Source organism: Planctomycetota bacterium, assembly GCA_039819165.1.
In the GTDB taxonomy this organism is placed as follows: Bacteria; Planctomycetota; Phycisphaerae; order Phycisphaerales; family UBA1924; genus JAHCJI01.
On sequence record JBCBSM010000001.1, the window covers coordinates 1,727,551 to 1,783,647 of the forward strand.

Annotated in this window: 56 protein-coding genes and 1 tRNA gene (2 of these 57 cut by a window edge); 30 read left to right on the plus strand and 27 right to left on the minus strand. The window is 70.9% G+C overall.

Annotated elements, in window-relative coordinates; genetic code table 11:
* On the plus strand, positions 1-1,664 hold the 3' portion of the coding sequence (locus AAFX79_07490) for a glutamine synthetase III (protein MEO1008394.1). 508 nt of this gene lie to the left of the window's left edge; the window shows 1,664 of its 2,172 coding nt (coding positions 509-2,172); its start codon lies off the left edge, out of view; its stop codon occupies positions 1,662-1,664.
* A gap of 30 nt (positions 1,665-1,694) precedes the next feature.
* Here AAFX79_07490 and AAFX79_07495 read toward each other — a convergent pair whose 3' ends face one another.
* Positions 1,695-4,541 carry an insulinase family protein gene (locus tag AAFX79_07495; GenBank protein ID MEO1008395.1) on the minus strand — a complete coding sequence of 949 codons (2,847 nt, stop codon included), beginning with the start codon at positions 4,539-4,541 and terminating at the stop codon, positions 1,695-1,697.
* Between the two features lie 60 nt (positions 4,542-4,601).
* Positions 4,602-4,967: a cupin domain-containing protein gene (locus tag AAFX79_07500; protein ID MEO1008396.1), complete on the minus strand. Its 366-nt coding sequence runs from the start codon at positions 4,965-4,967 to the stop codon at positions 4,602-4,604.
* A gap of 87 nt (positions 4,968-5,054) precedes the next feature.
* Here AAFX79_07500 and AAFX79_07505 point away from each other — a divergent pair, with 87 nt between their 5' ends.
* Both AAFX79_07505 and AAFX79_07510 read left to right on the plus strand, forming a co-directional pair.
* Positions 5,055-5,285: a YtxH domain-containing protein gene (locus AAFX79_07505; GenBank protein ID MEO1008397.1), complete on the plus strand. Its 231-nt coding sequence runs from the start codon at positions 5,055-5,057 to the stop codon at positions 5,283-5,285.
* Between the two features lie 55 nt (positions 5,286-5,340).
* Complete coding sequence (locus AAFX79_07510; protein ID MEO1008398.1) at positions 5,341-5,508, plus strand: DUF1328 domain-containing protein; 168 nt, start codon at positions 5,341-5,343, stop codon at positions 5,506-5,508.
* Positions 5,509-5,639: 131 nt separating this feature from the next.
* On the opposite strand, the gene AAFX79_07515 is transcribed toward AAFX79_07510, so the two are convergent.
* From AAFX79_07515 to AAFX79_07535, 5 genes are all read right to left on the minus strand, one after another.
* The gene (locus AAFX79_07515; GenBank protein ID MEO1008399.1) at positions 5,640-6,926 is read right to left on the minus strand and encodes an MlaD family protein; all 1,287 of its coding nucleotides are present in this window, start codon (positions 6,924-6,926) and stop codon (positions 5,640-5,642) included.
* A gap of 24 nt (positions 6,927-6,950) precedes the next feature.
* Positions 6,951-7,985 (minus strand): ABC transporter ATP-binding protein, encoded by a 1,035-nt coding sequence (locus tag AAFX79_07520; protein ID MEO1008400.1) that lies wholly within the window; start codon positions 7,983-7,985, stop codon positions 6,951-6,953.
* Between the two features lie 4 nt (positions 7,986-7,989).
* Positions 7,990-8,865 (minus strand): DUF4190 domain-containing protein, encoded by an 876-nt coding sequence (locus AAFX79_07525; GenBank protein ID MEO1008401.1) that lies wholly within the window; start codon positions 8,863-8,865, stop codon positions 7,990-7,992.
* Positions 8,866-8,935: 70 nt separating this feature from the next.
* The gene (locus tag AAFX79_07530) at positions 8,936-10,102 is read right to left on the minus strand and encodes a cysteine desulfurase family protein (GenBank protein ID MEO1008402.1); all 1,167 of its coding nucleotides are present in this window, start codon (positions 10,100-10,102) and stop codon (positions 8,936-8,938) included.
* A 114-nt stretch (positions 10,103-10,216) separates the two neighbouring features.
* Positions 10,217-10,900 (minus strand): GxxExxY protein, encoded by a 684-nt coding sequence (locus AAFX79_07535; GenBank protein MEO1008403.1) that lies wholly within the window; start codon positions 10,898-10,900, stop codon positions 10,217-10,219.
* A 457-nt stretch (positions 10,901-11,357) separates the two neighbouring features.
* Here AAFX79_07535 and AAFX79_07540 point away from each other — a divergent pair, with 457 nt between their 5' ends.
* Complete coding sequence (locus AAFX79_07540; GenBank protein ID MEO1008404.1) at positions 11,358-11,735, plus strand: hypothetical protein; 378 nt, start codon at positions 11,358-11,360, stop codon at positions 11,733-11,735.
* Between the two features lie 72 nt (positions 11,736-11,807).
* On the opposite strand, the gene AAFX79_07545 is transcribed toward AAFX79_07540, so the two are convergent.
* The 3 genes from AAFX79_07545 to purM form a co-directional block, all read right to left on the minus strand.
* Entirely contained in the window at positions 11,808-12,008 is a 201-nt protein-coding gene (locus tag AAFX79_07545; GenBank protein ID MEO1008405.1) for a hypothetical protein, read from the minus strand.
* Between the two features lie 47 nt (positions 12,009-12,055).
* Positions 12,056-12,904, minus strand: a complete 849-nt coding sequence (locus AAFX79_07550; GenBank protein ID MEO1008406.1) for a prepilin-type N-terminal cleavage/methylation domain-containing protein — start codon at positions 12,902-12,904, stop codon at positions 12,056-12,058.
* Between the two features lie 317 nt (positions 12,905-13,221).
* On the minus strand, positions 13,222-14,379 hold the full coding sequence (purM, locus tag AAFX79_07555; protein MEO1008407.1) for a phosphoribosylformylglycinamidine cyclo-ligase: 1,158 nt from the start codon (positions 14,377-14,379) through the stop codon (positions 13,222-13,224).
* A gap of 163 nt (positions 14,380-14,542) precedes the next feature.
* Between purM and metK the strand changes: the two genes are divergently transcribed.
* Positions 14,543-15,730, plus strand: coding sequence for a methionine adenosyltransferase (gene metK, locus AAFX79_07560; protein ID MEO1008408.1), 1,188 nt, complete (start codon positions 14,543-14,545; stop codon positions 15,728-15,730).
* Here the strand turns inward: metK and AAFX79_07565 are convergent.
* The 3 genes from AAFX79_07565 to AAFX79_07575 all read right to left on the minus strand — a co-directional run bounded on the left by AAFX79_07565 (position 15,682) and on the right by AAFX79_07575 (position 18,090).
* Complete coding sequence (locus AAFX79_07565) at positions 15,682-16,410, minus strand: nicotinate-nicotinamide nucleotide adenylyltransferase (protein MEO1008409.1); 729 nt, start codon at positions 16,408-16,410, stop codon at positions 15,682-15,684. The genes metK and AAFX79_07565 overlap by 49 nt on opposite strands.
* Positions 16,411-16,445: 35 nt before the next feature.
* On the minus strand, positions 16,446-16,823 hold the full coding sequence (locus AAFX79_07570) for a hypothetical protein (protein MEO1008410.1): 378 nt from the start codon (positions 16,821-16,823) through the stop codon (positions 16,446-16,448).
* A 163-nt stretch (positions 16,824-16,986) separates the two neighbouring features.
* Entirely contained in the window at positions 16,987-18,090 is a 1,104-nt protein-coding gene (locus AAFX79_07575; GenBank protein ID MEO1008411.1) for a PCRF domain-containing protein, read from the minus strand.
* A 72-nt stretch (positions 18,091-18,162) separates the two neighbouring features.
* On the opposite strand from AAFX79_07575, the gene AAFX79_07580 reads away from it, so the two are divergent.
* The 6 genes from AAFX79_07580 to AAFX79_07605 all read left to right on the plus strand — a co-directional run bounded on the left by AAFX79_07580 (position 18,163) and on the right by AAFX79_07605 (position 24,500).
* Entirely contained in the window at positions 18,163-18,933 is a 771-nt protein-coding gene (locus AAFX79_07580; GenBank protein MEO1008412.1) for a suppressor of fused domain protein, read from the plus strand.
* A gap of 83 nt (positions 18,934-19,016) precedes the next feature.
* Positions 19,017-20,009, plus strand: a complete 993-nt coding sequence (locus AAFX79_07585) for an ATP-binding cassette domain-containing protein (GenBank protein ID MEO1008413.1) — start codon at positions 19,017-19,019, stop codon at positions 20,007-20,009.
* Positions 20,006-21,382 (plus strand): ABC transporter permease, encoded by a 1,377-nt coding sequence (locus AAFX79_07590; protein MEO1008414.1) that lies wholly within the window; start codon positions 20,006-20,008, stop codon positions 21,380-21,382. The genes AAFX79_07585 and AAFX79_07590 overlap by 4 nt, the downstream gene beginning before the upstream one ends.
* Positions 21,379-22,188, plus strand: a complete 810-nt coding sequence (locus tag AAFX79_07595; protein MEO1008415.1) for a hypothetical protein — start codon at positions 21,379-21,381, stop codon at positions 22,186-22,188. Before AAFX79_07590 ends, AAFX79_07595 begins: the two co-directional genes overlap by 4 nt.
* 75 nt (positions 22,189-22,263) lie before the next feature.
* On the plus strand, positions 22,264-23,535 hold the full coding sequence (locus tag AAFX79_07600; GenBank protein MEO1008416.1) for a M28 family peptidase: 1,272 nt from the start codon (positions 22,264-22,266) through the stop codon (positions 23,533-23,535).
* Positions 23,536-23,684: 149 nt separating this feature from the next.
* The gene (locus AAFX79_07605) at positions 23,685-24,500 is read left to right on the plus strand and encodes a ZIP family metal transporter (protein MEO1008417.1); all 816 of its coding nucleotides are present in this window, start codon (positions 23,685-23,687) and stop codon (positions 24,498-24,500) included.
* Here the strand turns inward: AAFX79_07605 and AAFX79_07610 are convergent.
* From AAFX79_07610 to AAFX79_07620, 3 genes are all read right to left on the minus strand, one after another.
* Positions 24,497-25,243 (minus strand): DUF2071 domain-containing protein, encoded by a 747-nt coding sequence (locus tag AAFX79_07610; GenBank protein ID MEO1008418.1) that lies wholly within the window; start codon positions 25,241-25,243, stop codon positions 24,497-24,499. The genes AAFX79_07605 and AAFX79_07610 overlap by 4 nt on opposite strands.
* Before the next feature lies 1 nt (position 25,244).
* Positions 25,245-26,207 (minus strand): MBL fold metallo-hydrolase, encoded by a 963-nt coding sequence (locus tag AAFX79_07615; protein ID MEO1008419.1) that lies wholly within the window; start codon positions 26,205-26,207, stop codon positions 25,245-25,247.
* Positions 26,208-26,218: 11 nt separating this feature from the next.
* Positions 26,219-26,291: transfer RNA gene (locus AAFX79_07620), tRNA-Thr, on the minus strand.
* 221 nt (positions 26,292-26,512) lie between these two features.
* Between AAFX79_07620 and AAFX79_07625 the strand changes: the two genes are divergently transcribed.
* A complete protein-coding gene (locus tag AAFX79_07625) occupies positions 26,513-26,722 on the plus strand; it encodes a hypothetical protein (GenBank protein ID MEO1008420.1) in 210 nt (69 codons plus the stop codon).
* A 36-nt stretch (positions 26,723-26,758) separates the two neighbouring features.
* Here the strand turns inward: AAFX79_07625 and hflX are convergent, their stop codons facing one another.
* Positions 26,759-28,174, minus strand: a complete 1,416-nt coding sequence (gene hflX / locus AAFX79_07630; protein MEO1008421.1) for a GTPase HflX — start codon at positions 28,172-28,174, stop codon at positions 26,759-26,761.
* Between the two features lie 113 nt (positions 28,175-28,287).
* On the opposite strand from hflX, the gene AAFX79_07635 reads away from it, so the two are divergent.
* The 5 genes from AAFX79_07635 to AAFX79_07655 are packed head-to-tail and all read left to right on the plus strand — an operon-like array spanning position 28,288 to position 34,834.
* Positions 28,288-29,814 (plus strand): S41 family peptidase, encoded by a 1,527-nt coding sequence (locus AAFX79_07635; protein ID MEO1008422.1) that lies wholly within the window; start codon positions 28,288-28,290, stop codon positions 29,812-29,814.
* 9 nt (positions 29,815-29,823) lie between these two features.
* Positions 29,824-30,912 carry a tRNA (adenosine(37)-N6)-threonylcarbamoyltransferase complex transferase subunit TsaD gene (gene tsaD, locus AAFX79_07640; protein ID MEO1008423.1) on the plus strand — a complete coding sequence of 363 codons (1,089 nt, stop codon included), beginning with the start codon at positions 29,824-29,826 and terminating at the stop codon, positions 30,910-30,912.
* 2 nt (positions 30,913-30,914) lie between these two features.
* On the plus strand, positions 30,915-31,451 hold the full coding sequence (locus tag AAFX79_07645) for a peptide chain release factor-like protein (protein MEO1008424.1): 537 nt from the start codon (positions 30,915-30,917) through the stop codon (positions 31,449-31,451).
* A gap of 21 nt (positions 31,452-31,472) precedes the next feature.
* On the plus strand, positions 31,473-34,187 hold the full coding sequence (gene mutS / locus AAFX79_07650) for a DNA mismatch repair protein MutS (protein MEO1008425.1): 2,715 nt from the start codon (positions 31,473-31,475) through the stop codon (positions 34,185-34,187).
* Complete coding sequence (locus tag AAFX79_07655; GenBank protein MEO1008426.1) at positions 34,184-34,834, plus strand: beta-phosphoglucomutase family hydrolase; 651 nt, start codon at positions 34,184-34,186, stop codon at positions 34,832-34,834. Before mutS ends, AAFX79_07655 begins: the two co-directional genes overlap by 4 nt.
* On the opposite strand, the gene AAFX79_07660 is transcribed toward AAFX79_07655, so the two are convergent.
* Entirely contained in the window at positions 34,831-35,799 is a 969-nt protein-coding gene (locus tag AAFX79_07660; protein ID MEO1008427.1) for a peptidylprolyl isomerase, read from the minus strand. The genes AAFX79_07655 and AAFX79_07660 overlap by 4 nt on opposite strands.
* A 248-nt stretch (positions 35,800-36,047) precedes the next feature.
* On the opposite strand from AAFX79_07660, the gene AAFX79_07665 reads away from it, so the two are divergent.
* From AAFX79_07665 to serC, 4 genes are all read left to right on the plus strand, one after another.
* Positions 36,048-37,091 (plus strand): prepilin-type N-terminal cleavage/methylation domain-containing protein, encoded by a 1,044-nt coding sequence (locus AAFX79_07665; GenBank protein ID MEO1008428.1) that lies wholly within the window; start codon positions 36,048-36,050, stop codon positions 37,089-37,091.
* 321 nt (positions 37,092-37,412) lie between these two features.
* Positions 37,413-38,471 (plus strand): prepilin-type N-terminal cleavage/methylation domain-containing protein, encoded by a 1,059-nt coding sequence (locus AAFX79_07670; GenBank protein ID MEO1008429.1) that lies wholly within the window; start codon positions 37,413-37,415, stop codon positions 38,469-38,471.
* 133 nt (positions 38,472-38,604) lie between these two features.
* Positions 38,605-39,588 (plus strand): NAD(P)-dependent oxidoreductase, encoded by a 984-nt coding sequence (locus tag AAFX79_07675; GenBank protein ID MEO1008430.1) that lies wholly within the window; start codon positions 38,605-38,607, stop codon positions 39,586-39,588.
* Positions 39,589-39,631: 43 nt separating this feature from the next.
* A complete protein-coding gene (gene serC / locus AAFX79_07680) occupies positions 39,632-40,735 on the plus strand; it encodes a 3-phosphoserine/phosphohydroxythreonine transaminase (protein ID MEO1008431.1) in 1,104 nt (367 codons plus the stop codon).
* Here the strand turns inward: serC and AAFX79_07685 are convergent.
* Positions 40,704-41,768: a glycosyltransferase family 9 protein gene (locus AAFX79_07685; protein MEO1008432.1), complete on the minus strand. Its 1,065-nt coding sequence runs from the start codon at positions 41,766-41,768 to the stop codon at positions 40,704-40,706. The genes serC and AAFX79_07685 overlap by 32 nt on opposite strands.
* A gap of 41 nt (positions 41,769-41,809) precedes the next feature.
* Between AAFX79_07685 and AAFX79_07690 the strand changes: the two genes are divergently transcribed.
* Positions 41,810-42,922 carry a hypothetical protein gene (locus tag AAFX79_07690; protein ID MEO1008433.1) on the plus strand — a complete coding sequence of 371 codons (1,113 nt, stop codon included), beginning with the start codon at positions 41,810-41,812 and terminating at the stop codon, positions 42,920-42,922.
* A gap of 15 nt (positions 42,923-42,937) precedes the next feature.
* Here the strand turns inward: AAFX79_07690 and AAFX79_07695 are convergent, their stop codons facing one another.
* On the minus strand, positions 42,938-44,632 hold the full coding sequence (locus AAFX79_07695; protein ID MEO1008434.1) for a GspE/PulE family protein: 1,695 nt from the start codon (positions 44,630-44,632) through the stop codon (positions 42,938-42,940).
* A gap of 96 nt (positions 44,633-44,728) precedes the next feature.
* A complete protein-coding gene (locus AAFX79_07700; protein ID MEO1008435.1) occupies positions 44,729-45,046 on the minus strand; it encodes a YciI family protein in 318 nt (105 codons plus the stop codon).
* Positions 45,047-45,318: 272 nt separating this feature from the next.
* Here AAFX79_07700 and AAFX79_07705 point away from each other — a divergent pair, with 272 nt between their 5' ends.
* Both AAFX79_07705 and AAFX79_07710 read left to right on the plus strand, forming a co-directional pair.
* Positions 45,319-45,834, plus strand: a complete 516-nt coding sequence (locus AAFX79_07705; protein ID MEO1008436.1) for a DinB family protein — start codon at positions 45,319-45,321, stop codon at positions 45,832-45,834.
* A 30-nt stretch (positions 45,835-45,864) separates the two neighbouring features.
* A complete protein-coding gene (locus AAFX79_07710; protein MEO1008437.1) occupies positions 45,865-46,674 on the plus strand; it encodes a metalloregulator ArsR/SmtB family transcription factor in 810 nt (269 codons plus the stop codon).
* On the opposite strand, the gene AAFX79_07715 is transcribed toward AAFX79_07710, so the two are convergent.
* From AAFX79_07715 to AAFX79_07725, 3 genes are read right to left on the minus strand one after another with little or no spacing between them, the layout of a single operon-like run.
* Positions 46,671-48,311, minus strand: coding sequence for a hypothetical protein (locus tag AAFX79_07715; protein ID MEO1008438.1), 1,641 nt, complete (start codon positions 48,309-48,311; stop codon positions 46,671-46,673). The two genes, AAFX79_07710 and AAFX79_07715, sit on opposite strands and share 4 nt — an antisense overlap.
* The gene (locus tag AAFX79_07720; GenBank protein MEO1008439.1) at positions 48,308-48,973 is read right to left on the minus strand and encodes a lipid-A-disaccharide synthase N-terminal domain-containing protein; all 666 of its coding nucleotides are present in this window, start codon (positions 48,971-48,973) and stop codon (positions 48,308-48,310) included. Before AAFX79_07720 ends, AAFX79_07715 begins: the two co-directional genes overlap by 4 nt.
* Complete coding sequence (locus AAFX79_07725) at positions 48,960-49,778, minus strand: glycosyltransferase (GenBank protein ID MEO1008440.1); 819 nt, start codon at positions 49,776-49,778, stop codon at positions 48,960-48,962. The genes AAFX79_07720 and AAFX79_07725 overlap by 14 nt, the downstream gene beginning before the upstream one ends.
* 65 nt (positions 49,779-49,843) lie before the next feature.
* On the opposite strand from AAFX79_07725, the gene AAFX79_07730 reads away from it, so the two are divergent.
* The 4 genes from AAFX79_07730 to AAFX79_07745 all read left to right on the plus strand — a co-directional run bounded on the left by AAFX79_07730 (position 49,844) and on the right by AAFX79_07745 (position 52,101).
* Positions 49,844-50,242: a 2Fe-2S iron-sulfur cluster-binding protein gene (locus AAFX79_07730; protein ID MEO1008441.1), complete on the plus strand. Its 399-nt coding sequence runs from the start codon at positions 49,844-49,846 to the stop codon at positions 50,240-50,242.
* Positions 50,243-50,331: 89 nt separating this feature from the next.
* Entirely contained in the window at positions 50,332-50,796 is a 465-nt protein-coding gene (locus AAFX79_07735; protein MEO1008442.1) for a MarR family transcriptional regulator, read from the plus strand.
* A gap of 192 nt (positions 50,797-50,988) precedes the next feature.
* The gene (locus AAFX79_07740; protein ID MEO1008443.1) at positions 50,989-51,699 is read left to right on the plus strand and encodes a pirin family protein; all 711 of its coding nucleotides are present in this window, start codon (positions 50,989-50,991) and stop codon (positions 51,697-51,699) included.
* Positions 51,700-51,744: 45 nt separating this feature from the next.
* Positions 51,745-52,101, plus strand: coding sequence for a nuclear transport factor 2 family protein (locus tag AAFX79_07745; protein MEO1008444.1), 357 nt, complete (start codon positions 51,745-51,747; stop codon positions 52,099-52,101).
* Between the two features lie 32 nt (positions 52,102-52,133).
* On the opposite strand, the gene AAFX79_07750 is transcribed toward AAFX79_07745, so the two are convergent.
* From AAFX79_07750 to AAFX79_07760, 3 genes are read right to left on the minus strand one after another with little or no spacing between them, the layout of a single operon-like run.
* Positions 52,134-52,571 (minus strand): RidA family protein, encoded by a 438-nt coding sequence (locus AAFX79_07750; GenBank protein MEO1008445.1) that lies wholly within the window; start codon positions 52,569-52,571, stop codon positions 52,134-52,136.
* The gene (locus AAFX79_07755) at positions 52,568-54,022 is read right to left on the minus strand and encodes an aldehyde dehydrogenase (GenBank protein MEO1008446.1); all 1,455 of its coding nucleotides are present in this window, start codon (positions 54,020-54,022) and stop codon (positions 52,568-52,570) included. Before AAFX79_07755 ends, AAFX79_07750 begins: the two co-directional genes overlap by 4 nt.
* 10 nt (positions 54,023-54,032) lie before the next feature.
* Complete coding sequence (locus tag AAFX79_07760) at positions 54,033-54,824, minus strand: SDR family oxidoreductase (protein ID MEO1008447.1); 792 nt, start codon at positions 54,822-54,824, stop codon at positions 54,033-54,035.
* A gap of 163 nt (positions 54,825-54,987) precedes the next feature.
* Here AAFX79_07760 and AAFX79_07765 point away from each other — a divergent pair, with 163 nt between their 5' ends.
* Together AAFX79_07765 and AAFX79_07770 are read left to right on the plus strand one after the other, a co-directional pair.
* Positions 54,988-55,560: a hypothetical protein gene (locus AAFX79_07765; GenBank protein MEO1008448.1), complete on the plus strand. Its 573-nt coding sequence runs from the start codon at positions 54,988-54,990 to the stop codon at positions 55,558-55,560.
* Positions 55,561-55,798: 238 nt separating this feature from the next.
* Positions 55,799-56,097, plus strand: partial view of a hypothetical protein gene (locus tag AAFX79_07770; GenBank protein ID MEO1008449.1) — the 5' portion only. The gene runs 283 nt beyond the window's last position; only the first 299 of its 582 coding nucleotides appear in the window; the start codon lies at positions 55,799-55,801; its stop codon lies beyond the right edge, outside the window.

Below are 56,097 nucleotides of genomic sequence, written 5' to 3' on the forward strand. Positions count from 1 at the left end.
GCATCCCCACCGCCTTCGTGAGCTGGACGGGCGAGGCCCTCGACAAGAAGACGCCGCTGCTGCGCTCGATGGACGCCATCAGCACCCAGGCGCTCCGCGTGCTGCGGGCGTTGGGCGACGACCGCGGCGCGACGCGGGTGTTCTCGACCGTCGGCGCCGAGCAGGAGTACTTCCTGGTCGACGAGGAACTCGCGCAGAGCCGCAGCGACCTGCTGGTATGCGGGCGGACGGTGCTGGGCAACCAGCCGCTCAAGGGCCAGAAGCTCGACGACCATTACTTCGGCGCCATCCCCGAGCGGGTGCTGTCGTTCATGAGCGAGGTGGAGCACATCCTGTACCGCAAGGGCGTGCCCGTGGCCACGCGGCACAACGAGGTGGCACCCGGGCAGTACGAGATCGCGGCCCACTTCGAGGCCGCCAACGTCGCCTGCGATCGCCAGATGCTCGTCATGGAGACGCTGCGGCGGGTGGCCCCGCGGCACGGCTTCCGCTGCCTGCTGCACGAGAAACCCTTCGCGGGCATCAACGGCAGCGGCAAGCACGTCAACTGGTCGCTGGCGACCGACGAGGGCCGCAACCTGCTGGCGCCCAAGGACGACCCGCACCAGAACACGACCTTCCACGCCTTCCTGGCGGCCGTCGTTCGCGCGGTGGACCTGCACGGCGACCTGCTGCGGGCCTCCATCGCCGGCGCGGGAAACGACCATCGACTCGGCGCCAACGAGGCGCCGCCCGCGATCATCAGCATCTTCATGGGCGACATGCTCACCGACCTGATCGAGCAGTTCCAGGGCGACGGCACCGCCACCAGCTCCCGCTCGGGCCAGGCCATGGACCTCGGCGCCCAGACCCTGCCCGAGTTCGTCCGCGATAGCGGCGATCGCAACCGCACCAGCCCGTTCGCCTTCACGGGCAACAAGTTCGAATTCCGGGCCGTGGGCTCGTCGGCCGCCATCGCGCTGCCCGTCACCGTGCTCAACGCCGTCGTGGCCGACTCGCTGCGGTACATCGCCGACCGGCTGGAGGGCGAGGGCGACCCGGGCGACAAGCTGCGGAGCGTGATCAAGGACGTCTTCCGCGAGCACCAGCGGATCATCTTCAACGGCGACAACTACACCAAGGAGTGGGAGGAAGAGGCCGAGCGCCGCGGGCTGCCCAACATCCGCGCCACGCCGCAGGCCGTCCGCGCCTTCGCCAGCGACAAGAACACGATGCTGTTCGACAGCCTCGAGATCCTCTCGCCGGGCGAAACACTCAGCCGCGCGCACATCTACGCCGAGAAGTACACCAGCCAGATCCGCATCGAGGCGCTCACGCTGCGGGATATGATCCGCGGGCTGGTGCTGCCGGCGGCCACGCGGCAGATCCGCGAGCTGTCCGAGACAGCCGCCTCGCTCGAGGCCGCCGATCTGGATCCCGCCTCCACCATGGGCGATCTCGAGGAGATGGCCGCGCTGGCCGACAAGCTGCGGTCGTCGCTCGCCGCGCTCGACCAGGCCATCCACGTGCAGCGGGACGATCCCTTCGACGACGCCGACATCGTCCGCGAGGAGCTCGTGCCGGCCATGGAGGACGTCCGCGAGCACGCCGACGCGATCGAGCTGCGGGTCTCCGACGATCTGTGGCCCATCGCCGACTACAACAACATGCTCAGCACCGTCTGAGCCCGCTCGCGTCGCCGATCCGTTCCCGCATCAGCCGTCCGTCTCGTCCGGGGCCTCCTCGGGCGAGACGGGCCGGACGATGACCTCGATGCGGTTCGGCTCGCCGTGGTAGCGACCGAACGCCTCACGGATCGCCCCGGCATCGAACTCGGCGTAGGCCTCCCGCGTCCGCGCCACCTCGTCGAGCGAGCGGCCCAGGTACTCCGCCTGGCGGAGCCGCGAGAGCCAGTAGCCCGGCGCGCGGACCGACTCGTCGTGCACGTTCTGCAGCTGGCCGATGGCGACCTCGACCTCCTCGCTCGTCGGACCATCGGCGGCAAACTCGTCGAACATCGCGCCGAGCGCCGCTGATAGCTCATCGACCCGCTCGGGATCGGTGGGTGCCTGCACGAAGAACATGCCGTAGCCCGGGAAGGTCGTCGCGGGCCGGTTGATGGCGCTAGGGCTGTAGGCCAGTCCCTCCTCCTCGCGGATCTTCTCGATCAGCCGCGTCGACAGGATGCGGGCGGCCATCTGCATCGCACGGCGATCGTCGATGTCGGCCTCGTCCACGCCGTAGTAGCCCGAGACGAGGAATGCCTGCGGCGTCGCGAGCTCGGGCTCGCGGCGAACCACCCGCGGGCCCTCGGGCCGCGGTATCGTCCGCTCGGCGCGGTTGGTCCGCGCCGACACGCGCGGACGCTCGGCCAGCGAGCCGAAGTAGGTCGCCGCCCAGCCGAGCGCGGTCTCGACGTCGACATCGCCGACGATGGCGACCTCCATCGGGCTCGCCGCGATGGCGCGCTCGAGCCAGGCCTGCGCGGCGTCGAGCTCGAGCGCCTCGAGCCGCTCGGTCGTGAGCAGCCTGGGGCGGACCTCGCCCTCGGGGAACATCGCCTCGAGGATCGCCTTGAGCGCCACGCCCTGCGGCACGCGGTCGATGGTCTGGAGCGTCTGGGCCTGCCTGCGCTTCCACTGGTCGAAGGCGGCCTGCTCGATGGCGGGCTCGGTGAGCAGCACGTGGGCGAGCTCGAATCCCGCCTGCATGTCGGCGGGGCTGCCGCTGATCGAGAGCTGCAGCCCGTCGGGGCCCGAGCCGCCGCCGACGCCGACCTTGAGCCCGGTCAGCAGGTCGTCGATCTGGGTGCTCGAGAGTCCGCCGCCCGAGGGCCGCTGGAGTGCGATCGCCGCCGCATCGGTGATGCCTCTATTCGACGCGTCCTCGAACACCAGCCCGCCGTAGAGCTGCACCGACACCGACACGAACTCCTCGCGCTCGGTCATGGGCCGCACGTGGACGCGGACGCCGTTGCCGAGCCACGCACTCGTCACGTTCGTGGGCTGGTGCAGCGTCCGCTCGGCGATGACGCCCGGCTCGGGCTGCTCGTCGAGGATCGCCGTCGCCCGAGCCTCCTCCTCGAACGGCGGCGGGAACAACGTGCGCACGACCATCACGCCCGTGCCGAGCAGCACCTCCTCGCTGGGCAGCGATTCGTCCTCCCTGGTCTGCAGCGTGAAGACGGCCGACTCGAACTCGAACAGCTCGGCGAATCGTTCGCTGGCCTCCTCGAGCGTGATCGTCGGCGCCATCTCGGCCACGAGCTCGAGCCGCTGCGCGCCGCTGGGCACGGGCTCACCCGACGCGAGGGCCTCGGTCACGATGGATAGCACGGCGCCCGAGGGCAGCGTGGGCTCGGCCTCGGCGGCGCGCTCGGCCGCGGCGATCAGGTCTCGCCGCGCATCCTCGAGCTCCCGCTCGCTGAAGCCGTGCAGCGTGGCCCGGCGGATCTCGGTGCCCAGCTCCTGCAGGACCATGGACCAGCTACCCGGCTCGGCGCGGCCGGCCGCCTGCGTCCAGCGGATCGCGCCGGCGAAGTCCGACGAGCTCACCGAGCCGCTCAGCATGCCGAGCCGGCCCTGCGAGATGGCGTCGTCCAAACGGTCATTCATCATGCGGAGCGCCAGCGAGCGGACGAGGTCGTCGCGGTAGCCGGCCTCGGTCGTGACCGGGGCACCGGGCGGCGCGATGAAGTTGATCGCCACCTCCTCGCGGGTTTCCTCCGGGTCGGCCGCGATGATGGCGGTGTAGCCTTCGGTCTCGGTCACGCCCACCGGGCGAGGCTCGGGCCGCCTCGCGTCGCGGCCGGCCGGTGGCCCGCGATCGAAGAACTCATCGACGAGCTCGACCATCGCGTCGGGCTCGATGTCCCCCACCACCACCGCGGTCATGTTGGTCGGCACGTACCACCGCTGGTAGTAGTCGACGAAGCGATCGCGACGGGCCTGCGTGATGACCTCCTCGGTGCCGATGGGGATCCGCTGGCCGAAGGTCGACCCCGGCGCGATCCGCTCGATGAGGTCGTAGAGGATCCGCTGCTGGGGCGACAGGATGGCCCGCCTCTCCTCGAGGATGATCGACCGCTCCTTGTCGATCTCGGAGTCCAGCAGCAGCAGCTCGTACGCCACATCGCTCAGGAAGCGCATGCCGCGGCGGATGGTCTCGTCCTCGGTGTTGGGCAGCGTGAGCGTGTAGCCCGTGCGGTCGAAGCCCGTCACCGCGTTCTGGTGGCGACCGAAGCTCAGGCCCATCTCCTGGAAGAACGGCACGACGGTGCCGGGCGGGAAGTTGGTCGAGCCGTTGAAGGCCATGTGCTCGAGGAAGTGGGCCAGCCCCCGCTGCTCCTCGGTCTCGTTGAGCGAGCCCGAGTGCACGTGCAGCCACAGGTTGACCCGGCCAGGCGGCTCGGCGTTGGGCACGACGACGTAGTCCATGCCGTTGTCGAGCGTGCCGCGGACGATGCGGGGGTCTTCGGGCAGATCCTGGGCGACCGCGGGCGCGGCCGCAACGGCGAGCACGGCGAGGACCTGAACGGCGACGAGTCGAGTGGCGTGCAGCATGACGCAGGATAGGGATGCGCCAGGGCAAGCCCGCCGGCCCCGAGCGAGGGCCGAACGGTGCTAGCTTCCCGCCGCACCGCCCGCCGCATCCACCCCCGTCCCCTCGCTCACCGGACTGAACAGGTCCAGGATGCGGCACCGCTCGAGCGCGGTGCACGAGTGCGGCACGTTGCCGGGCAACTCGAGCACCTGGCCCGCCTGCACAAGGACCCGCTCGCCGGGGTCGCCCACCGTGAACTCGGCCCGGCCCTCGAGCATCACCACCATCTGCTCGTTGGGGTGGCTGTGCGTGTCGATGCGGAAGCCCTCGTGCAGGACCACCTCGCTGATCATCATCCGCTCGCCGATGATCCGCCGGCGGTCGAGCAGCGGCATGGGATGATCGGTGGGCAGGTCGCCGAGCGTGTGGAGCGTGTACCTGGGCATTGTGCACGATAGGAGCGGTCCCCATATCATCCTGTCGCAGCGGCGGCCGACGCGAGCCGCCTGCTGCGGAGCCCAAGGAGAACGACCATGCACATCGAGTGGAAGCAGGCGGCCTCGTGCGTCTCGAGCAAAACGCTCCTGGCGCTGCTGTGCGGGACGGGCATCGGCCTGGCGTCGTGCGAGCAGGCCGAGGACACGACCGAGGATGCCGTCGAGCAGGCCGAGGACGCCGCCGAAGAGGCCGGCGATGCCGTGGAGGACGCCGCGGACGAGGTCGGCGACGCCATCGAGGATCCCACCGGCGGCGCCGGAGGCTGAGCAGGCCGGCGGTCATAGGGCCACCAGCAACGGCCACCAAAAGGAGAACGACGCCATGCTCGGCTGGGCGATCGCGTTCCTGGTCGTCGCGATCATCGCGGCGGTCTTCGGCTTCGGCAACATCGCGGCGGCGGCAACCGGCATCGCCCGCGTGCTGTTCTTCATCTTCATCGTGCTCTTCGTGCTGAGCCTGCTGGCCAGGCTGTTCAAGGGCAGGAAGTAGCCGGCGAGATCGCAGCACGAGGCAACGGGATGGATCCTCCGCGCACGCAACACGCGTGGCGGTGATCCCGACGCCGGGATCGACTCCCTCGTCGCGCTCGCGCGAACCGAGGTAAGACCGCCTCGCGGTCGCTAGCCGCCGACCTCGAGGACCTCGTCCAGAAGCCGCTGCTCGGCGTCGCGGAAGCGGCCGAAGGTGTCGACGAGTTCCTGCTGCAGACGCTCGATGGCGGCCTGGCGGTCGCCCAGGTCGACCGGACCGTCCTCGTCGGTGCTCAGCGCGAGCAGCGAGTCGCTAGCCGACCGCAGATCGCTGGCGGCCTGCGCGAAGCTGCGGGCGGCGTCGTAGACCAGCTCGCTCTCGAGCTCCCGCGTCGAGGGCGTCTGCAGCAGCCGCCACGGGCTGCGGCGGACCTCGAGCATCGTCAGCTTCGCCTGGTCGCTGGCCAGCCGCAGATTCGCCAGCGTGCGGCGGATGCCCGGCGCCTCCTGCTCCAGCAGCGCCTGCAGATCGGCCATCGTCTGCGAGGCGTCGGCGCTCGCCCGCTCGATGCCGGGCAGCACCTCGGTGTTGGTCCGCTCGGCGACGTCGGCGACGTTGTCGATGATGCCGTCGATCTTGGGGCGGTTGTCCGCCAGCAGCGCCCGCGCCTCGGCGAGGATCTGCTCGATCTCGTCGGCGCGGGCCTCGAGCTGCTCGGCCAGCGTCCGCCACTCGGCCACGGCGCCCTCGGCCGTCTCCAGCGTGCCATCCACGCGGTCGCCGATCTCGGGCACGCGCACGCGGACGTCGGCGATGATCGCCTCGACGTCGGCCATCGACCGCGCGAGCAGCTCGAGCGCCTCGTCGATCCGCGGCTGGTTGGTCTCCAGCAGCTCGTTCGCGCTGGCCGAGAAGCGGGCCAGATTCTCGATGGACTCCTGGATGAGGGCGATGTCGTCGGTAGTCAGGCCGGCCTGGGCCAGCAGCCCCGGGCTGGCGCGGCCTCGGATGCGCTCGCCCTCGGCCAGCAGCGGATCGCCGCCCATGGGCGCGTCCACGTTGCCCACGCCCGGATCGACGATGTTGACGGCCGCGCCCGTACCCAAGATGGGGATCTCGACCTGGATGATGGCGTCCTCGTAGATCGACACGTCGTCGTCGACCTCGATCTCGGCGAGCAGCCACGCCGGTATGCCATCCTGCAGGTCGATCCGCACGTCCGCCACGCTGCCCACCGAGGAGCCGCCGATCCGCACGTCGGCGCCCGAGGTGAGCACGCCGGCGTTGACATCCAGCGGGAATTCGACGGTGTAGCGTTGCTTGGCCTCGAGCGCCGCGACGGCGTCGGAGAGGACGGCCGTCACCGCGACCGCGATGCCGACGACGACGATGAAGAACCCGCCCACGATCGCGTTGCGCCCACCCGGTGTCGGCATCGTGTCGCCCCCGCTCCCGAGCCGCTAGGACTCGAGCACCCGCCGCAGCTTCTGGAAGATGCCCTCGTCCTCCGTCCGCGGAACCATACGCGAGGGCTCGACGCTGCGCAACCCCGGCACGCCCGGGCGGGAGCCCAGGATGTCGGCCTCCCAATTCGATGCGCCCTGCCGCTCGGACAGCGGGCCCTCGGCCGCACCACGGAGGAACTGGCGGATCAGCAGCTCGTCGTCGGACAGGCCCTCGACGTCTTCGGCGTCCCGCACGCGCTCGAACCAGCCGCGTGGCTCGACGGCGAGCATCCGGCCCTTGTCGAGCATCGCCATGCGGTCGGCGATGGTGAAGGCCGAGTCCATCTCGTGGGTCACCACGACGCACGCGATGCCGATCTTCTTGGTCAGGTCGAGCAGCAGCCTATCGATCTGCGCGCTGGTCACCGGGTCGAGCCCGGCGCTGGGTTCGTCGCAGAACAGCAGCTGCGGATCCAGCGCCATCGCCCGCGCCAATCCCGCACGCTTCTTCATGCCGCCCGAGATCTGGGCCGGATACAGGTCGGCGGCGTGCCGCATCTGCACCTGCTCGAGCTTGATCTTCACCTGGATGTCGATGATCTCCTGGCTCAGCCGCGTGTGCTCCTGCAGCGGCAGCGCGACGTTCTCGGCCACGGTCATCGACTGGAACAGCGCACCGCTCTGGAACAGGATGCCGAACTTCAGGCGGACCTTGTTGAGCTCCTCCTCCGACAGCCCGCAGATGTCCTGCCCGAACACCTCGATCGAGCCTGCATCATTCCTAAGCGAGCCGATGATCAGCCGCAGCAGCGTGCTCTTGCCCGAGCCCGAGCCGCCCATGATGACCATGGTCTCGCCCGGCATGACCTCGAGCGTCACGCCGCGGAGCACCTCGCGGCCGTCGAAGCTCTTGCGGAGGTTGTCCACGCGCAGCACAGGCCGGCCCGGGTCGTGCGATCCGCTCGCCGCCCCGCCGGCAGTCCCGGTGTTGGGCTGGGTGCCGGGTCCGGCGCTGGAACTGGCGCTGGAATCGGCGGCTTCACCCTCCACGGCGTCAGCCTCCCCCGCCATCGCCCGGCTCGCCGCCCTCGTCCCCGCCGTCCTGGCCTCCGCCGCCCTCGTCTCCACCGGCAGCCGGCGGGTCCGCCGGTGCGGGCGGCGCTGGCGTGCCCGGCCCCGCCGCCGGCGTGCCGCCGGGCGTGGAGAGCAGCCACAGCAGCGAGCCGTCGGGAGCCGTGATGGCCATGTTGTGGGCCGCCGGCAGCTGGCTAGGCGCCGGCTGCTGGTTCCTCTGGTCGGCCACGATGAACATCACGGCCGTGCCCCGATCGAACGCCACCGGCAGCGGCATGATCGTCCAGTTGGGCGGCGGATACTCCGACTGCACCTCGATCTGCGCCGTGCTCATCGTCGATCCGACCTCGCCGAAGCGCGCGAAGAACTCGAACGGCCCCTTCGGCGGAGCGGCCGACGGACCCCACGCCGCATCCAGCGCCGACCCATACTCCGACAACCGCTGCGCATCGACGCCGCTGCGGGTGTCCGAGTGCATGTAGCTCTGCACCGTGCCCAGGTCCCCGGCTTCGATCGCGGTGACAACCTCGCCGTATCGCGTGTACTGCTGAAACACCCAGTTGCCGCCGATGATCATCGCCACGTTGATCGCGCCGGCGATCAGGCCCAGCACGACGGCGGCGATCGCGAAGCCCGTGCCCTTCTTGCGGCCGTCGGACATCGAGATCGAGATCAGGGCGATGGCCCCGAGCACGAGGCCCAGCGTGCCCACCATGCCTACGACCGGCACGCAGCAGAGCACGAAGCCCAGCAGCGAGGCCACGAACGCGACGATCGCCAGCACGCTCGTCTTGGGCTCGAGGTACTCCGGCTGGTGGCCCGGCATGTCCATCGGCTGCGAGAAGGTGTCGCTCATGCCGCAGGGTAGCCAGAAAGGGCCGGGACAGCCCTAGGCCCGTCCGGCGTCGAGCGAACGACTCGGACGCTCAGATCGCCGCCGTCACCACCCGCCACGCCTCGGCGATGGCGTCGGCCGCCTGCGACACCTCATCATCGGTCGTGAAGCGCGACAGGCTCAGCCGAAGCGAGCCCGCGGCCAGCCGCGTGTCGACGCCCATCGCGCACAGCACCGGGCTGGGCTCCAGCGAGCCGCTGCTGCACGCCGACCCCGCCGACGCGCACACGCCCATCTCGGCCAGCGTCAGCAGGATGATCTCGGCGTCGACGCCGGGCAGCGCGATGTTGGTCGTGTTGTACAGCCGGCAGTGCGGACCGACCGACCCGTTGACCGACGCGCCCGGCACGCGCCCCAGGATCTCGCGCTCCAGGCGATCCCGCTGCGCCGCGATGCGCTCGCGGTGGCCCTCGTCGGCGAGCCACTCGGCCGCCTGCGACGCGGCCACGCCCAGCCCGACGATGCCCGGCACGTTCTCGGTGCCGCCGCGCCGGCCGAGCTCCTGCGAGCCGGGCGTCAGCTTGCACAGCTTCACGCCGCGGCGGATCCACAGCACGCCCACGCCCTTCGGCCCGTGGAACTTGTGGGCCGAGCACGTCAGCATGTCGAAGGGCATGTCCTGCAGGTTGGCGGGCATCCGACCGACCCACTGCGTGCCGTCGACGTGCATCAGCGCACCCGCCGCCCGCGCCATCTCGCCGATCTCCTCGACGGGCTGCACCGCCCCGGTCTCGTTGTTGACCCACTGCAGGCTGACGAGGCACACGCCCTCGGTGATCACCCCGCGGGCGGCCTCCACGTCGACGACGCCCCGCCCGTCAACCGGCAGCCAGCGGACCTCGTGGCCGTCGCACTCGCCGAAGGACTTGGCCAGATCCCGCACCGCCGAGTGCTCGACCGGCGAGGTCACCATCGTCCGCCAGGGAGTGGGCGACTCGAAGTCCGGACGCCCCAGCGCCCCGCGGATGGCGATCTGGCACGACTCGGTGCCCCCCGAGCAGAACACCACCTCCCGCGGACCGACGCCCAGCAGGTCGGCCATCGCCCGCCGGGCCTTCTCGACCCGGGCCCGGGCGGTCTGCCCCGGGCGGTGGATGCTCGAGGGGTTGGCCCAGCAGTGCTCCAGGGCCTCGGACATCGCCGACACCACCTCGGGCAGCGGCCGCGTCGTCGCGTTGTTGTCCAGGTAGGCCTTCAAGAGCGAAACCCCCGCCCGCCCCGGAAGCGGGCGTGCAGGGGATTCTACTGAACCCGCGGGGCCGGCGTGACAGCCAATCCGGAGGCGACGACCGAAGGGGAGGCGCCGGGCGCGTTACCGGTCGTCGTCTCCATCGGCGTCCTCACCGTCGCCATCCTCGTCCTCGTACTCCTCGTCGTCCTCGTACTCGTCCTCGTAGTCGTCGTCCTGGGCGTGATCCTCGGCGGCCCGGTTGCGCTCCTCGAGCAACTCCTTGAGCTGATCGGGGTTGAGCACCCGCACCAGGCCGTCCTTGAGCCGCCGCTGGGCGAAGTTGATGATCAGGCCCAGCTCCAGCTCCAGGCTGCGGAGCTTGGCCCGCGTCTGCAGCCGCTCGCCCGTGCCCACGTCGCCCGGGCGGGAGACCAGATCCACGATGAATCGATCCTCGACGAATAGCGACGCGGCCACCTGGCCGATCAGCGTGCCGCCGTACTCCACGTCGATCTTGCGATCGGCCACGTGGTCGATGCCTGCGTTGTCCAGTTCGGCCTGGAGCGCCTTGCTGTAGAGCTCGATGGGGTAGCCCGGCCCCAGCGTCTTGTGGACCTCAATGGCGCAGCCGATGACCCGGCGGCTTATGTCGGTCAGCTCGGGATCGAGGGCCGACAGCGGGATGCCGTGGCGATCGTGCTGCTGGTGGCTGCCGCGGCCCCGGTGGCCGCCGCGCCCGTGACCGCCCCGGTGGCCCCCGCGGCGCCCCCCGCCGCGCGGTCGGTACTCACCCCGGTCGTCGTAGTCTCGGCTGTCGTTGCTCAAGTTGCGTGCTCCATGGCTCATGCCAGCGTGTGGGATCGCACTCCGTTCGGACAGCACGGGCCGGCAGATCCGAGGGACTGCACCAACCGGGGGGATCACCGAGCCTCAGCGGCGGCCTTCGGGCGTTTGTGCGAGCGGTCTCTCATCCAGCAACTGTCCTAAGAGCCACCCATCGCCCGAAGCGGCACACTCCGCGAGGCGCTCGGCACCGAACGATAGGGCCCAACCCGCGCCCGGAGGCGGATTGCCCCCCAAACATCCCCGCATAGCGCGGGTCGACCCGAATCCCGGGGTAACCAAGACTCACGCCGGGTCCCGCAATGAGGAAGTACGCGTTGCGTCCGCTCGCGCGTTATCGCACCATCCCAGGAATGTAAGTCCCCAGGACTTTCGAGAATGCGAAGATGTGCGATCAAGAGCGTGGCACGTGCATTGGTGCTTACCGGACTAGATCGCAATGACCGTCACGGCAACGAGTTCGCCCGACAGCGACGGCAACGCAGCATTCTGGCCAACGGATTCGGATGGCGCCGTCCCCGCTGCCGTCACCGAAGGCATCGCGTCGATGGTGTACTTCATCCAGGTTGATGTCGCCGCGACGGGCACGGCTAGCTCCTCGAGTGGCACACGCCACGCCGGAGCGGTCATCGCTCGTGCCGATGGCACCTTCGAGTACCTCGGCGACCTCGATGATCCCACGTTCGATCCGAGCGCCGGCAGCGACACGCTCACGCTCAACACCACGATCGCCGGCGACCCGAGCAAGGCCAACGCCTCCAATGACAAGCATGTGATCACGACGGGCTCGAGTGCCCACGGCACCTCGAGTCAATAGTCGAGAGCACAAAAAACCCCGGCTGGACGCCGGGGTTGTTGCGGGCTGTCCGAGAGACAATCCGGAAAGTCGCTAGCCGCCGGGTGCCGTCGCACGCGAGCCACCGACGTAGCCCTCGTCGGCAACACGATCAACCAATTCCTGGTCCTCGGCGATGCCGGGGGCGCGCTCGTTCTCGCCACCCAGGAGAGAACGAGCGATGAGGACCACGGCGACGATCAGGAGCGCCGCCCCGGCGAGGATCATGCCGAACTTTTTCTTGTCTTCAATCATGCGGAGTACACTCCGTCCAGGAGGCGAGTCCTGCTGACACCCCCAGGTTATCCGGGAGGCTCATCGCCCGCCAGCTCGAACACGAACGTGTAGTCGTCGGTCCGGAAGGTGTTGGGCTCTACGACGACGTACTCGGAATGTCCGTCCATGAACGCCATGACGGACTTGTTGCGATCACCGAATTCGCCGATGATGCCCTCTCCCGAACTATCGTTTGCGACGATGTCCGCCGTCTCATCGTGGATCCAGACGAACTTGGACGGGTTGAAGCCCGACGCAAGCCGGAGCCTGGCCGTGCCCTGCTCGAACGCCGCCCAGAAATCTCCGCCGGTCTGCTCCCGCATGTAGTCGAACCACTTCATGTTGGTGTGGTAGCTGGTGCCCACGTCTTCATAACTGCTGAGGCTGTTGGTGGGGCGTGGCCACTGCTGCTGGTAGGTGACCTTGTCGCCCGGTGACCGAAAGGCCTCCAGCTGCAGGCGCTCGCGGTAGTTGTCGCTGGGCGGCGCCTCGCGATAAGGATCGTCCTGCCATCCATCGGGGCGCAACAGCTCGATATCGCCGTGCACGTAGGGGTTCAGCGGCCGACCGAAGGCGGCCTCGTCGAAGAGGCCGCTGCTGCGGGTCCTCCAGTAGTCGTTGTTGTTCTTGCCGCCGAAGCTCCACGTGCACCAGCCGCCCCTGGACGCACCGCGATAGCTCTCCTTAAAGGGGAGTTCGTCGTGGTCGACGACGTACTGCGTCTGCGCAATGTTGATCTGGCGCGTGTTGCTGAGCGACACCGACTGCCAGCCCATCTGGCGGGCGCGGCCGAGCGCCGGCAGCAGGATGCCGATGAGCAGCGCGATGATCGCGATGACCACCAGCAGCTCGATGAGCGTGAAGCCGGGTCGCAACCTTCTGCTGAGCAGTGCGGTACGACGTGCGCGTCGCGACGTTGGTCCTGGCATTTCGAGATGTCCTCGCCGTTGGGTGCCCGCGTGCCGCCGGAGCCCCGGCCGATCGGTGCGCACGATGTCGCATCCGGCCGGTTGGCCCGGGAGAATGGCACGCCCGCACATGCGAACATGGACCGGCGCAACGACCGCCGGTGCCTCCCCTGGTGGTCGCCAGTATACACGATGGGGCGGCCGCCACAATGGGTTTCGTGCCGCCGGCGCGCATGGCTGCACATTCCGGGGAGGTCCGTACCGGTCGCGCCGGCGGCGACACCTTACTTAAAACGAACCTTGCCGCTGCCGCTTCGGATAACCCCTAGCCGTGCGACGAGTTCTCCGGACCGCGCGAGCTTGGCGACCACGGCGTCGGCGAAGGTCGGCCGCACGATCAGGCAGAAGCCCACGCCCATGTTGAAGACGCGGTCCATCTCCGCCGGCCGCACCGAGCCCCGCCGCTTGAGGAAGTCGAATATCGGCGGCACGCTCCAGCTCCCGCGGTCGAGCACGGCGTCGACGCGGGGGTGCAGCGCCCGCTCGAGGTTGGCCGCCAGCCCGCCGCCGGTGACGTGCGCCATCCCGCTCACCACCCGCTTCACGCGGTAGCCCCGAAGCAGCTTGACGATGGGCTGGGCGTAGATCCGCGTGGGCGTCAGCAGCACCTCGCCCAGCGTGCGCTCCTCGTCCAGCTCCGGATAGACCGACGCGAGATCGAGGTTGGCGTGCCGGATGATGCGGCGGACCAGGCTGAACCCGTTGGAGTGCACGCCCGACGACGACAGCCCCAGCACGACGTCGCCCGGCTCGACCCGCAGCGGGTCGATCGCCCGCTTGAGCTCGACGACGCCCACCGCGAAGCCCGCCAGGTCGTAGTCGCCCTCGGCGTACACGTCGGGCATCTCGGCCGTCTCGCCGCCCAGCAGCGAGCAGCCGGCGATGCGACAGCCATCCGCGACTCCCTTGACGATCTGCTCGATCTGCGCGGGCACCACGCGATGGATGCCGATGTAATCCAGGAAGAACAAGGGCTCGGCGCCCTGCACGATCATGTCGTTGACGTTCATCGCAACGCAGTCCTGGCCGACGGTGTCGTGGCGGTCCATCGCGACGGCCAGCAGCACCTTGGTGCCCACGCCGTCGGTGCAGGCGACCAGCACCGGGTCGCGGTAGTTCCGCTTGAAGAGCTGCTGGTTGTAATCCAGGCGAAAGAGGCCCGCGAAGCCCCCCGCGTTGGCGATCACCCGCTGGCCGTGCGTGCGGCGCATGTGCCCCAGGATGCGTCCGACCGCCTCGTCGCCCGCGTCGATGTCCACGCCCGAGTCGGCGTAGGTCAGCCCCCGCGGACGAGACCGGTCCCGGGACCGCTCGCCGTGCTGTCCCTTCCCCGGGCCGCCGGAAGGGCCCGGACGCTCGCTGCGGGTCTGGCTGCGGGGCACGGCGGGGCGCTTCCTTGCTTCGGGGCCGGGTGGGACGAGGCGGGATGGTCGAGTGCAGTGAGGATAGTGCCCGCCCCACGCCCGGGGCCCGCTTGGGACCAACGAACGCTCCGCCTATGCTGCCGACTCACGCAATCCCGAGCCGCCGAGACGCCGAGGCCCCATGCACAGCACGCACCTGTTCACCTCCGAGTCCGTGTCGATGGGCCACCCCGACAAGGTGGCCGACCAGATCTCCGATGCCGTCCTGGACGCGATGCTGGCCGACGATCCGCACTCCCGCGTGGCCGTGGAGACCATGGTCGCCACGGGGCTGGTGGTCGTCGCGGGCGAGGTGACCACCAACACCTACGTCGACATCCAGGATCTGGTCCGAGACACGATCCGCGGCATCGGCTACGACGACGCCCACATGCGCTTCGATTGCGATTCGTGCGCCGTGCTCGTCGCCCTCAACAAGCAGAGCCCCGACATCGCCCAGGGCGTGGACCGCGAGGGCGCGGGCGACCAGGGCCTCATGTTCGGCTTCGCCTGCAACGAGACCGATGCGCTCATGCCGCTGCCCATCCAGCTGGCGCACCGCCTCGTCGAGCAGCAGGCCCACGTCCGCCGCGAAGAGATCATTCCCGGGCTGCGGCCCGACGCCAAGAGCCAGGTCACCATCGAGTACGACGGGCTGGCCCCCAAGCGGGTCGACACGCTGGTGATGTCCACCCAGCACGACTCGTCCTGGAACGGCCGCCAGGACGCCCTCCGACGCGAGGTCATCGAGCACGTCTTCAAGCCCGTGCTCGGCGAGTGGTGGAACCCGGGCATCACCATCCACGTCAACCCGACGGGCAAGTTCGAGATCGGCGGGCCCCACGGCGACGCCGGCCTGACCGGACGCAAGATCATCGTCGATACCTACGGCGGCCGCGGACGCCACGGCGGCGGCGCCTTCAGCGGCAAGGACCCCACCAAGGTCGATCGCTCGGCGGCCTACATGGCCCGCTACATCGCCAAGAACGTCGTCGCCGCCGATCTCGCCGACGTCTGCGAGGTGCAGCTCAGCTACGCCATCGGCGTGGCCGAGCCCACCAGCGTGCACCTGGACTGTTACGGCACCCAGAAGGTTGATCTCGCCCAGATCGAGAAGGCCATCCGCGAGGTCTTCCCGCTCACGCCCCGCGCCATCATCGAGACGCTCGACCTCCGCAAGCCCATCTACACCCGCACCGCGCGGCACGGCCACTTCGGACGCAAGCCGCTGGAAAAGGACGGCCGGACCTACTTCGGCTGGGAGCGGACCGACCGAGTCGATCAGCTGCGGTCCGCCGCGGGCGCGTCGGCGTCGGCCGCCATGCCGTAGAGCGCATGCCGCCGCGCATACGCGGCCACCCCCGGATGCAGCGGCGTCTCGAAGGGCCCGCCGTCGGCCTCCCGCACGTCGGTCGACGCCGCCCGCACGCCCGGCACCGCCACGAAGCGGTTCCGCCAGGCGTCGAGCTCGGCGTCGCTCCAGAACCCGCTCGAGCGCATCGCCTCGCGGAGCGCCGCGGCGTCCCGCACCCGGCCCCGGGGCAGCACCAGCGGCCGCGCCCGATCGAGCAGGCCGCGCGGATCCCGCCAGCGGTCGAATGCGGCGGCCTGGTCTGCGCCGATGACGAACCACAGCGTGGCACCGCCGGCCTGCGCCGCCGCTCGCTCGAGAGTCAGCGCCCAGTAGCTGGGTTCGCCCGCACGCGCCCGATCGATCTCGTCGCTCCACACCGCGCACCGGTCCACCTCAGCAGACGCGATGCACACCATCTCCAGCCGCTGGCGATCGCCGGCCTCGGGCGGATCGGCCTTGTGGGGCGACCGGGCCGCCGGCACGAACACCAGCCACGCGCGCTCGCCGGTGTCGGCTTCGACGCGTCGCCGCGCGAGGTCGGCGAGGTCCACGTGGGCGACGTGCGGCGGATCGAATGTGCCGCCGAACAGCACGACGTGCGCGCACTCCGGGGGAACATGCAGCACCGGTACGGGCTGGCGAGATTCAACGGCCACGCGGCACGCTAGCGCGCCCGGCCGTTGCGGCGGCCCTAGGGCCCGTCGTCGGGCACCATCATGATCGGGCCGAACTCCGCCGGCGCCGCGTCGGCGTGCCAATCCCCCGGCGCAAGCTCGGGGAAGCGCTCGGCCAGCGTCTCGAAGGTAAGCCGCTCGGCCACGATCACGCCCGCGTCGCTCTTGACGGTGTAGCGAGGGCCGTCGGCGGTCGCCTCGATGACCACCTCGTGCCCGCGGCCCACGAGCGAGCCGAGGGCGACCGGCTTGCGCTCGGAGAAGGTGCCGAGCTGCTCGTCCTGCGTCGCCGTGCCCGCCCGGGGCTCGATCGCGAACAGCGCCACGAGCACCGCGGCCGCAATCGCCAGGGCGCTCGCGCGGGTGCGGGGTCGGAATCTCGGGACGGGCCTCATGCGGATGTCATCGGCTCCCGGGCGGATTGAATGGAGCAATGTCGGTGAACTCGTCGCGTCGGGGAGGGCATTGGAGCAGACCGAAGCCCGCAGATTTGCTCCTGCGCGGGTTCGATAAGCGAGCGTCGCGGCCGAAGGCCGCGACGGAGCGATCAAGATCGCTCTAGAGCGCCGCGAGCCGCTCGGCGGTCCGCTGCTCGGTGAGGGCCTGCATGATCGGACCCAGGTCGCCCTCCATCAGCGTCGTGCGGAGGTTGAACTTGGCGTCCAGCCGCTGGTCGGCCACGATGCCGTCCTGGTAGCGGTAGACGCGGACCTTCTCGGACCGCTCGCCGGTGCCGATCTGTCCCTTGCGGGCGGCGGAACGCTCGGCCTCGGCCTCCCGCAGCTGGCGCTCGTAGAGCCTCGCCATCAGCAGCCGCCGCGCCTTCTCCCGGTTCTGGTGCTGGCTCTTGCTCTCCTGCATCCGCACCTCGATGCCGGTGGGCGCGTGCACCAGGTGCACCGCGGTGGCCACCTTGTTGACGTTCTGCCCGCCCGGACCCTGGGCGGTCGTGATGTGCTCGGTCACGTCGTTCGCCCAGTCGACCTTGATCTCGACCTGCTTGGGCTCGGGCAGCACCGCGACGGTCGCCGTCGACGTGTGGATGCGGCCCTGGGCCTCGGTCTCGGGCACCCGCTTGACCGAATGCACGCCGGCCTCGAAGCTCAGTTCGGCCCAGACGCCCTCGCCCTTCACGCCCACGGTGACCGACCGCACGCCCCCGAGGCCGTCGCCGCCGCTGACGTCCATGGCCTCGAAGCTCCAGCTCCGCCGGCCGGCGTATTTCTCGTACATCTGCAGCAGGTCGCGGGCCCAGAGCTGCGCTTCGTCGCCCCCGGCTCCGGCCCGCACCTCGAGGATCACCGAGCCCACCAGCTGGTCGTCGGAGCCGACGAGCGCCCCCTTGACCGCCTCGATCTCCTCGACCGCCTTGGCCTCCAGCTCGGGCAACTCGGCCCGGGCCATCTCGACCAGCTCGGCGTCGTCGCCGGCATCGATGGCCTGCCGCATCTCGGCCGCTTCGTCCAGCAGCCCGCGGTACCGCTGGTAGCCCTCGGCGACCGGCGCGAGCGCGGCTCGCTTGATCGACAGGTCCCGCACCTTCTCGTGGTCCGCCAGCACCTCGGGATCCTGCAGGTCGGACTCAACCCGGCGGAACTGGTCGGCCAGCTCGTCGAGCTTGGCGCGGACGGCGTCGGGGATGTCGGCGGCGGTGGTGCTCACGTCGCATTGTTCGCGGCCGGGCGGACCGACGCGAGGGCTCTACGCCGCGGCGGCCCGGGCGTAACGTTGGCCATGGCCCGCGACGACCTGCACGAGTCCGCCGACATCGTCCGCCACAAGAAGCCCAAGGAGCGGGGCTTCGAGCTCGCCCACGGCGACGAGGCCCTCATCAACGCCGTCACCGAGCACTTCACCCGGCACATCGGCGAGCCCGAGCACGTCTACCACGAAATGGTCTCCGACCTCATCCACCTCGACGTGCACTTCATCCCGCCCAGCAACGAGCACCCCTACTACACCGCCTTCACCACCGGCATGGCCGAGCGAGCCATGCAGGCCCCCGAGGGCGCCGAGGAGTTCACCCACGCCGAGCTGATGATCAAGCTGCCCGAGACCTGGCGGACCGACTTCACCGACGAGTTCCTCGAGTTGCCCGAGGCCGAGCAGCAGCGGCACTTCTGGCCCATCGGCGTGATGAAGACCCTGGCCCGCTTCCCCCACGAGTACCAGACCTGGCTCTACTCGGGCCACACCGTGCCCAACGGCGACCCGCCCGCCCCCTTCGCCGACGACACGCAGATGGCCTGCGCCCTGCTCACCCCGCCGATGATCGAGAGCGAGGACTTCGGCACCGTCGAGCTCGCCGACGGACGACGCGTGTTCATCCTGCAGCTCTTGCCCATCGGAGCGGGCGAGACCGAGTACAAGCTGCGCAACGGCGTGGAAACGCTCATCGATCTCTTCCAAGAACAGGGCGTGGGCGACGTGGTGGACCCAGGCCGCCCGGACGTCTCGGGGCTGCGGGCCCGCCGGCGTCGCAAGAAGTTCCTCGGCCTCTTCTAGGGCGCACCGCCGCCGACGCCGCGTACCGCTGCCGGGCGGGGCGGGCGGGCACCGCCGCTACCATTGGCCCCTCGGAGGCCCCCGTGACCAACGCCATCTCCATGCGCCACATCCGAAAGACCTTCGGGCCCAAGGTCGCCGTCGAGGGGCTGGACCTGGCCATCCGCGAGGGCGCGATGGTCGGCATGATCGGCCCCAACGGCGCGGGCAAGAGCACCACCATCCGCATGATCATGTCCATCCTCTTCCCGGATTCGGGAGAGCTCCAGGTGCTCGGACGCAAGAGCGCCCTAGAGAGCAAGGACCGCATCGGCTACCTGCCCGAGGAACGCGGCGTCTACCGCAAGATGAAGGTCCGCGGCTTCCTCAAGTACGTGGGCAAGCTCAAGGGCGTCCGCGAGCCCGAGCTCGGCCAGCGCGTGCAGCACTGGCTCGATCGCGTGGGCCTCGCCGACGCCGCCGACAAGAAGTGCGAGGAGCTCAGCAAGGGCATGCAGCAGAAGGTGCAGTTCATCGCCGCCGTGCTGCACGAGCCCGAACTGCTGATCCTCGACGAGCCCTTCAGCGGCCTGGACCCGGTCAATCTCCGGCTGCTGCAGGACCTGATGACCGAGCAGCACCGGGCGGGCAGGACCGTGGTGCTCTGCACGCACGTGATGTTCCAGGCCGAGCAAATGTGCGACGAGATCGTGATGATCCATGACGGCCGCAAGGTGCTGGACGCGTCGATGGCCGAGATCCGCGCTCAGCACGAGCCCAACGCCGTGGTGTTCGAACCCGTGAATGGGTCCAACGCCGAGGCCGCCGCCCGGGCCATCCCCGGCGTGCAGGCCGTCACGCAGACCCGCGAGGGCTGGATGGCCTACACCGATCCCGAGGCGCTGCCCGCGCACGACGCCGTCCGCGCCATCGCGGCCGCCATCGACGTGCGGAGCGTGGCCGCCAAGCGGGTGACGCTCGAGGACGTGTTCGTCGAGATCGTCGCCGGCGGCGACGCCGAGGACCGAGACGAGATCCGCCAGCGGCTGCACGAGCCGGCGCAGGCGAGCGAGCAACCGGAGGCCGCCGGCACGTGACACGCATCCTCAACATCGCCGCCCGCGAGTACGCCTCCACCGTGATCACCAAGGCCTTCCTGATCGGCGCCGTGGTCGTGCCGGCCATCTTCGCCGCCGCCATCCCGGTGGTCGGCTGGATCATCAGCCAGCAGGAGGCGCCGGCCATCAAGGGCGTGGTCGCCGTGATCGATCCCACGGGCGAGGTCGCCCCCCGGCTGGCCGAGTATCTCGCCCCCGAGGCCATCGCCGAGCGCCGCGGCGACTTCATCGAGCAGGCCCCGATCTCCACGCCGCAGGTGCCCGAGGCCGGCCAGGAGCAGGTCGATCGCGCCCTCGACCTCGTCCTGGGCGAGGTCCCCACGCTCACCGTCGAGACGCTGCCGAGCGGGACCGACCCCGAGGCCGCCAAGGCCCGCATCCTGGAGGGCCAGAAGGACGACCCGACCGCGACCATCGCCGTCGCGATCATCGACGCCGACGCGCTGGTCAAGCCCGACGAGCAGGAGTCCTTCGGCGGCTACGCGCTCTCGACCAGGCCCAAGCTCGACGACCGCATCACCGACGAGATCGAGGGCGGCCTCCGCCGGACGATCCGCGATGCGCGGTACGAGGCCAACGGCTTCAGCCGCGAGGTGATCGGCGCCCTGGTCAACGTCGATGCACCCCGCACGACCGAGATCACCGAGGAGGGCGAGCGAGAGTCCAGCGAGGTCTTCAGCTTCATCCTGCCCATCGTCATGATGATGCTGGTGCTCGGCGCCGTGTTCACCGGCGGCCAGTACCTGCTCACGACGACGATCGAGGAGAAGTCCAACCGCGTGGTCGAGGTGCTGCTCAGCGCCGTCTCGCCCATGCAGCTGATGGCCGGCAAGATCCTGGGCCAGATGTGCGTCGGGCTGACGATGCTGCTGATCTACTCGGGCGTGGGCATCGCGGCGCTCATCGCCTTCAGCCTGAGCTACCTCGTCGAGCCGCTGGTGCTGGTGTACATGTTCCTGTTCTTCCTGGCGGGCTACGGCATGATCGCCAGCCTGATGGCCGCCGCCGGCGCCGCTGTGAACGACCTCCGCGAGGCCCAGGCCTTCATGACGCCCATCATGATGGTGATGATGGTCCCCTACCTTGCGATGCTCATCATCCCGCGGAACCCCAACTCCACCCTCGCGGTGGTCATGAGCTTCCTGCCGCCCATCAATCCCTTCATCATGATGCTGCGGATCGCCAGCAACGATCCGCCGCCCCTCTGGCAGATCCTCGCGGCCCTGGTCGTCGCCTTCGCCGGCGCCGCCGCCGCCATGTGGCTGGCCGCCAAGGTCTTCCGCGTCGGTCTGCTCATGTTCGGCAAGCCGCCGGACTTCAAGACGCTCATCCGCTGGGTGCGGATGGCGTGACCGACAGCCGCGCCGCGCCCTCGGCCCAGGACCTCTACGAGCTCTGCGTGCAGAGCCCACCCGAGGTCGTCCGGCTGCTGCGGGCGATCCACGGCGGCGAACCCAAGATCCTCGGCGAGGACTTCGCCGGCAGCGGCGCCATCAGCCGCGCATGGGTCACGCAGAGCGAGACCCACATCGCCACGGCGGTCGATCGCGACGCCGGCGCGCTCGCCCGCTGCGATGGCGTTCCACGCCTCACTCCCATCGCCGGCGACGCCCTGGACGCCGACGCCCAAGCCGACGCCATCTGGGTGGGCAACTTCTCGATCGGCTACCACCACGACCGCGCGCAGCTCGTGCGGTACCTGGCCAACGCCCGCGCGAGATTGCACAAGGGCGGCGTCTTCGTCTGCGATACCTACGGCGGCGAGACGGCCTTCCTGACCGGCGAGGTCCACCGATTCCACCCGCTGCCCGAGCACTTGTCACCCGACGGCACCGGCGGCTGGCGCATCCGCTACACCTGGGAGCAGCGCGAGGCCGACCCGCTCACGGGCATGGTCACCGACGTGCTGCACTTCCGCCTCGAGCGTGCGGGCGTAATCGACATGGAATTCCCCGACGCCTTCGTTTATCGCTGGCGGCTGTGGAGCGTGCCCGAGCTGCGGGACGCGATGCGCGAGGCGGGCCTGACCCGGACCGCCGTGTACGCCCAGCTGCCCGACGCCGAGGACGACGACGGCACGCCCTACATCCGGCCGATCGAGGACGCGAGCGAGCTGGACGACAGCTTCATCGTGTGCGTGGCCGGCCGCGTGCCGTAGCGCACGTGGCGGCTCAACGCTGCGGCGTAGCATCCCATTCGGCCACCAGTACGCGTATGACTCGGAGACGCCCGCATGCATCGCCCGCTCGCCACCCTTGCCGCACTCGCCTCGACGGCCTCTCTCGCCGCCGCCCAGTCGAGCATCGCCAACGCCCTGGCCAGCAGCGATCCGCTGGTGCGGACCTACGACGCACACGTGACCACGCTGGCCAATCCGGCCATGGGCGGACGCCTGCCGGGCAGCCAGGGCATGGAATGGGCCAAGCAGTACGTCGAGCACTACTTCGAGGCCGCGGGCCTCGAGCCCGCCTTCGGCTCGGGTGAGCCCTCCTGGCGGCAGCCCTTCCCGCTGGGCCGGATCACCGCCGAGAACGTCGGCGGCGTGCTGCCCGGCGTAGGGGAGTTGGCCGACGAGTACGTCGTCGTCGGCGCCCACCTCGATCATCTGGGCACGGGCCTCTTCGGCTCGCGGGGCACCGTGGGCATGCTGCACCCCGGCGCCGACGACAACGCCTCGGGCGTGGCGGGCATCCTGGTGCTGGCCGAGATGCTGGCCGCCGATTTCGCCGACGACACCGCCGACCGCCGCGGCGTGCTGTTCCTGGCCTTCAGCGGCGAGGAATCGGGCCTGCACGGCGCAAACTACTACGTCGACAATCCCATCGCCGCCGCCGACAAGCACGCGCTCATGATCAACTTCGACATGATCGGCCGCATCCAGGGCGGCGGCGTCTCGGTCTCGGGTGCGCAGTCGGGCGAGGGGTTGCGGAACTTGCTCGAGCCCATCTTCGAGGAGTCGGACCTCACCGAGACCATCGAGGGCACCACCATCGCCGCCAGCGACCACTGGTCGTTCTACGCCGCGGGCATCCCGGTGCTCTTCGGCTCCGCGTCGTCGATCAACCCCGACTACCACACCGAGGACGACGTGTCCTGGAAGATCAACCGCGTCGATGCGGTGCGGGCGATGCGGGTGTTCGCCGACGTGATCGAGGCCGCCGCCACGCACGCCGACGGCTTCGAGTTCGTGCGATCCGATCCGCAACGCAGCGGGCCATCGATGGCCGACATCCGCGTGCGCTTCGGCATCCGTCCGGGCGCGTACGGCGACGGCGAGTCGGGCGTGGCGGTCGGCGGCGTATCGCCCGACACCTCGGCCGAGGCCGCGGGCCTGCGAGAGGGCGACGTCCTGATCGCCTGGGACGGGGAGGAGATCGGCGACATCCGCGGCTGGATGGGCATGCTCGCGCGGCACGACCCCGGCGACGTCGTCGTCGTGACCATCCTGCGCGACGGCGATCGGCAGGACATCGAGGTCACCCTGCAGGGCAAGAGCGGCAACTAACCGCACGCGGCGCCCGGCGGGCGTCGCCGCTCGCGACGCGCACGTCGATCCGCCGCTCGACGCTGCGCGGACGCTCCGCTAACCTGAGAGCCGCGCGGTGTTCCGGTTCTTGAGAAGGCTCTTCTCGACCGTGCAGGCCTGGAGCACGCGTGCCCGAGTCCTCCTCCACGCTGGCCGAGCAGATCGCCTGGCTCCTGGGCGGCGGGCTGCTGATGGCGGCGATCGCGCTCGTCGGCAGCGTCACGCTGCTGCTCAAGCCCGAGCGGCTGCGGAAGCTGCTGCCGGCGATGATCGGCCTGGCCGCGGGCAGCCTGCTCGCCGGCGGCGCCCTGCACATGCTGCCCGCGGGCCTCGAGCACGCCGGCGTCCACGCCACCATGCTGTGGTTCCTGCTGGGCTTCCTGGTGTTCATGGCCGTCGAGGCCGTGCTGCGGTCCAGCGTGCACGCCGCCGCCAAGCCCCAGGTGCCGTTGATCCTGATCGGCGACGGGCTGCACAACCTGATCGGCGGGGTCTCGGTGGGCGCTGCGTTCTTGATCGATCCGAAGCTGGGCATCGCCGCCTGGATCGCCGCCGCCGCCCACGAGGCGCCCCAGGAGATCGGCGACTTCGGCGTGCTGGTCGACGGCGGGCTGCGGCCCCGCCACGCGCTGCTGGCCAACTTCGTGTCGGCACTGCTCTTTCCCGTCGGGGCGCTGCTCAGCCTGCTAGCGAACGACCTGGGCACCATCCTGCCGGCGCTCGTTGCCTTCGGCGCGGGCAACTTCGTCTACATCGCCGCCGTCGACCTGCTGCCCGACGTCCTCCGCGATCCCGACAACCGAAGGCGGATGCAGGCGCTCGTCGCCTTCTTCGTCGGCGCGGGCCTGCTGGCGTTGATCCCCCACGCCCACGGCACCGAGCACGGCACGCCGCACGCCGACGAAGAGCACGCGCACGACCCGCACGCCGGCCACAACCACTAGTCCACGGACACGCGTCCGGGCAGCCACGCCCGCACCGCCAGTTCGTGGGCGTAGTGCAAGAGCGGCGGCGTTCCGGGCAGCGGCACGCCGATGGGGTCGGCCATCGTGTTCGCGCGGATCTCGCACTCGGCCGGGGCCAGCGGCCACGGGCCGTGATCGATCTCGCCCTTCCACACCCTGGGATGCTCGCGCGGAGTGAGATCCGACGCGAAGAGCCGATAGCGATCGGTCAGGAACGCCTCGAGCGAGCCGGGAGCCGCGGGCCGGGGCTCGCCCATCGGCGCGTAGCGCACGTCGAGCTCGGCCGGGCCGCCCCGCGCATCGGTCCGCGTGGAGCGGTACTCGATGGCGCCCGCGCGCTCGCTGAGCCGCATCGCCGCCATCAGGTAGTTCAGGTGGAAGACGCGGCGGGCCGCCTCGACGCCGAGGCGGTGCGCGGCATCGAGGCCGAAGAACCACACGCCCGCGAAGTCGCCGTGCCGCACGTAGGTCCGGACGTTGAGCTCGTGGAAGGCCGACAGCCCCGGCACGGCGGGCGTGCATCGGGCCCGCACCCCCGCCATCGTGAAGGGCACGATGCCCAGCCAGGCCGTCCCGTCGCAGGTCTCGATCTCCAGGGCGTCGGGTACGTGCGGCCGCAGTGCGTCGGCGGGCACGGGCCAGTGCATGAACAGCAGCCGCTCCCACCGCATGGCCATCGCCCAGGGGGCGCGGGGCGGCGGGTAGGGCCGGTGGCCTGCCACGCTAGAGGCCGACCCGCTCGCCGCCGACGGCGACGGCGAACCCCGCGTCGAGCACCCGCTGCCGCTCGGGCGAGTCGGTCCACTGCGCCGGGTTGGTGTGGTTGAGGTGGATGAAGCGGACCTTGGCGGCCTGGTCCGGAGCCGTCGAGTTGATCCGCTCCATCGTCTGCACGATGCGTGGGTGCGGGAAGCCGCTCATGTCGCGGCCGACGATCTCGCCGTCGGCGAAGAAGGTGCCGTCGAGATACGCGACGTCGACGGTGGCGAGCTGGTCCTCGAGCCGCACGCCCGAGTCGTCCCACAGCGACCACGAATCGATGTCGGGGATGTACAGCACCGCCCGCGTCGGCCCGTCGATGCGGAAGCCCACCACCTCGCTGTACTCCTGGCGGTGCGGCACGAGAAAGGGCGTGACGGCGATGTCGTCGGCCAGGGCCACCGGCTGCCCCGCCCGCAGGCCCCGCAGCTCGATATTGCCCAGCCGCACGAGCTGGTCCCACGGGCCGTTGGTGCGCAGGAACTCGGCCATCCGCGGCATGGCAAAGACCAGCACGCCGTGCGCCCCGATGGACTCGTGCCCCAGGAACACCAACCCCGCGTAGTGGCCGATGTGGGCGTGCGTGAGGAAGACGCCGTCGAGCCCGAGCCGCGTCCGCCGCGGGGCCGCCTGGTTGAGCGCCCAGAACTGCTCGCGGAAGTCGGGCGTGGCATCGACCATCCAGCGGCCGCCGCTGCGGGGGTCGACGATGCCCAGGCACGACGCCAGCCTTCGCCGCAGCGGATCGAGCCGCGCGGGGTGGTCCGCGGGCGAGTTGGCCTGGGGCGAGCCGGCGTCCTGGGCGGTGCCCAGCACCAGCACGTAGGGCGCGTCGCCGCCGACCTCGGTGAACTCCGGGGCGGGTTGCAGCGTCCCGCAGCCCGCGGCCGCGAGCCCGGGGAGCGCCAGGGCGAGCCCCGGCGTCACCCGGCGTGCAAAGCCACCTACTGGACTCGAACCAGCGACCTGAGCTTTACGAAAGCTCCGCTCTACCAACTGAGCTAAGGTGGCACCGAACATCGTTCTATCAAATCGATCGCCCCTGGGGCGACGGCCTGAAGTATTCGTGAGCGGTCGCCGCCTGTCCACTGCCGCCGCGGGGGAGCACCGGCGGGCTGCGCGGCGTTCTGCAACTGCGACTCAGTCACATGTTTTGATTGAGACTAATTCTCACTTCCCTTTCCAAAGGGCCTTGGCATACTTGTCTCTGGAGCCAGCCAAGGAGGTCCACCATGCTCACCATCACCGACGGCCAGTGCGGCAAGTGCGCCCATTTCGGCGAGAACGCCGGCGACGAGGACAAGCTGGTGCAGATCCGCATCAGCGGCCAGGCACCCGAGAACTTCCAGGAGCCCTGCGGCCACCCGACGCTCAAGCCGCTCAACCTCACGGTGACCGCCACGAGCGGCTGTGCGGGCTTCACGCCGGCGATGGCGGGCTGAGCGACCGCCCACGGTGGAGCGGGCGCCGCCGTGGCGCTATTGCCCCGTCCACCCCGATCGCCTAGCCGCCTCCAGTTCGGGGGTCTCGACACCCATCTGCCGGAGCTGGCGGAGCACGCGGTTGCTCACGCGGGCTCGGACGGTGGCGCTCGTCTCGTCGTAGTCGCGATCGCGGACGTCGGCCTGCGTCTCGAGCAGGTGCATGGCCCGCGAATTGGCCAGCGGCACCCGCAGCTCGACGTCCCGCACGCCGCCCTCGGCGATCGACCGCACCCGGGCCGCCAGCCGTTCCTGGCCCGGCCGCGGCTCGTCGGCGGCCGCGGGCCTCGCGCACAGCGGGATGGCATCCGGGTAGCGCTGCTGCCACACGAGCAGCTCGCGGTTGTCCGCCAGCCGATCGATCTTGTTGAGCACCAGCACCCGCTCGGGGGGCGACCACCGTGGCACGCCGTCGCCGCTGGCCTCGCCACCCGCGGCCTCCAGCCGGCGTGTCTCCTCGTCGAGTTCGTCGAGCGTCCGCGTGACTGCGTCGTGCTGGAGTTCGGCCGCCGGATCGGACACGTCGAGCACGACGACGAGAACATCGGCGTGTGTGGCCTCCTCGAGCGTGGCGCGGAACGAGGCGATGAGCCGGTGCGGCAGGTCCCGGACGAAGCCAACGGTGTCGCTGAGCATGACCTCCATGCCACCGCCCAGGTCCCACGCGCGGGTGCGGGTCATGAGCGTGGCGAACACGCGATCGTCGGCGTAGGCGCCGCCGGTGGTCAGCGTGTTGAACAGCGTGCTCTTGCCCGCGTTGGTGTAGCCCACGAGTCCCACGGTAAAGCTCGAGGCGTTGCGCTTGCGGACGGCCCGCCGCTTGCGATCCTGCACCTGGCGGAGCTCGCGCTCGAGTTCGCCCCGGCGGCGCTGGACGAGGCGGCGGTCGATCTCGAGCTGCTGCTCGCCCGGGCCGCGGGTGCCCACGCCGCCGATGCCCCCGCTGCCGACGATCCGCTCGAGGTGGTCCCACATCGCCCGCAGCCTGGGGTAGGTGTACTCGAGCTGGGCGAGCTCGACCTGGAGCTTGGCCTCGTGCGTGGTGGCGCGGCTGGCGAAGATGTCGAGGATCAACTCGCTGCGGTCGAGCACCTTGCGCTCGGTGGCGCGCTCGATGGCGCTGATCTGCGCGGGCGAGAGGTCGTGATCGAAGATGATGGTGCCGGCCTCGAGCGCCTCGCAGAGCATCTTCAGCTCGTCGACCTTGCCGCGGCCCATGTAGGTGCCGGCCTCCGGGCGGCCGCGGCGCTGCTCGAGCTCGCCCACCACGATCGCGCCCGCCTGCTCGGCCAGGGCCCGCAGCTCGCCGAAGGGGTCGGCCGGGTCGTAGGTCGAGTCGGGCAGGCGGACGGCGGCAAGCACCGTGCGCTCGGCGCGGACCTCGATGGCGGTTCGTTCTTTGCTTGGAGGCACGCGGCGGATCCCGGGATGCGAGGGTGCAGCCCGGACGGGCCGGACCGCGAACGATGCAGGATATGGGCGTGCCGCGGCGTCGACCGGGCGGGCCCGCCCGGGAGGTCCAGCCCATGCCCGCAACCACCACCCCGCCGCGCGGCACCACGCCCATGGCGGCGCTCGCCCGCGTGCTGTTCTGGGGGGCCGTGCTCGCAACGGTCGCCGGCGTCAGCTACGTGATCCGCGGCAACGTGCTGGGGCTGGGCCGCTTCTCGCAGACGGCCGCGGTGCTCGAGCTCATCCAGAGCGAGTACGTGGAGGAGACCAGCCCCGACGATCTGACGCGGGCGACCATCGCCGGCATGCTCGGGCAGCTCGACGATCCCAACTCGCTGTACGTGCCGCCCGGACCGGCGTCGCAGTTCCAGCGGCGGATCCGCGGCGACTACGTGGGCATCGGCGTGCAGATCGTGCGTCGCGACGGATTCGTGACCGTCGTCACCCCCATCGCCGGTTCGCCCGCCGCCCGCGCCGGCGTGCTCGCGGGCGACCGCATCGTCGCCGTCGAGGGCGTGGACGTCACCGAGAGCGCCACCGACGAGGTTGTCACGCTCATCAGCGGCCCCAAGGGCGAGGCGGTGCGGCTCGACGTTGACCGCGACGGCGCCATCGAGCAATTCGACATCGTCCGCGACGACATCCGGACCGAATCGGTCAAGGGCCTCAAGCGGCTGGACGCCGAGGGCGCGTGGCGGCACGCACTCGATGCCGATCGCGGCATCGCGTATGTCCGCATCACGCAGTTCACGACCGGCACGACGGCGGCCACCGCGGCTGCGATCGAGCGCGCCCGGACGCAGCTGCCCGAGCTGCGGGGCCTCGTCCTCGACCTGCGGGGCAACCCCGGCGGCATCATCGACGAGGCCGCGGGCGTGGCCGACCTGTTCGTCCGCGATGGGGCCATCGTGAGCACCCAGCGGCGCGAGCAGACGGGCGACGTGCTCCGCGCGCGGCCGAGAGCCGAGTTCGACGGGCCCGTGCTGGTGCTGATCGACGGCGCCAGCGCCTCGGGCTCCGAGATCGTCGCGGGCGCGCTGCTCGAGCTGCGGGGCGAGTCGGCCGCGGCGCTGGGCACGCGGACCTTCGGCAAGGGCAGCGTGCAGGGCGTCTACAACCTGCCCGACGGCGGCACGCTGAAGCTCACCGAGGCGATGTACGCGCTGCCCTCGGGCCGGATCATCCAGCGGCAACCGGACTCGGGGGTCTGGGGCGTCGACCCCAGCCCCGGGATGCTCGTGCCGCTCCGCGACGGCGACGGCCCGCGGCTCGGCCGGCTGTACGCCCAGCTCGACGAGGTGGGCGCGGCCGATGCCGACGGCGGCGTGCCGGCCGACGCCTGGGACTCGCCCGCGGCGCTGCTCTCGGCGATCGACGATCCGCAGCTCGCCGCCGCCCACGCGGCGATGCTCGGCAAGCTCGAGACGGGCGGCTGGCTTCGCGTCGGCGGTGACCCGCTCACCGGCACCCAGGCCCTGCGGCTGGCGCAGGCGCAGCGGGCGCTCGATCGCATCCGGGCCGAGGAACGGCGGCTCGTCGAGGAGATCGAGCGGCTGAGCACCGGCGGGGGTGGCGACGACGCCGAGCCCGATGCCTCGTAGCGTGCACGCATGAGCGAAGGCCGCCCGCCGACGACCATCCTGGGCTTCGAGACCTCGTGCGACGAGACCGCCTGCGCCGTCGTCCGCCACGACGCCGGCGGCACGCGGGTGCTCGGCAACGCCATCGCCACGCAAGTCGACCTGCACGAGGGCTACGGCGGCGTGGTGCCCGAGATCGCCGGCCGGGCGCACGTCGAGCGGCTGATCCCCGTGCTCCGCCGGGCGCTCCGCGACGCGGGCGCGGACGCGCCCAAGATCGATGCCGTGGCGGTCGGGCACCGCCCCGGGCTCATCGGCTCGCTGCTCGTGGGCGTGGCGGCGGCGAAGGCGGCGGCCTTTGCCCTGGGCGTGCCGATCATCGGCGTGGACCACGTGCACGCGCACCTCGTCGCGGGGCTGCTCGATGCAGAGGCCGACCCCGTGTTCCCGGCGCTCGGGCTTGTCGTCAGCGGCGGGCACACGGCGATGTACCGCATGGCGAGCGACATCGACGTCGAGCGCATCGCCTCGACCCGCGACGACGCGCTGGGCGAGGCGTACGACAAGGCCGCCACGATCCTGGGGCTGGCCTACCCCGGCGGGCCCAAGCTCGATGCGCTGGCGCAGGAGCAGGGCGCCGACGATCGCGCGTTCGACCTGCCCGTCAGCCGGCTGGAGAAGGGCTCGCTCGATTTTTCGTTCAGCGGGCTGAAGACCGCGGTGCTCTACGAGGTCAACGGCGTGCCACACCGGCCCGGCGCGCCGGAGCGGCCACCGGTTCCGCCGATGACCGACGCGCGGCGGCGGGACCTGGCCGCGAGCTTCCAGCGGGCGGCCTGCCGCGCGATCGTTCTGAAGATCACGCGCGCACTCGAGCAGGCGCTCGATCGCGAGCAACCGTACCGCTCGCTGCTCGTCGGCGGCGGCGTCACGGCGAACAGCAGGCTGCGACGCGAACTGCAGGATGTCGCCGCGGAGCACGACCTCGAGTTGCGGCTGCCCGCGATGGGCTTCTGCCTCGACAACGCGGCGATGATCGCGGGCCTCGGCGGCCGGCTGCTGGCGGACGGCGACGCCGACGACCTCACGCTCCGCGCGCACCCCTCGAGTGCGCTATGAGCATGCTCGACGACCAGCCGCCACAGCCCAGGCCGACCCACCCCGCCGCCCTCGCCGACGACGCGCTGCGGGCGCAGAGCACGCTGGAGCGCACCCGCCTGGGCGGGCCGGGCGGCCAGCGGCGCAACAAGGTGGAGACCGCGGTCATCTTCACGCACGATCCCACGGGCGTGCACGCGCAGGCGGGCGAGCGGCGGAGCCCCGCCGAGAACGAGAGAATCGCGCTCCGCCGCCTCCGCCTCGCGCTGGCCACCGAGGTCCGCCTGCCCGTGCCCGCGGGCGAGATCCGAAGCGACATGTGGCGGCAGCGTACTAGGACCGGCCGCATCCTGATCAGCGATCGGCACCGCGACTTCCCCGCGATACTGGCCGAGGCCCTCGACGTCGTGTCCGCCAGCCGGCTTGATGTCCGCAAGGCCGCGACCCGCCTGGGGGTGAGCATGACCCAACTCGTCCGGTGCATCGCCAAGCACCCACCCGCACTGGCGGCCATGAACGAGGCGCGGAAGCAGCGGAACCTGCGACCGCTGCAGGCGTAGGGACGCGCACTATCCTCCGTGATGCCCGCCTCCGAACCCCGCAAGCTCACGCCAGCCATGCGGCAGTTCGACGCCTTCAAGAAGCGGCACCCCGACTGCGTGCTGCTGTTCCGCATGGGCGACTTCTACGAGTTGTTCTACGAGGACGCCGTCGTCGTCTCCAGGGCCATCGGCCTGACGCTCACCGAGCGAAGCCCGGGCCAGCCGATGGCCGGCGTGCCCCACCACCAGCTGGACAACTACCTCCGCAAGCTGGTGGACTGCGGCTTCCGCGTCGCCATCGCCGACCAGGTGCAGGACCCCAGGGAGGCCAAGGGCGTGGTCGAGCGTGCCGTCACGCGGGTCATCACGCCCGGCACGCTGGTGGACGACGAGCTGCTCGACACGCGGGCCGGCGGCACGCTCGCCGCGGCGTACCTCGACGGCGACGGCGTGGCGCTCGCGGCGCTCGATGTCTCCACCGGCGCGTTCACGCTCGATGATGCGCCGCTGGACGGGCTCGTCGACGGTCTCTCTCGCCTGGGCGCGGCCGAGCTGCTGATCGCCGACGATGCGCCCGCGGAGTTGCTCTCGCGCATCGAGATCGAGGCCGGCCGCGTCGGCTGCGCGGTGTCGAAGCGTCCATCGTGGCAGTTTCGCCGGGACGAATCGCTCGAGGCCGTGCATCAGCACTTCGGCGTGTCGGGCGTCGAGGGCTTCGGCCTGTTGCCCGACGACCCTGCGCTCGTCGCCGCGGGCGCGGTGCTCCGGTACGCCGCCGAGACGCAGACGCCCGGCGATGGTCACCGCCGTGATTCCGGCCGGGACAACGCTCTGACGCCCACGCTCGCGCACGTCCGCCCGCCGAGGCGGGCCAATCCGGGCGACCGGCTCGTGCTCGACGCGACGTCGCTGCGGGCCCTCGAGATCGAGCGCACCATCCGCCGGGGCGACACCGACGGCTCGCTCGTGGGCGAACTGCTCGCCGACGGTCGCTGCGCCACGGCGATGGGCCGCCGCTGCATCGCCGGCTGGCTCCGCGAGCCGAGCGCGAGCGCCGAAGAGATTGCCGCGCGGCACGCGGCGGTCGCGGCCCTCGTCGAGGATCGGCGACTGGCCGCCGAGCTGCGGGAGGCGCTCGAGCCCGTGCAGGACGTGGCGCGCATCGCCGGCCGCATCGCGCTGGGCCGGGCGACGCCGCGGGACCTCGTCGGGCTGGGCCAATCGCTGCGGGCGCTCGTCGGCGTCCGTGCCGCGTGCGTGGCCACGCCCGCCCTCGCACGCGAGGCGGGCGAACTCGACGCCGTGCTCGGCGCGCTGCGGCCGCTGGGCGAACGCATCGGCGAGGCCTGCGTCGAACGCCCGCCCGCGAAGCTCACGGACGGCGGGCTGATCCGCGGTGGCGTCGACGCCGAGCTCGACGAAGCCCGCTCGCTCCAGCGCGATGCCGGGCAGTGGCTTGCCGAGTACCAGCAGCGGCTCGCGGCGCAGATCGACCTGCCGTCCATCCGCGTGGGCTTCAACAAGGTCTTCGGGTACTACGTGGAGCTGAGCGCCGCGCAGGCCCGCGACCACGGCGAGAAGCTCGAAGCCGCGGGCCTCAGCCGCAAGCAGACGCTCAAGAACGCCGAGCGGTACGTCAACGACGAGCTGCGGGACTTCGAGCAGCGGGTGCAGACGGCCGAGGCCCGGGCCCTCGAACGCGAGCGGGTGGTGTTCGAGGCGCTGTGCGTCGCGTCCCGGGAGCACCTGGCCGCAATCGCGCAGGGCGGCGAGGCGATCGCGAGGCTCGACGCGCTGTCGTGCTTCGCGGCCATTGCCCGCCGCCGCAGCTGGGTGCGGCCCGCGATGGTCGACGAGCCCGCGCTGGAGCTGCTGGAGGCGCGGCACCCCGTGCTCGAGCGGACGCTGGCCGACGGACTCGTGCCCAACACCGTGGCGCTGGACGGCGGGGACGGCCGGCTGGCGATCATCACCGGACCCAACATGGCCGGCAAGAGCACCTACATCCGCACCGCGGCGCTGCTCGTCGTGCTGGCGCACGCGGGCAGCTTCGTGCCGGCGGCGTCGGCGATCATCGGTCTGGCCGACCGCGTGTGCACCCGCGTGGGCGCCGACGACGCGCTGCACGAGGGCCGCTCGACGTTCATGGTCGAGATGGCCGAGACCGCCGCCATCCTTAACAACGCCACCGAGCGGTCGGTCGTCGTGCTCGACGAGATCGGCCGCGGCACCAGCACGCTCGACGGGCTGAGCCTCGCGTGGGCGATCGCCGAGCGGCTCGCCGACCAGCGCGGGCCCCGGGCGCTCTTCGCGACGCACTACCACGAGCTGACTCGGCTGGAGGACCAGCTGCCGGGCCGCGTGCGCAACCTCGCCGTCCGCGTGCGGGAGGTGGGCGAGGAGATCGTCTTCCTGCACCACGTCGAGCCGGGCCGCGGCGACCGCAGCTACGGCGTGCAGGTCGCGCGGCTCGCGGGCATACCGCCGGCGGTTGTCGAGCGCGCACGGGACCTGCTGGCGACGCTCTCGGTCCGGGAGGACGAGGCCCCACCGCCGCCCGCGGAGGCGCGCCCGGTCGGGGACCACGCCGGACGTGCCGGACAGCTCGGCCTCTTCGACGCGCACGAGCCCCACCCGGCGGTCGATCGGCTGGCCGAGATCCGCCTCGAGGAGCTCACGCCGCTGGCCGCCTTTGATGCGCTCCGCGAGCTGCGGGCGCTGGTCGAACGCAACGGCGACGGTGCGCCCGCGTGACCGCGATCGTCTTCGACGTCGACGGCGTGCTCGTCTCGACCGATGCGCTGCACGAGCACGCGTGGCGGCGGATGGCCCGCGAGTTCGGCGTGCCCTTCGCCGACGACCTGCCGCCCAAGTTGCGCGGCGTCAGCCGGACCGAGTCGCTGCGGCGGCTGCTCGGCGACCGGCATCGGGGCTTCTCCGAGAGCACGCAAGCCGAGATGCTCGTCCGCAAGAACGAGCTGTTCCTTGCGGCGGTCGACGCGCTATCGCCGAGCGACGCGATGCCCAACGCCCGCGAGATCCTGTCCGAGTTGCGGCGGCGGGGCGTGCCCGTCGCGGCGGCGTCGTCGAGCAGGAACGCCCGGCGGGTGCTGTGGCAGGTGGAGCTGGCCCCGCTCATCGATGCGGTGGTCGACGGCAACGACGTGGCGAGCGCCAAGCCCGCGCCCGATGCCTTCGCGCAGGCCGCCCTCCGGCTGGGCATCGACCCCGGCGAGTGCCTCGCCGTCGAGGACGCCGACGCGGGCGTGGCCTCGGCGCGGGCCGCGGGGCTGCGGGTGTTCGCCGTCGGCGCCGCCGCGGGCGACGAGCGGGCCGCGGCGTCGGCTGCGTCGCTGGCCGAGATCGACGCCGACCGGCTTCTGGCCGCAGCGACCGCCTAGCGGGGCCGGTTGGCCCAGGACCACTGCAGCGAGGGGTCCAGCGGCTCGATGCGCATCCGCCCGCGCAGCTCGTTGAGGTAGGCCCCGATGGCCCGCTGCTCGGCGTCGAGGCGGAGCTGCTCGACGAGCGCCGGCCGCGCCTCCTCGAACGCCACTCCATCGCCCGGGCGGATGTCCTCCACGAATGCGAAGGCGAAGCCCTCATCAAGGGCGATGATCGGCGTGAGCGCGCCCGACGGCGTCGCGAAGACGGCCGCCCGGAAGGCGTCGGGGTACTGCGGATCGTGCGGCGTCATCGGATCCAGCAGGCCGCCGCGGGCCGACGACACGTCGCTGGAGTGCTCGACGGCGGCGTCGATCATCTCGATCCGCGCCGCCCGCAGCCCGGCGTCGAGGTCGCCCGAGCGGACGCCGCGATCGAATGCGAGCTGCGCCCGGCGGCGGAGGTCCACCGCCAGCCGCTCGCGCGCGGTGACGACCACGCGGACGATCCGCCGCGGCCCATGCACCGTGTCGTAGAGCCGGCGGACGTCGACCTCGGCGGGTTGTGGTACGCGATCGGCGGTGAGCCGGCGGAGCCGCGCGTTGCGCTCCAGCAGCGCGTCGAACCACCGCGGGCCCCAGCCCCGGCGGGCGCGGGCCTGTTCCACCGCGCGACCCCGCGATACCCGGTCGGCCAGGCCCGCCCGCGCGAGCGTCTCCTCGAGCACACGCCGCTCGTAGGCCACGTCGGCCTCCGAGACCGAGATCCCTGCGCGGTCCGCGGCCTCGGCCACCGTGCGATCGAGCGCGAGGGCCTCCAGGGCGGCCGCCCCCGCGCGCTCGGCGACCAGCGGCCAGAGCGTCTCGGACGACACCACCTCACCGGACACGAAGGCGGCCCGGTCGACCGCCGGGGCGGACGCGTCGGAGACCGGCGAGAGCCGCGGGCCGGCCTGGGAGGTGCAGCCACCTGCGATCAGCATGCTAACAGGCGCCGCCGCCACGACCCAGCGGAACGCCGGAGCGCCGGGGCGGGGGCATAAAGACCAAAAAATGTGCGTCACCATGTCCCAATCATCCGGTAAGGTCTGTATGCGTCAAGGGCTCGCCCTTATGGCGGGCCATACGCGGGCCGCGCGACCGCGGCCGCCCCTTCGTGGGGGGCACGCAGAGCGAGGAACTCGTGGGGACTGCGAGTCGGTGGTCCCCGCTCCGGGAAGGACGGACCACGATGCTGCATCGCCACGGGCCGGCTCACAGGCCGGCATTCACGCTCATCGAACTGCTCGTCGTCATCGCGATCATCGCGCTGCTCATCGCCATCCTGCTGCCCGCCCTGGGCGAGGCCCGCAAGTCGGCCCGACTCGCGTTGGACATGGGCAACATGAAGCAATTCGGCTTCGCCACGGGCACCTACTCGGCGGACTACCAGGACCGCCAGTGGGCGTTCACCTGGAACGATGCGGAGGATACCCAGCAGTCCGAGTTCGGCGATCTGCGTGGCGCCAGCAGCCCCATGGACGCGGCCGCGCGGCAGGCCATCGACATCATCCGGCGGCGGGCCGATCGGCTCGACATACCCCGCGTCTCGGGCTGGGTGCCCCAGGTGTACTACAGCCACCTCGTCGTGAACGACTACCTGGCCCAGAAGCTGCCCGAGAAGATGGTGGTCTCGCCGGCCGACCGCGATCGCCTCAACTGGCAGATCGATCCGCGGAACCTCTTCGACACCAACTACTGGGCGCCGCGCCAGGTCCGCCCGGATGGTGGTCGATCCAAGCGGTGGCCCTACAGCTCCAGCTACCAGCTCGTGCCAGCGGCCTACGACCGCTCCTCGAATCCGCAGGACCGCCTCATCCAGGGCTCGGCCCACTGGAACTACTCGGTGAGCCCCCGGATGCGGCTCGGTGATGTGCGGCTGACCGACGTCGAGTTCCCCTCGAAGAAGGTGCAGATGCACGACGCCGAGGGGCGGCACTTCAGCAAGCAGCCCGTCTGGCTGGGCTACGACACGTGCCGCCAGCCCGTGCTGGCCTACGACGGCTCGTGCACCGTGCAGCTGAGCTTCGATTACAACCTCGGCTGGCGGCCGCGGGATCCGACCTCGGGCGATTACACCAGGATCCCCTACAACCCCCGTGGCTGGGAGGCGCCGACGCTGGATGGCTCGGTCACGGACATCACCCCCGGCAAGATCCGCTGGGCCCGGGGCGGCATCAGGGGCGTCGACTTCGGCCAGGGCGAGGTCGACACGGGCCAGCCCAAGGATCCCTAATCGCCGCATCCGGCATGCTCGGGCGGGCATCGAACCGCCGCCGGGCACGCCGCTCGAGCCGTGCGTCGCGGACACGCGACGCCGGACGTTTCCCGAGCAGGACCTCCTTGCATCCCGCCGCCCGTGCTCCGATTAGGGATTATCGCCGGGATCCAATCTGTCTTCCGTGCGAAAACGAACTGGATTGGGTCGCAGAATTGTTGTATTCTGCCCGAAGGCCCAACCATGGGCAAGGATACTGATAGGTATTTACTCGGTATTCTGCACGGGGACGTCAACAATCCAGGACGCCCGGATGGGCGGTACGGGAGGACCGACGAAATGCGTTTGTCTGAGATCAGGTACCGGGCGTCCGAACGCCGCGGCTTTACCCTCATCGAGTTGCTGGTCGTCATCGCGATCATCGCGCTGCTGATCAGCATCCTCCTCCCGTCGCTGGGCGAGGCCCGCAAGACGGCCCGGCTGGCGACCGACCTGGGCAACGTGAAGCAGTTCGGCTTCGCGAACGGCACCTACTCGGCCGACTACCAGGATCGCATCTTCGCGTTCACCTGGAACACCCAGGAGGACGCGGACAAGGAGGCGCAGGATCGCACCGGCAGCTATTCCGTCGGCAACCCGACGGCCGGCGGCGCCGCCCAGGCGACCGACATCATCCGCTTCCGCGGCGATCGCCGGGACATCGAGCAGCCGAGCAACTGGATTCCGCACGTCCTCTACACCCACCTCGTCATCAACGACTACCTCGCGCAGAAGCTGCCCGAGAAGATGGTGGTGTCCCCGGCCGATCGCAAGCGGCTGAACTGGCAGGAAGATCCGCGGAACTTGTTCGATACGACGTACTGGACCATCACGGGCCAGCCCCCGGTGCCGCCGGATTCGAACAAGCGCTGGCCGTACAGCTCGAGCTACCAGGTCGTGCCGGCCTCCTACGACGGCGCCGTGCGGCCGCAGGATCGCGTCGCCCAGGGCGGGACGCACCGCACCTATTCGACCGGTGGCGGCAAGCTCGGCGGGCTGCGGATCAGCAACGTTGCCGCCCCCTCGCAGAAGGTGTTCATGCACGACTCGGTGGATCGCTACAGCCGCGACGAGTTGTACTACGCCTTCCCCGACGCCCGGGCCGTCGTGCTGATGTTCGACTACTCGGCCGGTCAGCGGCTCACGGCGGATTCCAACAAGGGCTGGGACCCCCGGGATCCGGACTCTTCCGACCCGACCACGGCGACGTACAGCCCCGACCGCTGGGAGCCGCAGTCCCGCAGCGGCGAGACGTTCGAGGGCTACTACCGCTGGACCCGCGGCGGCCTGCTGGGCATCGATTTCGGCGGCACCGAGATCGACACCGGCCAGCCGAAGGAGCCGCCTCCCGGTGGCTAATGCCGCGACACTGAACGCCTGAGCGCGCGACCCGGCCTACGCCGGGTCGTTTTTGTTGGTGGCGCGCTATCGTCCGCCGTGGCGGGGCATGCGCCCCGCGCATCGGCTCGCGGACGGCGAAGGGAGCGATCGCATGAAGGTGCTCATCGCGGACAAGTTCGAGGCCTCGGGCATCGAGGCGCTGCGGGCCGGAGGCCACGACGTCGTCTCGCAGCCCGACCTAGGCCCCGACACCCTGCCGGCGGCGCTCGCCGAGCACCGGCCCGACGTGCTCGTGGTCCGCTCGACCAAGGTGCCGGCGGCCGTCATTGAGGCCCAGGATTCGCTGAAGGGCATCATCCGGGCGGGGGCGGGCCACGACAACATCGATTCGGCCGCTGCCTCGGCCAGGGGTGTCGCGGTCTGCAATTGCCCGGGCATGAACGCGGTCGCCGTCGCCGAACTGGCGATGGGCCACCTGATCAACTGCGATCGCCGGCTGCCGGCCCAGGATGCCGAGCTTCGGCGGGGCCACTGGCACAAGAAGGAGTTCGCCAAGGCCCGCGGGCTGAAGGGCCGCACGCTCGGGCTGGTGGGCATGGGCGCCATCGGCCGGGAGGTCGCCGCCCGGGCCAACGCCTTCGGCATGGATGTCGTCGGCTGGTCGCGGAGCCTGACGCCCGAGTCGGCCTCGGCGCTGGGCATCCGCTGCGGCGGCTCGTCCCGCGACGAGCTCGCCGCCATGCTCGGCGAGTGCGACGCGGTGAGCCTGCACGTCGCCGCGACGCCCGAGACCAAGGGCATGTGCGACGCGGGCTTCTTTGCCGCCATGAAGGACGGCGCCTACTTCGTCAACACCGCCCGGGGCACGCTGGTGGACGAGGCCGCGCTCGTCGACGCCATCGAGGGCAAGGGCCTGCGGGTCGCCACCGACGTCTACCAGAACCAGCCGGCGACGCCCGACGAGGCGTTCGAGACGCCAATGGCCCGCGCGGCGACGGCGAGCCTGTCGCACCACTGCGGCGCCTCGACCGACCAGGCCCAGCAGGCCGTCGCCGACGAGACGGTGCGGATCATCGAGGCGTTCGCCGCGAGTGGCGTCTTCGAGAACGTGGTGAACGAGCTGCAGCCGGCGTGACCGCCCGCGATCCGGCGGCGAGCAATTCCTAGGAGGTCCCGCGATGACGGCAACCCAGACCGCGACGCAGACGCGCAGCACGTTCAACTTCTCCGCCGGCCCGGCCGTCATGCCCGAGGACGTCATCCGCCGCGTGCAGCAGGACATCTGGGACATCGACGGCACGGGCATCGGCATCATGGAGCACAGCCACCGCGGCCCGGTGGTCGACGGCGTATGGCAGCGGGCCGAGGCGGCCTGCCGCTCGCTCGCGGGCATCCCCGACGACTACGCCGTGCTGTTCGTGCAGGGCGGCGCCTCGATGCAGTTCGCGATGTCGGCGGCCAACTACCTGCCCGGGGGCGGCACGGCCGACTACATCAACACCGGCTCGTGGTCCAAGAAGGCGATCAAGGAGGCCACGCTCTACGGCGGCGTGCATGTCGCGGGGTCGAGCGAGGCCTCCAACTTCGACCACATCCCGTCGCAGCTCGAGCACTCCGCCGATCCGGCCTACGTCCACTTTACCTCCAACAACACGATCTTCGGCACCGAGTTCGCGGGCGAGCCCACCTGCCCGGACGGCTCGTTCCTGATCTGCGACGCCTCGAGCGACATCTTCAGCCGCCCGATCGACGTCCGCAGGTACGGGCTTATCTACGCCGGCGCGCAGAAGAATCTCGGACCGTCGGGCGTGGTGCTGCTGATCGCGCGGAGGGACGTGGCCGAGCGATCGGTGCGCGAGCTGCCGACGATGCTCCAGTACAAGACGTTTCTGGAGAATGACAGCCGGTACAACACGCCGCCGGTCTTCGGCGTGTACGTGATGGGGCTGGTCTTCGAGTGGATCCTGGAGCAGGGCGGGCTGGCGGCGATGGCCGAGCGCAACGCCGCCAAGGCGAAGCTGATCTACGACGTGCTCGACGCCGGCTTCTACAAGCCGCACGCCAAGACCGACAGCCGATCGCGGATGAACGTGACATTCAACTGCCCGAGCGACGAGCTCAACAAGACCTTCCTCTCCGAGGCCGGCGAGCGAGGCTTCGACGGCCTCAAGGGCCACCGGTCGGTCGGCGGCATCCGAGCGAGCATCTACAACGCCTTCCCGCACGCGGGCTGCGAGGCGCTGGCCGAGTTCATGAAGGGCTTCGCGCAGCGGTACGGCTGAGCCGCCCGAGCGCCGCCGCCTCGACCTCGTCGACCGAGATCGTGCGCATCATCGCGGCGTTCGCGGGATCCTTGTGCGCGGCTGTGTGCCCGGGCGTCGCGTGCTGCAGCACGTCCGCCTCGCGGCCGTAGGGCCCGACCAAGTGCGTCAGCGTCGGGCCGAAGAGCGCGACGAGCGGACGATCGAAGCCGACGGCCATGTGCAACGCCGCCGAGTCGTTGGCGATCACCAGGTCGCCGCGCGCCACCACCGCCATGAGCCGGCCGATGGTGGTGCCACCTACCAGATCGAGCACGCGTCGCTCCCGCCGGGCGAGTGCGAGCAGCGCCGGGCATTGCTCGCCCTCGTCCACGCCGCCGACGACCGCGATCGTCGCGTCGGTCCGCCGCATGAGCCGCTCGGCGAGGTCGGCGAAGCGGTCCTGCGGCCACCGCTTGGCCATCCAGCGAGCCGTCGGCGCCAGCACGACGAGCGGCCCCACGCCGGCGAGCGTCCGCTCGGCCCACGCCGCATCGCTCTCGGCGAGGTGCAGCCGCATGTCTGGATCCGCGGATGCGTCGTGCGCCCCCGCTGCTTCCGCGAGAGCCATCATGCGGTCGACGGTGTGGGCGTCCGCCGGCACGTCGACACGCTCGGTGTAGCAGCGGGCGGCTCCCTCGCGGGCGGCGGCGTCGCCGACGCGACGCGGGGCACCGGTGGCCCACGTGATCAGCCCGCTGCGGAGCAGGCCCTGGCAATCCAGCACGAGGTCGTAGCGGCGGCGGCGGAGCCCCAGCGCCCAGCGCGCCGCGGCGGCCATGCGATCGGGACGGCCTATCGGCGACAGCCGCCGCCGCGGGAACGGGACGGCTTCCGTCAGTGCGGGGTGGGCGGCGATCGCCTGGGCAAAGCCGTCCTGCACCAGCCAGTCGATCCGGGCGTCGGGCCAGCGGCGGCGGAGGGCCGCGAGGACGGGCACCGTGCGGCACACGTCGCCCAGGGCGCTCGGCCGGACGAGCAGGATCCGCTCGGGATCTGTGGGCTCGGCTGCCATCGGCCAGTGTATCGGCGGACGTGCGGCTCTACGCTCGGGGCATGACACGCCTCGTCGCCATCGCCGTGCTGATCACCGTGGTGCTCGCGCCCCGGGCGTTGGGCCAGGCCGAGGCCGACGCGCCCCGGCCGCTGGCGGGCGTCATCGCCCATGGGGAGGGGGAGGTCGACGCCGCCGACGCGGCACGCATCCGCCGGGCATTCGGCGGGCTGGACGCCTTCGAGTCCCTGGACGACGCGGCGAGCATCGCGGCGCTGGCGCGCGCGATGCTGGCGGTCGCCGGCACGCCCGGGGCCTCCATGGCATTGCTGGAGGCGGGCCCCGATGCCCTCGTCGTGGCGGCCAGGATGCCGGGGTCGGTGGTGCTCAGCGCCAGCGGCCGCGTGCAGGTGTGGGGCATCCGCGGAGATACGTACGTCGTGTACGACCGCGCGACCAGTGCCGGCCCGCCCGCGGACGCGATCGCGGCGCTGGCCGACGCCTTCGACGCGCACCGCGAGGCCGACGCACCCACCGGCGTGGAACTCATGCTCGACCTCGAGAACCTCCGCCGGGCGTGGCCCGATGCGTTCGGCCCGGGGACGGCCCGCAGCGTGCTCCGCGCGACGGGGCTGGCCAACGCCCGCAAGATCCATCTCACGCTGCCCGACGATGGCGCCGTGCGACTGGCGTATTCGAGCCGCGCCGAGCCGGCCGATCGCGTCGCGGTGGTCGAGGGTCCCGCGGGCCTGGGCGAGGCCGACGGCTTCGGCTTTGGGTCGAACTGGCCGCGCATCGCCAACGCGGTGCTGGCGCTCTACGCCGCCGCGCTGCCGGCCGAGAGCCGGGGTGCCGCGGGCCAGCGGATCCGGTCCTGGATGGAGGCCAACGGCGGGCGGCTGCGGGCCATCCTCGGCGCGGCCGACGCGGGCGGCGCCTGGAGCCTTAAGGCCGGGCGGCCCGCGCTCGCGGTGCCCGTGCGCGATGCCGTCGGCGAGGCGCGGCTCCGCGAGGTCGCCGGCCCGCTCTTCCCCGCGCTGGGCATGGCCGAAATCGAGAACGGCGGCTCGATGCCGTTGCCCGCGCACTTCGCCGCCGCGCTCGGCGGCTCGACGCTCACCGCGACGATCGAGACGCGGGAGGGCGGCCTGTTCTACGTGCTGGCGATCGAATAGGACGCGGGGCCCGGGCTACACGGCCATGACGCGGAGGACCTCGTCGATGGTCGTCGAGCCGTCGCGGGCCTTGGCGAAGCCGTCCTCGGCCATGCGGTGCAGCTGGCCATCCTCGCGGGCGTGCACCGCGATCTCGCCGGCGCTGCGGCCGTGCATGATGTCGTCCCGCAGCCGGTCGCTGGAAGTCATCAACTCGTAGATGCCCACGCGGCCTCGGTAGCCCGTCTGGCGGCAGTCCCGGCAGCCCTCGCCCCGCGTCAGTTCGCCCTCCGGGCCGAGCTCGAAGCCCGGTGGCAGGTCGGCGGGGTCGGGCCGATAGGTGGCGCCGCAGTTGCCGCACACCCGCCGCACCAGCCGCTGCGCGAGGATGCCCTCCACGCTGCTCGAGACCAGGAAGGGCTCGACGCCCATGTCCAGCAGACGCGTGATAGCGCCGGGCGAGTCGTTGGTGTGCAGCGTGCTGAACACCAGGTGGCCGGTAAGCGAGGCCTGGATGGCGGTCTCGGCGGTCTCCTTGTCGCGGATCTCGCCGATCATCACCACGTCGGGGTCGTGCCGCAGGATGGACCGCAGCCCGCTGGCGAAGGTCAGACCGACCTGGCCGTTGACCTGGATCTGGTTGACGCCGCCGACGTGGTACTCCACCGGATCCTCGACGGTGATGCACTTGATCTCTTCGCTGACGATCCGATTGAGCGAGGCGTACAGCGTCGTCGACTTGCCCGAGCCGGTCGGGCCGGTGACCAGCAGGATGCCGTGGGGCCGCTCGATCAGCCCGAACCAGCCCTGCTGCACCCACGCGGGCATGCCCAGGTCGGCCAGCTCCATGAGCACGGCGCTCTTGTTGAGGATGCGGAGGACCACGCCTTCGCCGAACAGCATCGGGATGACGCTGACGCGGAGGTCGAACTCCTGCATCACCAGCCCGCCGTTGGCCGTGGGCACCCGCTGCTTGAGCGTGATGCGGCCGTCCTGCGGTCGCCGCTTCTCGGCGATGTTCATGTTCGCCATGATCTTGAGGCGGCTGATGATGGCGCCGGCGTAGCGGTTGATGGTCTCGGGCACGTTGGCCCGCTGGAGCACGCCGTCGATGCGATACCGCACGATCAGGCGGTGCTCGTAGGGCTCGATGTGGACGTCGGTGGCCCGCTCGCGGATGGCCTCGAACAGCAGGTCGTTGACCAGCTTGATGACGCTGGCTTCCTGCGCCTGCTCGACGTCGTCGTCCTGGGTGGCGGGCTTGGCCTCCAGCTCGCCCTCGCCGGCGGTCAGCGCATCGAGCGTGTCCGATCCCACGCCGTAGTTGGCGCGGATGAAGCGCTGCAGGTCGTCCTCGCCGGCGAGCACCAGCTCGATGGCGCAGCCCGTCAGCATCCGCAGCTCGTCGAGCATGCTCAGCTCGAAGGGATCGCTGGTGGCAACGGTGAGCGTGCCATTCTCGTGGCGGATGGGCACGCACCGCTGCTTGTGCACGAGCTGGGCGGGCAGGGCCGAGAGCACCTTGGGCTCGACGATCACCGAGTCCAGGTCGACGACGTCGAGGTGGAACTGGTCGCCGATGGTCCGCAGCACCTGCTCGGACGAGACCACGCCGCGACGCACGAGCACCTGGTCGAGCCGCTCGCCGCTGGAGCGCTGCTCGGCCAGGGCCTCGTCGAGTTCCTCGCGGGAGATGATGCCGCGATCGAGAAGGACGGTGCCGATCCCCATGCCGCGAAAGCATACCGCGCCGCGGCCGCGATGGAACGGCAAACTGCGGCCGGTACACGCCCGTGACGCGGGGTTATGGGCGGCTGGAGAGGGCGACTAGCCGCGGGGCGGCGTGATCGCGTGCTCGCCCCAGACCGCCACGGCGTACGGCCTGACCTCGGCGATCATGAAGCCGCCGGCGACGGCGGGATCCGCGTTGCTGAGGGCCCGGGCCTCCTCGGCCGTGCGGGCCCGGTAGATCACCAGGCCCATGGGCTCGGCGTCCATCGTGCGGCCGGCGAGGATGACGGTGCCTTCGTCCCGCAGGCGTACGAGCCGCTGGTAGTGCTCCCCCACGGCCCGGATGGCCTCGGGACTCGGCTCGTCGGCCAGCACGGCCTCGGTCGCGGTCAGCACCACGAGCCACTCCCTCATCGGCGGATGGGAGTCATCCGCTTGTTGGCCGGGCGAAGGGGCATGCTGAGCGAGTCCCAGCACGCTGGCGAGCGATGCGACCAGAACGACGACGACGGCGAGGGACGGCAGCGAGGGGTGCATCGGGGACCTCCGGGGGCGTGGCGGCGAGTTTTGGATCCGATCGCCGCAAAAGGGCTTGACTGGGGGACAACAATATGTGACTATATGGTCACAAATCAACCCCGCCTGTCGATGAGCGGGCTTGCACCACGAGCAGAAAGGTCCCTCCCATGTCCGACGCCGCCGCCACGCAGCTCTCGCCACTCCTCCGCACGGGGCTGGATGCCCTGGCGTTCTCCCGCCGGCTGATGGACGGCCTAGTGCAGGCCACCCCCGGGGAGGAGTTCTTCCTGCCGGCCTGCGAGGGCACCAACCACGCCGGCTGGGTTGCGGGGCACATCGCCAACACCGATGCGGGGCTGATGCAGGCCGTCGGTGGCCCCAAGTCGATGCTCAACCCCAGGTGGAACGAGCTGTTCGGCGACGGCTCGACGTGCACGGCCGGCCCATCGGCCTACCCGTCGCGCGACGAGATCATCGACACGCTGGCGCGCACGCGCGCGGCGTTGCGGGACTGGCTCAGCGGGCTCAGCGAGGCCGAGTTGCTCGAGCCGATCGAGGGCGACCTCGGCCGGTTTGCGAACTCCCGGGCGATGCTCATGAGCTCGATCGCCTTCCACGAGGGCTTCCACAGCGGACAGGCCAGCGTGGCGCGCCGCGCCAACGGCCTGCCGTCGCTGTTCTGAACGGGCTCAGCGAAGATCGGGAGGCTGCGCATGGAGGCCACTTCCGATGGCGAGCTCGATGCGGTCTGGCGGGCGCTGGCCGACCCGACGCGTCGCTCGATCCTGGACCTGCTCCGCGGGGGCGGCCGGGCGACGACGGGGGAGTTGGTCGAGGCGTTCCCGGGCCTGTCGCGGTTCGCGGTGATGAAGCACCTGGGGGTGCTTGAGGACGCGGGGCTGGTGGTGTCCAGGAAGGACGGCCGGCGCAAGTGGAACCAGCTCAACGCCGTGCCGCTGCGTCGCGTGTACGAGCGTTGGGTCAGCAAGTACGAGGACCGCTGGGCGGGATCGCTCGTGGGCCTCAAGCGGCTCGTCGAGAGCCGGGGAGATGCAGCCATGCCGGTCGCCGAGATTGCCATCAGTGCGCGGATCATCCAGACCGAGATCGAGATCGACGCGCCCGCCGAGCGGGTGTTCGATGCCTACTTCGCCGACGCGCACAACTGGTTCTACGAGAGCGAGGAGAGCAGGCGGCACACCAAGACGATCTTCGAGCGGGAGCTGGGCGGGCGGTTCTACCTAGAGACCGTCCGCGACGACGGCCAGGTGGATCGCAACCTCATGGGCATCGTGACGCTGATCCGGCCCAACCGCAAGATCCGCCTGCGGGGAGACTGCACCATTCCCAGCGCCTTCGTGGCCAACATGACCATCGCCTTCGAGGAGCGGGATGGGCGGACGGTGGTCTCGGTCGAGCACCGCATGGCCGGCGAGTTCGACGAGGACCTGCCCGCGGGCTTCGAGGAGGGTTGGCAGGACGGGCTGCAGAAGCTCAAGGCGCTGGTGGAGTCGCGGAACTAGCGCAGGCGGACCGTGTACTCGGCGGGTGCGAGCGGGGCGGCGGCGTCCACCTGCAGCGGCTGGACGAAGCCGCCGTCGCCCTCGAATCGCAGGGCGGAGACCGGCCGCACACGCCCCTGCCCGTCGATCGTGAGCGCCCGCACGCGATCCCAGGAGATGAGCACGGGCGGGACGCGGCCGCCATCCCACGCCGGGCCCTTGGATAGCCCCACCCGCCAGCCCTCGGGCGACACGTCCGCCGCGGTGATGTTGTTCGCTGCAAAGCGATTCTTGGCGAAGAGGTCACTCCGGCCATAGGCGTGGCGGACCACGGCCGTCGCCATGTGGTCCATCTGCCATGCGCTCCAGAAGCGCATGTCGTAGCGGCGCAGGCCCGTGTCGGCCTGCCGCCAGGCCTGCCGCGCGATGAGGATGACCGCGCCCCCGGGCGGGCCGGGGTGGGCCGCGACGATGGCCGCGGCGTCCTCCATGTCCATCTGGGCGCGGACGCGCAGCGTGGTCTGGATCCCGACGAGGCTGATGGCCATCGCGAGCGCCGCCGCTGCCACAAGCAGGCGTCCACCGATGGCGACGAGCGCGGGAGCCGGAATACGCGCGGCGCTGATCGATGCGGCCAGCAGTACGCCGAGGAGCGGCAGGTAGAGGTGGCGGGCCTCGATCGGGCCCGTGCGGACGACGATGAATGGGGTGAGTCCGAGCGCCGCCCAGGCGATGCCCGCGGCGGCCACGGGCCAGTGCCCGCGCTCGCCATCGGCATCCGGGCGGCGGGCAAGCGACCACCACACCCCGGCAAGAACGGCGGCCGCGACGAGCGCCACGCCCCACGCGCCGAGGGCGGGCCAGGCCGTTTCGAGGCCGCCCAGCAGGAGGTGGCGGCCCCGCTCGCCCATGAGTTGGTCGGCCGAGCTCGCAAGGGCCGAGATGGCGCGTGGCCCCCAGTCGGAGGGGTCTACTAGTGTGCCGACGCCGCCCCGGTGGTTGGGCGGGGCCGTCATCATCGTCAGCGTGACGTACGCCACGCAGGGAAGCCCGATCGCGAGCGCCACGCCGATCGCTGATCGACGCCGCTGCAGCAATGGGACAACGACGACCGCGGCGAGACAGGCCGCCGCCTGTTCGTTCAGGCAGCAGCAGAGGAACGCCAGCGCCGCGATCCCCGCGAGGCGCCTAGCCGCTCGCTCTTCGCCTGTCGAGCCGAGCGCGAGTCGGGCCGCGACGATCGCGACGATCGCGGAGAGCGCGGTGGGCATCGCGGCGGGCCAGTGCATGACGTCGTAGGCGATCGGCAGGGCCACGAAGAGCATGGCCGATGCGTCCGCCGCCGCGCCGCAGCCCAGCTTGCGCAGCCACCGCCAGAAGACGAGCACCAGCGAGAGGTGCGCCAGGGCGGTCAGCAGATTCGCAATCCAGGGCGCATCCCAGGTGAGGCTCACGAGGTGCCGGACCAGCACGAGCGACGCGGGCCTCCAGAACAGCGGGAGCCGCCAGAGGTCGACCGCGTCGGCGGCGCCGGTCGCGGGGTCGTTGACCGCCCAGGTGTAGTCGTCGCGGGTCTTGCCGAGGTCTCCGCCGTAGAACGCGCCGGCGAGCAGCCACAGCAATAGGAGCAGCACGAGGAACGGCAGGACGCGTCTCACGCGGGCGCATCCGAGTGTGCATGCGCCGGCGCGCGGCGCTGGGTGCGTCGCCGCTGCTTGTGGATGAGCCGGAGGTTGCGGGCGTAGATCACCACGCCGGTGGACTGGCCCAGCACGCCGACTGGGTCCTGCCGCCAGACAAAGTAGGCGAACAAGCCAACGCCGCCGAGGAGGCTGAGCCACCAGAAGGCTTCGGGCACGACGCTGTCGCGCTTCTTCTCGCTGACAACCCATTGGATGAGCATGCGGCCGAAGAAGGCCAGCTGCGCGCCGAGCCCGACGGCCACCCACACGAGGCTGCCCCAGTGCGTGATGTTGAGCAGGCGGAAGATCCAGTTGTCGCGGTTGGCCAGGACGCTGGCGTGCATGGACTCACCGAAGCGCTCCGCGAACGCGCGGTCGCCCATCGGGCCGAGGGTCTCGCCGTTGCGATAGAGCACGCGGAAGCGGTGGCCGCCGCCGGACTGGGGCAACACTTCGACCTTGCCCCGCTCGGTGCCGATGCGGAAGGGCACGCCGATGGCGCCGTCCTGCACGTCGACGCTGGTGGGCCCGGTGACGAGGTACAGCCCGAGCAATAGCAGGAGCACCATCGCGAGGATGGGCTCCCACTTCACCCGGCGGCCAGTGAGCCGCTCGAGCAGGCGATCAACGGCCCGCACCGGTGAGTTCCTGGGCGGCGGCCTCGGGCGTTGCGGAGCGTTCGATGCGCTCGGCGGCGATCGGCCGGCGGCGGTTGCCCATCCAGCGGATGGCGAAGCAGTCGATGAGCCCCGGAATCGCCCGCTTGCCCACGCCCATGCCGTACTTGGTCTCGCCGCTGTGGCGGTGTCGGTGGTTGACGGGCAGCTCCACGACTCGATAGCCCATCTGCCGAGCCGTAACGGGGATGAAGCGGTGGGCGCCCTTGAACTCCAGGGGCAGCCGCAGCGCGATCTCGCGGTGCATGACGCGGAGCGAGCAGCCGGTATCGCGGATGGTGTCGCCCAGCAGCATGCGGCGGAACGCCCGGCCAACGAGCGAGGTGTACCTGCGGTGCCAGGCGTCGCCCTGGCTGCGGGCGGCCGAGCGATCGCCCTGGACCATCTGGGCGTCGGTGCGGTCCATCTCCTCGAGCAGGCGTGGCAGGTCGGCGGGATCGTTCTGGAGGTCGGCGTCGAGGGTGGCGATCAGTTCGCCGTATGCCGCCCGGAAGCCCACGTAGAACGCCGCCGATTGGCCGTTGCCGAGGCCTGGGGGCGTGCCGGCCGTCGCGATGCACCGCAGCTCGGGCGCGACGGCCATGGCGTCGACGATGCGCTGGCGGGTGGCGTCGGTGGAGCCGTCGTCGACGAGCACGATCTCGAAGTGGATGCCGAGCGGCCGGAGTGCGCTGCAGATCTCCTCGACGAGCGCGCGGACGTTGCCCTCCTCGTTGTGGGCGGGCGCGACCACCGAGAGCCGCAGCGGGGACGCTTCGTCGGACACCGGCAAGGGTAGGGGCGGCCGCCGTGGCATGGCACGCAGGGCGCGAGGTTGCCTAGCCTGATTCCATGCACCTGCGGCACAGCGATCACGACCACGGCCCGAAGGAGGTGCCGGTGACGTTCGTCCTCGAGGACCCCCAGGGCCTGACCGACACCGATCAGGCCGAGTGGGAGGTGCTCGCGGCCAAGGGCGAGCACCTGCTGGAGGTCGCCGTCGAGAACGGCATCAACATCGAGCACGCCTGCGGCGGGGTGTGCGCGTGCTCGACGTGCCACGTGTACGTCGAGAAGGGCCTGGACCAGGTGACCGAGGCCACCGAGGCCGAAGAGGATCGCGTCGAAGAGGCACCGGGGCTGCAGATCAACAGCCGGCTGAGCTGCCAGTGCGAGATCGAGGGCGACGGCCCGATCACGGTGCGGGTGCCCGCGTGGAACCGCAACGCCGTCAAGGAAGTGCCGCACTAGGACCGAGGCGGGATGGCCCGCGGGGCCGCTCGCCCGCAACCGGCCGCGGGTGGTCGCGGTATCGTTGTTACAACAATGGTGTGTACCTGATGGCGCGAAGCCTGCGCGAACAAATCGGCAAGAAGCAGCCCTTCGAACAGGCCGAGGAAGAGGCCTACCTGAACATCGTGCGGACGGCCGCGGCGCTGCAGTGCGAGTTCCAGCGGCTGTTCAAGCAGCACGGCCTGGGCGAGAGCGGCTACAACGTGCTGCGCATCCTGCACGCCGCGGGCCGCGACGGCCGAACGTGGAGCGAGATCCGCGGCGAGATGGTCGTGCCCGCGCCCGACGCCACGCGGGTGATCGCCCGGCTCGAGCGAGACGAGCTGGTCACGCGGGAGCCCGACGCCGCCGACGGCCGGGTCATCCGCGTGCGGATCACGCGGCGTGGATCGGGGCTGATCCGCCGGCTGCAGGGGCCGGTGCGGGCGCTGCACGACGAGTTGCTGGGGCACGTGCCCGACGGCGAGCTGCGCCGCCTGAGCCGGTTGCTCGAGCGTACCCGCGACGGCTAGGGACCTCCCGAACACTCGCCCAGCAAGGACGGCATCGAGGGGGCTTGATTCCCATCGATGGGGGCATAAAGTTGTTTAGACAAGTGCTTGCCCGGTCACGCGGACCATCGCACCGTAGCACGAGATGTTCCGACGCAGCGGCGCACCGCCGGAAGAGCCGCGTCGCAGGAACGCCGCGAAGGGAGCAGTACGATGATCGAGATCCGATCGGCCGCGGGACGGGGCACGACCAACCTGGGCTGGCTGGACAGCCGGCACACCTTCGCCTTTGGCCGGGGCTTTCCGGCGGACGGCGAGCCCCACGCCATGGGCTTCCGCGGGCTGCGGGTGATCAACGACGACCGCATCGCCGCGGGCGCGGGCTTCCAGACCCACCCGCACGACAACATGGAGATCCTCTCCTACGTCCTGGAGGGCGGACTCGAGCACAAGGACTCGATGGGCACGGTGCAGACCATCCGCCCCGGAGACTTCCAGCTGACCAGCGCGGGCACGGGCATCACGCACAGCGAGTACAACCCCAGCGATGAGGAGCCCGGCCGCTTCATCCAGATCTGGATCAAGCCCAGCGAACGGGACATCGAGCCGAGCTACGCGGTGCTCACGCACGACGCGGAGGCGGCCCGCAATGCGCTGCGGCCGGTGGCCAGCCCGGATGGCGCCGCCGGCAGCATGCGGATGCACGCCGACGCGCGGGTGTACGTCTCGGAGCTGGACGCGGGCGAGCGGGTGTCGCTCGGGCTCGGGGCCGACCGGCACGCCTGGGTGCAGGTGGCGCGGGGCACGGTCCGCGTCGGCGAGCACTCGCTCGTCGAGGGCGACGGCGCGGCCATCAGCGACGAATCGGAGGTCACCATCGACGCCACGAGCGGCGCCGAGGTGCTGGTGTTCGACCTGCCGTAGTGGGTCGAACGAGATCACGAACCGCTCACCACGAGGAGCAACGCCATGAGCGACCTGAGCAGCAAGGTGCACGACCTGATCGACAAGATGAAGAACGGCCAGATCCTGGAGGCCTTCGACCAGTACTACGCCGACGGCGTGGTGATGCAGGAGAACGCCGAGACGCCCACGGAGGGCAAGGCCGCCAACCGCGAGCGGGAGCAGCAGTTCCTGGCGAGCATCGGCGAATGGAAGAGCCTGTGGATCGACAACGTCGCGATCGATGAGCAGGCCGGCGTCGCCTTCATCGAGTACGGCTTCAACTTCGTGAACACCGACGGCCAGGACATCACCTACCAGCAGGCGACGCGGCAGACCTGGAAGGACGGCCAGATTACTAGCGAGCGGTTCTACCACGGCTGAGCCGGGCCCCACCGCCGGCCTCGCGGGCCTGCCTACCGCACCCGGGCGATCACCTTGAGTTCCACGGCGATGGGCGCGTCCCCTCCCTGCGGCAGCCGGCTGACCTCGATGGTCGTGCGGCAGGGATTGGGCTTGCCCTCACCCGCGAAGGCCTGCTTCCAGAGTTCGTTGAAGGTCGCGAAGTCCCGCGGCAGGTCGGTCAGGTAGGCCTGCACGTCGACGATGTCCTCGAAGCGTGCGCCCGCGGCTTCCACGACGGCGCGGACGTTGTCGAAGCACGAGCGGCACTGCGCAGCGAAGTCATAGTCGATGAGCGCGCCCGAGGCGTCGAGCGTCACGCCCGGCACCGTGTTGGCCCCCGGCGACCGCGGACCGACGCCCGAGCAGAAGAGCAGGTCGCCCACCCGGCGGGCGTGCGGGTAGGCTCCGACGGGTCGGGGCGCGTCATCGGTTCGGATCGCGTCGCTCATGCCGATGCTCCGCTCGTGTCGATCGTGACGGCCTTGGGCTCGGTGAAGAAGCGCATGGCCTCCCAGCCGCCCTCGCGGCCGACGCCGGAGTGGCCCATGCCGCCGAAGGGCGTCCGCAGGTCGCGGAGCATCCAGCAATTGAGCCAGATGATGCCGCAGTCGACGGCCTCGGCCATGCGGTGTCCGCGGGCGAGATCCCGCGTCCAGATGCTCGCGGCGAGCCCGTAGTCGGACGCGTTGGCGAGCGCGACGGCGTCGGCCTCGGTCTCGAAGCGCTGCACGGTGCACACCGGGCCGAAGACCTCCTCGGACAGGATTGCGCAGCCCGCGGTCGCGTTCGCGATCACCGTGGGCGAGTAGTACGCACCGCTTGCGACGCGCGGCGGAAGGGCGTCGGGCGGGGCGCCGCCGGCCAGCACCTCGGCGCCATCGGCCCGCGCAGCGTCGACGTAGGCGGCGACCTTGTCTCGGTGGTCGTGCGACACGAGCGCCCCGAACCGCGTGGCGTCGTCCAGCGGATCGCCCGGCCGCAGCGATCGTGCACCCTCCACCAGCGCGGCGAGCACGCGGTCGTACGCGCCCGACTGTACCAGCACGCGGGAGCCGCAGAGGCAGATCTGGCCCTGGTTGCTGAACGCCGCGCGCACGGCGGTTTCGGCGGCGCGATCGATGTCCGCGTCGTCGAAGATCACCAGCGGGTTCTTGCCGCCCAGCTCGAGCGAGCACCGCTTGAGCAGATCGCCGCAGGTGGAGCCGATCCAGCGGCCGACCTTCGTCGAGCCGGTGAAGGTGACGCTCGGCACACCGGGATGGCGGACGATCGCGGCGCCCGTGGGCTCACCCGCCCCGTGCACGACGTTGAGCACGCCCGGCGGCAGGATCGAGGCGGCGCGCTTGGCGAGCATGGCGGCCGTCGTGGGCGTCAGCTCGCTGGGCTTGGCGACGGCGGTGCAGCCCGACGCCAGCGCGGGCGCGAGCTTCCAGGTGAGCAGGTACAGCGGCAGGTTCCACGGCGAGATGCACCCGGCGACGCCCCGGGGACGGCGGAGCGTGTAGCTCAGCATCGCGCCGGGGGCGTCGTGGCTCTCGCTGGCGGCCTGCACCGCCGCGGTGGCGAAGAAGCGCAGGTTGCGGACCGCCCGCGGGATGTCGACCGACCGGGCGACCGCGATCGGCTTGCCGCTATCGATCGACTCGGCCCGCGCGAAGGCCTCGAGGTCGGCCTCAACGGCGTCGGCGAGCGCGAGCAGCAGGCGGCAACGCTCCTCGCCCGGCGTGCGGGCCCAGGCATCGAAGGCGGCATTGGCCGCATCGACCGCGGCGGCTACGTCGGCCTCGGTCGACGCGGGCACGGTGCCGATGCGCTCGCCCGTCGCGGGATCGATGTTGTCGAGCGTGCCCGCGGTTGCGTGCGGCTCGCCGGCGATCCAATTGGTGAGCGCTGCGGCCATGGGCGCAAGTCTAGATGGATGGCGTGCGGCCGCCGTCGACGGGCAGCACCGTGCCCGTGATGTAGCCGGCGGCGGGCGTGCAGAGGAACGCGATGGCGGCGGCGACCTCCCGGGCCTCGCCCAGCCGTCCCGCGGGGATGCCGGCGATGGCGTCGGCCTTGACGTCGGCGGCCGCCCGGCCCTCGCGCTGGCCCTTCGCGTCGAAGAGCGACGCCAGCCGCGCGGTATCGGTGAAGCCCGGCAGCACGCTGTTGACGGTGACGCCGTCGGCGGCGACCTCGCCCGCCAGCGTCTTGGCCCAGCCCGCGACGGCCGCCCGGATGGTGTTGCTGACCCCCAGCCCCGGGATCGGGCAGCGGACCGACGTGGAGATGATGTTGACGATGCGGCCGAAGCCCGCCGCACGCATGCCGGGCAGCACGAGCTGCGCGAGCCGGTGGTTGTTGACCAGGTGGGCCGTGAAGCCCTCGACGAAGGCGTCGGCCGACGCATCGACCATCGGCCCGCTGGGCGGCCCACCGGTGTTGTTGACCAGGATGTCGAAGCGGCCGCCGGCGCGATCGAGCGCCGCCGTCGCGGCATCGACCACGTCGTCGGGCCGCTGGAAGTCGGCCTCGGCGACGTCGTGCTGGACGCCATCGCCCGCCGGCAGCTCGGCCAGCGCCCCGCCCAGGCGCGAGGCGTTGCGTGCCAGCAGCGTGACGCGGGCGCCGAGTGCGGCCAGCTCGACGGCGGCGGCAAGCCCGATGCCCTGGCTGGAGCCGCACACGAGCGCAGTCCGTCCGGTGAGGTCGACGTTCATGCCGCGAGGCTAGCCCTACAGAGTGAGAATGGCCTTGCGCCAATCGAACCCATCAGGACGATGAGATTGGGATCGTTGCGGTGAGCGGCCGTCAGCAGGTAGATCCCAGCCGCGGCAAACCGCCGCGAATCGCGCGCACCCGAAGATGAGAAGGCGGGGAGACATGATCCGAGCAAGCAGCACCATCGCGTGCCTGTCCCTGGCCACCGGCGTGGCCGCGGGGCAGCTCATCGACCTCGACGCCTCCCCATCGACGATCGGCCCCGGCGAGTCGACCGTGATCACCATGTCGGCTGGCTTCGATTCGGCCGACTTTGCCATGGCCGGCATCGCGACGGAACTGGTCATCAACGCGGCCGAGGGCGAGTTCAGCGACCTGCGGCTCATCGCACCGATGGACGGACCCGGCACCAGCGAGGGCGTGCTCGCCGGCTCGGCGATCGAGGGCATCATCGCCGGCCAGCTCAACTTCCCGCCGGCGGGCATCTACGCCGATCCGACCAACCCGATCGCCTTCTGGCAGGTCACCTTCACCGCGTCCGTGCCCACCGGCGGGTTGATCCTCGACATCGAGACCCGGACGTCGCGCTTCGATGTCTACACGGCCATGGGTTCGGCCACCAGCGAGTCGCGGCTGGCCGACCTGAGCGAGGGCAGAGCCGTGATCTTCCCTTCTCCGGGGACGGCCGGGCTGCTGGGCGTTGGTGGCCTGCTGGCGTGCCGGCGGCGAAGATAGCGACGCCCCGACCTCCCGAACCCCTGACTACACGGATATGGGCTGATTCAGGTCGTATCCGATCGCCGGCGGGCATGGAACGAGCCTCGCCCGCCGCAGACGGCGCGACATTCCTCGCGCCGCGGCCACTTTGGGCTTGTCTCGGCTCGCCTTGTCTGTAGACTGTCGGAAGACAACGGGTGATCCCCAATTGTCCGGGGTGAATCCCGCGTCGGGGTGGAGTCACGAGGAGGCCGGGATGCAGCACGCCGCGACCGCGTTGACGATCGTCGGACTCGCCGCGAGCGTGGCGGCCGGGCAGTTCATTGGCGCCAGCGTCGCCAACCCGACGCTGAGCCCGGGGGAGACAACCACGCTCACGCTGACCGCGGGCTACGCGGACCCCGACTACGCGATCGCGGGCATCGCCACGAGCCTCGTGGTCGATCGCAGCGAGGTGGACTTGAGCGATCCCAGGCTGGTGGCGCCAATGGACGGCCCGGGCACGAGCGCGGGCGTCATCGTGGCCGACGGGATCGACGGCATCCTCGCCGGCCA

Bases quoted from the DNA above. Each gene is read 5' to 3' on its own strand.
- AAFX79_07755 (MEO1008446.1), bottom strand. From the start codon at position 54,022: ATGGCCGCAGCGCTCACCAATTGGATCGCCGGCGAGCCGCACGCAACC.
- AAFX79_07730 (MEO1008441.1), top strand. From the start codon at position 49,844: ATGCACCTGCGGCACAGCGATCACGACCACGGCCCGAAGGAGGTGCCG.
- AAFX79_07705 (MEO1008436.1), top strand. From the start codon at position 45,319: ATGTCCGACGCCGCCGCCACGCAGCTCTCGCCACTCCTCCGCACGGGG.
- AAFX79_07740 (MEO1008443.1), top strand. From the start codon at position 50,989: ATGATCGAGATCCGATCGGCCGCGGGACGGGGCACGACCAACCTGGGC.
- mutS (MEO1008425.1), top strand. From the start codon at position 31,473: ATGCCCGCCTCCGAACCCCGCAAGCTCACGCCAGCCATGCGGCAGTTC.
- AAFX79_07760 (MEO1008447.1), bottom strand. From the start codon at position 54,824: ATGAACGTCGACCTCACCGGACGGACTGCGCTCGTGTGCGGCTCCAGC.
- AAFX79_07580 (MEO1008412.1), top strand. From the start codon at position 18,163: ATGGCCCGCGACGACCTGCACGAGTCCGCCGACATCGTCCGCCACAAG.
- AAFX79_07635 (MEO1008422.1), top strand. From the start codon at position 28,288: ATGCCCGCAACCACCACCCCGCCGCGCGGCACCACGCCCATGGCGGCG.
- AAFX79_07695 (MEO1008434.1), bottom strand. From the start codon at position 44,632: ATGGGGATCGGCACCGTCCTTCTCGATCGCGGCATCATCTCCCGCGAG.
- AAFX79_07665 (MEO1008428.1), top strand. From the start codon at position 36,048: ATGCTGCATCGCCACGGGCCGGCTCACAGGCCGGCATTCACGCTCATC.
- AAFX79_07660 (MEO1008427.1), bottom strand. From the start codon at position 35,799: ATGCTGATCGCAGGTGGCTGCACCTCCCAGGCCGGCCCGCGGCTCTCG.
- AAFX79_07700 (MEO1008435.1), bottom strand. From the start codon at position 45,046: ATGAGGGAGTGGCTCGTGGTGCTGACCGCGACCGAGGCCGTGCTGGCC.
- AAFX79_07675 (MEO1008430.1), top strand. From the start codon at position 38,605: ATGAAGGTGCTCATCGCGGACAAGTTCGAGGCCTCGGGCATCGAGGCG.
- AAFX79_07505 (MEO1008397.1), top strand. From the start codon at position 5,055: ATGCACATCGAGTGGAAGCAGGCGGCCTCGTGCGTCTCGAGCAAAACG.
- AAFX79_07750 (MEO1008445.1), bottom strand. From the start codon at position 52,571: ATGAGCGACGCGATCCGAACCGATGACGCGCCCCGACCCGTCGGAGCC.
- AAFX79_07510 (MEO1008398.1), top strand. From the start codon at position 5,341: ATGCTCGGCTGGGCGATCGCGTTCCTGGTCGTCGCGATCATCGCGGCG.
- AAFX79_07600 (MEO1008416.1), top strand. From the start codon at position 22,264: ATGCATCGCCCGCTCGCCACCCTTGCCGCACTCGCCTCGACGGCCTCT.
- AAFX79_07540 (MEO1008404.1), top strand. From the start codon at position 11,358: ATGACCGTCACGGCAACGAGTTCGCCCGACAGCGACGGCAACGCAGCA.
- AAFX79_07685 (MEO1008432.1), bottom strand. From the start codon at position 41,768: ATGGCAGCCGAGCCCACAGATCCCGAGCGGATCCTGCTCGTCCGGCCG.
- AAFX79_07500 (MEO1008396.1), bottom strand. From the start codon at position 4,967: ATGCCCAGGTACACGCTCCACACGCTCGGCGACCTGCCCACCGATCAT.
- serC (MEO1008431.1), top strand. From the start codon at position 39,632: ATGACGGCAACCCAGACCGCGACGCAGACGCGCAGCACGTTCAACTTC.
- AAFX79_07495 (MEO1008395.1), bottom strand. From the start codon at position 4,541: ATGCTGCACGCCACTCGACTCGTCGCCGTTCAGGTCCTCGCCGTGCTC.
- AAFX79_07735 (MEO1008442.1), top strand. From the start codon at position 50,332: ATGGCGCGAAGCCTGCGCGAACAAATCGGCAAGAAGCAGCCCTTCGAA.
- AAFX79_07625 (MEO1008420.1), top strand. From the start codon at position 26,513: ATGCTCACCATCACCGACGGCCAGTGCGGCAAGTGCGCCCATTTCGGC.
- AAFX79_07670 (MEO1008429.1), top strand. From the start codon at position 37,413: ATGCGTTTGTCTGAGATCAGGTACCGGGCGTCCGAACGCCGCGGCTTT.
- AAFX79_07570 (MEO1008410.1), bottom strand. From the start codon at position 16,823: ATGAGGCCCGTCCCGAGATTCCGACCCCGCACCCGCGCGAGCGCCCTG.
- tsaD (MEO1008423.1), top strand. From the start codon at position 29,824: ATGAGCGAAGGCCGCCCGCCGACGACCATCCTGGGCTTCGAGACCTCG.
- metK (MEO1008408.1), top strand. From the start codon at position 14,543: ATGCACAGCACGCACCTGTTCACCTCCGAGTCCGTGTCGATGGGCCAC.
- AAFX79_07545 (MEO1008405.1), bottom strand. From the start codon at position 12,008: ATGATTGAAGACAAGAAAAAGTTCGGCATGATCCTCGCCGGGGCGGCG.
- AAFX79_07525 (MEO1008401.1), bottom strand. From the start codon at position 8,865: ATGAGCGACACCTTCTCGCAGCCGATGGACATGCCGGGCCACCAGCCG.
- AAFX79_07690 (MEO1008433.1), top strand. From the start codon at position 41,810: ATGACACGCCTCGTCGCCATCGCCGTGCTGATCACCGTGGTGCTCGCG.
- AAFX79_07765 (MEO1008448.1), top strand. From the start codon at position 54,988: ATGATCCGAGCAAGCAGCACCATCGCGTGCCTGTCCCTGGCCACCGGC.
- AAFX79_07645 (MEO1008424.1), top strand. From the start codon at position 30,915: ATGCTCGACGACCAGCCGCCACAGCCCAGGCCGACCCACCCCGCCGCC.
- AAFX79_07710 (MEO1008437.1), top strand. From the start codon at position 45,865: ATGGAGGCCACTTCCGATGGCGAGCTCGATGCGGTCTGGCGGGCGCTG.
- AAFX79_07515 (MEO1008399.1), bottom strand. From the start codon at position 6,926: ATGCCGACACCGGGTGGGCGCAACGCGATCGTGGGCGGGTTCTTCATC.
- AAFX79_07745 (MEO1008444.1), top strand. From the start codon at position 51,745: ATGAGCGACCTGAGCAGCAAGGTGCACGACCTGATCGACAAGATGAAG.